Source organism: Arthrobacter sp. NQ4, from assembly GCF_029077345.1.
In the GTDB taxonomy this organism is placed as follows: Bacteria; Actinomycetota; Actinomycetes; order Actinomycetales; family Micrococcaceae; genus Arthrobacter.
The window spans coordinates 1-57671 of sequence record NZ_JARETC010000005.1; the positions used below are offsets into that span (position 1 = coordinate 1).

At 67.3% G+C, this 57671-nt stretch carries 46 protein-coding genes and 3 tRNA genes (1 of these 49 running past the window's edge); 19 read left to right on the forward strand and 30 right to left on the reverse strand.

Going from position 1 to position 57671, the window contains the following annotated elements:
• Positions 1–449: 449 nt before the first annotated feature.
• Genes PUN51_RS10435 through PUN51_RS10445 form a run of 3 tightly spaced genes read right to left on the reverse strand, consistent with a single transcriptional unit; the run spans position 450 to position 7982 of the window.
• Complete coding sequence (locus PUN51_RS10435; protein WP_275180834.1) at positions 450–4148, reverse strand: 1,4-alpha-glucan branching enzyme; 3699 nt, start codon at positions 4146–4148, stop codon at positions 450–452.
• 1 nt (position 4149) lies between these two features.
• Positions 4150–5943: a maltose alpha-D-glucosyltransferase gene (gene treS / locus PUN51_RS10440; protein WP_275180835.1), complete on the reverse strand. Its 1794-nt coding sequence runs from the start codon at positions 5941–5943 to the stop codon at positions 4150–4152.
• Positions 5940–7982 (reverse strand): alpha-1,4-glucan--maltose-1-phosphate maltosyltransferase, encoded by a 2043-nt coding sequence (locus tag PUN51_RS10445; protein WP_275181024.1) that lies wholly within the window; start codon positions 7980–7982, stop codon positions 5940–5942. Before PUN51_RS10445 ends, treS begins: the two co-directional genes overlap by 4 nt.
• A gap of 191 nt (positions 7983–8173) precedes the next feature.
• Between PUN51_RS10445 and glgP the strand changes: the two genes are divergently transcribed.
• On the forward strand, positions 8174–10792 hold the full coding sequence (gene glgP / locus PUN51_RS10450) for an alpha-glucan family phosphorylase (protein ID WP_275180836.1): 2619 nt from the start codon (positions 8174–8176) through the stop codon (positions 10790–10792).
• Between the two features lie 75 nt (positions 10793–10867).
• Here glgP and PUN51_RS10455 read toward each other — a convergent pair whose 3' ends face one another.
• From PUN51_RS10455 to PUN51_RS10490, 8 genes are all read right to left on the reverse strand, one after another.
• Positions 10868–11224 carry a barstar family protein gene (locus tag PUN51_RS10455; RefSeq protein ID WP_275180837.1) on the reverse strand — a complete coding sequence of 119 codons (357 nt, stop codon included), beginning with the start codon at positions 11222–11224 and terminating at the stop codon, positions 10868–10870.
• A 7-nt stretch (positions 11225–11231) separates the two neighbouring features.
• Positions 11232–11720, reverse strand: coding sequence for a ribonuclease domain-containing protein (locus PUN51_RS10460; protein WP_275180838.1), 489 nt, complete (start codon positions 11718–11720; stop codon positions 11232–11234).
• A 48-nt stretch (positions 11721–11768) separates the two neighbouring features.
• Positions 11769–13868 (reverse strand): glycogen debranching protein GlgX, encoded by a 2100-nt coding sequence (glgX, locus tag PUN51_RS10465; protein WP_275180839.1) that lies wholly within the window; start codon positions 13866–13868, stop codon positions 11769–11771.
• An 89-nt stretch (positions 13869–13957) separates the two neighbouring features.
• On the reverse strand, positions 13958–14947 hold the full coding sequence (gene rlmB, locus PUN51_RS10470) for a 23S rRNA (guanosine(2251)-2'-O)-methyltransferase RlmB (protein WP_159632908.1): 990 nt from the start codon (positions 14945–14947) through the stop codon (positions 13958–13960).
• A 79-nt stretch (positions 14948–15026) separates the two neighbouring features.
• Positions 15027–16493 carry a cysteine--tRNA ligase gene (gene cysS, locus PUN51_RS10475; RefSeq protein WP_159632909.1) on the reverse strand — a complete coding sequence of 489 codons (1467 nt, stop codon included), beginning with the start codon at positions 16491–16493 and terminating at the stop codon, positions 15027–15029.
• 31 nt (positions 16494–16524) lie between these two features.
• Positions 16525–17031 (reverse strand): 2-C-methyl-D-erythritol 2,4-cyclodiphosphate synthase, encoded by a 507-nt coding sequence (gene ispF / locus PUN51_RS10480; protein ID WP_275180840.1) that lies wholly within the window; start codon positions 17029–17031, stop codon positions 16525–16527.
• Positions 17028–17810: a 2-C-methyl-D-erythritol 4-phosphate cytidylyltransferase gene (gene ispD, locus PUN51_RS10485; RefSeq protein WP_159632911.1), complete on the reverse strand. Its 783-nt coding sequence runs from the start codon at positions 17808–17810 to the stop codon at positions 17028–17030. Before ispD ends, ispF begins: the two co-directional genes overlap by 4 nt.
• A 109-nt stretch (positions 17811–17919) precedes the next feature.
• Positions 17920–18402: a CarD family transcriptional regulator gene (locus PUN51_RS10490; RefSeq protein ID WP_011690592.1), complete on the reverse strand. Its 483-nt coding sequence runs from the start codon at positions 18400–18402 to the stop codon at positions 17920–17922.
• 271 nt (positions 18403–18673) lie between these two features.
• Here PUN51_RS10490 and PUN51_RS10495 point away from each other — a divergent pair, with 271 nt between their 5' ends.
• Entirely contained in the window at positions 18674–19261 is a 588-nt protein-coding gene (locus PUN51_RS10495) for a hypothetical protein (RefSeq protein WP_159635768.1), read from the forward strand.
• 80 nt (positions 19262–19341) lie between these two features.
• Here PUN51_RS10495 and PUN51_RS10500 read toward each other — a convergent pair whose 3' ends face one another.
• A complete protein-coding gene (locus PUN51_RS10500) occupies positions 19342–20022 on the reverse strand; it encodes a response regulator transcription factor (RefSeq protein ID WP_142119926.1) in 681 nt (226 codons plus the stop codon).
• Positions 20019–21278 (reverse strand): sensor histidine kinase, encoded by a 1260-nt coding sequence (locus PUN51_RS10505; protein ID WP_275181025.1) that lies wholly within the window; start codon positions 21276–21278, stop codon positions 20019–20021. Before PUN51_RS10505 ends, PUN51_RS10500 begins: the two co-directional genes overlap by 4 nt.
• A gap of 206 nt (positions 21279–21484) precedes the next feature.
• On the opposite strand from PUN51_RS10505, the gene phoU reads away from it, so the two are divergent.
• A complete protein-coding gene (gene phoU / locus PUN51_RS10510) occupies positions 21485–22147 on the forward strand; it encodes a phosphate signaling complex protein PhoU (protein WP_159632912.1) in 663 nt (220 codons plus the stop codon).
• Positions 22148–22292: 145 nt separating this feature from the next.
• Here phoU and PUN51_RS10515 read toward each other — a convergent pair whose 3' ends face one another.
• The gene (locus tag PUN51_RS10515; protein WP_159632913.1) at positions 22293–23039 is read right to left on the reverse strand and encodes a phosphoglyceromutase; all 747 of its coding nucleotides are present in this window, start codon (positions 23037–23039) and stop codon (positions 22293–22295) included.
• 115 nt (positions 23040–23154) lie between these two features.
• Here PUN51_RS10515 and PUN51_RS10520 point away from each other — a divergent pair, with 115 nt between their 5' ends.
• Complete coding sequence (locus PUN51_RS10520; protein WP_374114933.1) at positions 23155–24033, forward strand: class I SAM-dependent methyltransferase; 879 nt, start codon at positions 23155–23157, stop codon at positions 24031–24033.
• Here PUN51_RS10520 and PUN51_RS10525 read toward each other — a convergent pair.
• The gene (locus tag PUN51_RS10525) at positions 24018–24371 is read right to left on the reverse strand and encodes a DUF2516 family protein (protein ID WP_275180861.1); all 354 of its coding nucleotides are present in this window, start codon (positions 24369–24371) and stop codon (positions 24018–24020) included. The two genes, PUN51_RS10520 and PUN51_RS10525, sit on opposite strands and share 16 nt — an antisense overlap.
• 9 nt (positions 24372–24380) lie before the next feature.
• Positions 24381–25571, reverse strand: coding sequence for a trans-sulfuration enzyme family protein (locus tag PUN51_RS10530; protein ID WP_275180864.1), 1191 nt, complete (start codon positions 25569–25571; stop codon positions 24381–24383).
• A gap of 133 nt (positions 25572–25704) precedes the next feature.
• Between PUN51_RS10530 and tmk the strand changes: the two genes are divergently transcribed.
• From tmk to PUN51_RS10550, 4 genes are all read left to right on the forward strand, one after another.
• Positions 25705–26430 (forward strand): dTMP kinase, encoded by a 726-nt coding sequence (gene tmk, locus PUN51_RS10535; protein ID WP_275180865.1) that lies wholly within the window; start codon positions 25705–25707, stop codon positions 26428–26430.
• Entirely contained in the window at positions 26427–27590 is a 1164-nt protein-coding gene (locus PUN51_RS10540) for a DNA polymerase III subunit delta' (RefSeq protein WP_224024971.1), read from the forward strand. The genes tmk and PUN51_RS10540 overlap by 4 nt, the downstream gene beginning before the upstream one ends.
• On the forward strand, positions 27587–29155 hold the full coding sequence (locus PUN51_RS10545; RefSeq protein WP_159632919.1) for an alpha/beta hydrolase: 1569 nt from the start codon (positions 27587–27589) through the stop codon (positions 29153–29155). Before PUN51_RS10540 ends, PUN51_RS10545 begins: the two co-directional genes overlap by 4 nt.
• A 105-nt stretch (positions 29156–29260) precedes the next feature.
• Positions 29261–29333 (forward strand) — tRNA-Thr (locus tag PUN51_RS10550).
• Positions 29334–29436: 103 nt separating this feature from the next.
• Here PUN51_RS10550 and PUN51_RS10555 read toward each other — a convergent pair.
• The 3 genes from PUN51_RS10555 to PUN51_RS10565 form a co-directional block, all read right to left on the reverse strand.
• Positions 29437–29844 carry a hypothetical protein gene (locus tag PUN51_RS10555; RefSeq protein WP_275180870.1) on the reverse strand — a complete coding sequence of 136 codons (408 nt, stop codon included), beginning with the start codon at positions 29842–29844 and terminating at the stop codon, positions 29437–29439.
• Positions 29845–29872: 28 nt separating this feature from the next.
• On the reverse strand, positions 29873–30364 hold the full coding sequence (locus PUN51_RS10560; RefSeq protein ID WP_275180872.1) for an HAD domain-containing protein: 492 nt from the start codon (positions 30362–30364) through the stop codon (positions 29873–29875).
• 177 nt (positions 30365–30541) lie between these two features.
• The gene (locus PUN51_RS10565) at positions 30542–30757 is read right to left on the reverse strand and encodes a hypothetical protein (protein ID WP_224024964.1); all 216 of its coding nucleotides are present in this window, start codon (positions 30755–30757) and stop codon (positions 30542–30544) included.
• Between the two features lie 380 nt (positions 30758–31137).
• On the opposite strand from PUN51_RS10565, the gene PUN51_RS10570 reads away from it, so the two are divergent.
• On the forward strand, positions 31138–32049 hold the full coding sequence (locus PUN51_RS10570; protein WP_275180875.1) for a polysaccharide deacetylase family protein: 912 nt from the start codon (positions 31138–31140) through the stop codon (positions 32047–32049).
• 142 nt (positions 32050–32191) lie between these two features.
• The gene (locus PUN51_RS10575; RefSeq protein ID WP_224024960.1) at positions 32192–32833 is read left to right on the forward strand and encodes a hypothetical protein; all 642 of its coding nucleotides are present in this window, start codon (positions 32192–32194) and stop codon (positions 32831–32833) included.
• A gap of 84 nt (positions 32834–32917) precedes the next feature.
• Here the strand turns inward: PUN51_RS10575 and PUN51_RS10580 are convergent, their stop codons facing one another.
• Positions 32918–34159 (reverse strand): NAD(P)/FAD-dependent oxidoreductase, encoded by a 1242-nt coding sequence (locus tag PUN51_RS10580; protein ID WP_159632924.1) that lies wholly within the window; start codon positions 34157–34159, stop codon positions 32918–32920.
• Between the two features lie 131 nt (positions 34160–34290).
• Here PUN51_RS10580 and PUN51_RS10585 point away from each other — a divergent pair, with 131 nt between their 5' ends.
• The 3 genes from PUN51_RS10585 (at position 34291) to PUN51_RS10595 (ending at position 36776) form a co-directional block, all read left to right on the forward strand.
• On the forward strand, positions 34291–35325 hold the full coding sequence (locus tag PUN51_RS10585) for a hypothetical protein (RefSeq protein ID WP_275180879.1): 1035 nt from the start codon (positions 34291–34293) through the stop codon (positions 35323–35325).
• Between the two features lie 72 nt (positions 35326–35397).
• Positions 35398–36489 (forward strand): hypothetical protein, encoded by a 1092-nt coding sequence (locus PUN51_RS10590; RefSeq protein ID WP_275180880.1) that lies wholly within the window; start codon positions 35398–35400, stop codon positions 36487–36489.
• Positions 36490–36590: 101 nt separating this feature from the next.
• A complete protein-coding gene (locus tag PUN51_RS10595) occupies positions 36591–36776 on the forward strand; it encodes a hypothetical protein (protein WP_159632927.1) in 186 nt (61 codons plus the stop codon).
• A gap of 138 nt (positions 36777–36914) precedes the next feature.
• On the opposite strand, the gene PUN51_RS10600 is transcribed toward PUN51_RS10595, so the two are convergent.
• The 9 genes from PUN51_RS10600 to PUN51_RS10640 all read right to left on the reverse strand — a co-directional run bounded on the left by PUN51_RS10600 (position 36915) and on the right by PUN51_RS10640 (position 46980).
• A complete protein-coding gene (locus PUN51_RS10600; protein ID WP_275180882.1) occupies positions 36915–37760 on the reverse strand; it encodes an aldo/keto reductase in 846 nt (281 codons plus the stop codon).
• A gap of 116 nt (positions 37761–37876) precedes the next feature.
• A complete protein-coding gene (locus PUN51_RS10605; RefSeq protein ID WP_159632929.1) occupies positions 37877–38320 on the reverse strand; it encodes a hypothetical protein in 444 nt (147 codons plus the stop codon).
• 7 nt (positions 38321–38327) lie between these two features.
• Positions 38328–38954: a bacterial proteasome activator family protein gene (locus tag PUN51_RS10610; protein WP_159632930.1), complete on the reverse strand. Its 627-nt coding sequence runs from the start codon at positions 38952–38954 to the stop codon at positions 38328–38330.
• Positions 38955–39032: 78 nt separating this feature from the next.
• A complete protein-coding gene (locus PUN51_RS10615; RefSeq protein WP_159632931.1) occupies positions 39033–39236 on the reverse strand; it encodes a YbdD/YjiX family protein in 204 nt (67 codons plus the stop codon).
• Positions 39236–41533 carry a carbon starvation CstA family protein gene (locus PUN51_RS10620; protein ID WP_275180884.1) on the reverse strand — a complete coding sequence of 766 codons (2298 nt, stop codon included), beginning with the start codon at positions 41531–41533 and terminating at the stop codon, positions 39236–39238. The genes PUN51_RS10615 and PUN51_RS10620 overlap by 1 nt, the downstream gene beginning before the upstream one ends.
• Before the next feature lie 147 nt (positions 41534–41680).
• Entirely contained in the window at positions 41681–44536 is a 2856-nt protein-coding gene (locus PUN51_RS10625) for a hypothetical protein (RefSeq protein ID WP_275180885.1), read from the reverse strand.
• Entirely contained in the window at positions 44536–45273 is a 738-nt protein-coding gene (locus PUN51_RS10630; RefSeq protein WP_275180887.1) for an ABC transporter ATP-binding protein, read from the reverse strand. Before PUN51_RS10630 ends, PUN51_RS10625 begins: the two co-directional genes overlap by 1 nt.
• On the reverse strand, positions 45270–45875 hold the full coding sequence (locus PUN51_RS10635) for a PadR family transcriptional regulator (RefSeq protein ID WP_224024946.1): 606 nt from the start codon (positions 45873–45875) through the stop codon (positions 45270–45272). Before PUN51_RS10635 ends, PUN51_RS10630 begins: the two co-directional genes overlap by 4 nt.
• A gap of 121 nt (positions 45876–45996) precedes the next feature.
• Complete coding sequence (locus PUN51_RS10640) at positions 45997–46980, reverse strand: NAD(P)H-quinone oxidoreductase (RefSeq protein WP_224024944.1); 984 nt, start codon at positions 46978–46980, stop codon at positions 45997–45999.
• 108 nt (positions 46981–47088) lie between these two features.
• Between PUN51_RS10640 and PUN51_RS10645 the strand changes: the two genes are divergently transcribed.
• Both PUN51_RS10645 and PUN51_RS10650 read left to right on the forward strand, forming a co-directional pair.
• Positions 47089–47176, forward strand: a tRNA-Ser gene (locus PUN51_RS10645).
• Positions 47177–47599: 423 nt separating this feature from the next.
• Positions 47600–52129, forward strand: coding sequence for an ExeM/NucH family extracellular endonuclease (locus PUN51_RS10650; protein WP_275180891.1), 4530 nt, complete (start codon positions 47600–47602; stop codon positions 52127–52129).
• An 88-nt stretch (positions 52130–52217) separates the two neighbouring features.
• Here PUN51_RS10650 and PUN51_RS10655 read toward each other — a convergent pair whose 3' ends face one another.
• Entirely contained in the window at positions 52218–54152 is a 1935-nt protein-coding gene (locus PUN51_RS10655; RefSeq protein ID WP_275180893.1) for an FAD/NAD(P)-binding protein, read from the reverse strand.
• 84 nt (positions 54153–54236) lie between these two features.
• Between PUN51_RS10655 and PUN51_RS10660 the strand changes: the two genes are divergently transcribed.
• The 4 genes from PUN51_RS10660 to PUN51_RS10675 all read left to right on the forward strand — a co-directional run.
• A complete protein-coding gene (locus PUN51_RS10660) occupies positions 54237–56480 on the forward strand; it encodes a prolyl oligopeptidase family serine peptidase (protein ID WP_275180895.1) in 2244 nt (747 codons plus the stop codon).
• 343 nt (positions 56481–56823) lie between these two features.
• Positions 56824–57009 (forward strand): GNAT family N-acetyltransferase, encoded by a 186-nt coding sequence (locus PUN51_RS10665; protein WP_275180897.1) that lies wholly within the window; start codon positions 56824–56826, stop codon positions 57007–57009.
• 107 nt (positions 57010–57116) lie between these two features.
• Positions 57117–57205 (forward strand) — tRNA-Ser (locus PUN51_RS10670).
• A 237-nt stretch (positions 57206–57442) separates the two neighbouring features.
• Positions 57443–57671 carry the start of an MFS transporter gene (locus tag PUN51_RS10675; RefSeq protein ID WP_224024935.1) on the forward strand. The gene runs 1253 nt beyond the window's last position, so only the first 229 of its 1482 coding nucleotides appear in the window; the start codon lies at positions 57443–57445; its stop codon lies off the right edge, out of view.

Here is a 57671-nt window from a genome sequence, read left to right on the forward strand (position 1 = left end):
GACACAACCAAAACCACCGGAAATAACGGTCATAATGGCTGCACAAAATTTGAAACCAGCTAAAAACACCAAACCACACCACAGGGGCGGCACGATTCGGCAAATTCAACCAATTACATACATAATCGGTATCAACAAACTTGGCACACTATTGAGTTCTCAAACAACAGACACACCCGGCACCACCCAAACCAACGTTCAGGATCGCTCCGGAGCAACTTTTCAAACTTACCGGCTGGCTTCCTGCGTGTCAAACCGGCGTCCGCGACCATCCTCAGCATATGCTTTGGGGATCGGTTTTCCGTCTGACTCCGTGGAGCAGCGCGGAAACAAACTCTACCACCACTCCTCCCGGATCGCCAGTCGGCCCTCGCGTGGTGTCCCGCAGGCAGCCGAAAGGCCCGGAATCACGCGGATTCCGGGCCTTTCGTGGATGACCGCCGTGGGGGTCAGCCAGCCGTTGATGCTCCCGGCTTGAAGTAGGACGCCCCGAGCGGAGGCAGCGTGACAGTCAGCGTCGCCGGCTGGCCATCCTGTCCTTCGTCCACTGCCTTCAGCTCGCCGTCGTTCAGTACACCGGATCCGCCGTAGGTGGTGTGGTCGGTGTTCAGGACCTCGGTCCAGGCCCCGGCAGTGGGGACACCCAGGGTGTAGCCGACATGCGGGGCGCCGGAGAAGTTGATGGCACAGACAACCGGGTTGCCGTCGGCGTCCCACCTGATGAAGGACAGGACGTTGCGGTCCGCGTCGCCACCGTTGATCCACTGGAAACCAGCCGGAACATTGTCCTGCGTGTACAGCGCCGGGGTGGACGCGTACAGCTCGTTGAGGTCCTTGGTGAGCAACTGCAGTCCCCTGTGTGCGGGGATGTCGGCGAGCCACCAGTCCAGGCCGTGCTGTTCAGACCACTCGGCTTCCTGGCCGAACTCGGTGCCCATGAAGATGAGCTGCTTGCCGGGGTGGGCCCACTGGTAGGCGAAGAAGGCCCGGAGGTTCGCCAGCTGCTGCCAACGGTCACCGGGCATCTTGCGGAGCATGGAGCCCTTGCCGTGGACAACCTCGTCGTGGCTGATGGGCAGCAGGAAGTTCTCCGTGAAGGCGTAGACCAGGGAGAACGTCACCGTCCCGTGGTGCCACCTGCGGTTGTAGGGGTCCTCGGAGATGTACTTGAGGGAATCGTGCATCCAGCCCATGTTCCACTTCAGGCCGAAGCCCAGGCCGCCGTGGCTGGTGGGCGCAGTAACGCCCGGGAACGCCGTGGATTCTTCCGCGATCATGACGGCGCCGGGGTGGGTCTTGTAGACGGTGGCGTTGACTTCCTGCAGGAAGGAGATGGCCTCGAGGTTCTCCCTGCCGCCGAAGCGGTTGGGCCGCCATTGTCCTTCCTGGCGTGAGTAGTCGAGGTAGAGCATGGAGGCCACCGCGTCCACGCGCAGGCCGTCGATGTGGAATTCCTCCAGCCAGTAGAGGGCGTTGGCCACCAGGAAGTTCCGGACCTCGGTGCGCCCGAAGTCGAAGATCAGGGTGCCCCAGTCGGGGTGTTCGCCAAGTGCCGGGTCCGAGTGTTCGTACAGGGGCTCGCCGTCAAACCGGGCCAGGGCCCAGGCGTCCTTCGGGAAGTGTGCGGGCACCCAGTCCAGCAGGACGCCGATTCCTGCCTGGTGGAGGGCGTCCACCAGGTAGCGGAACTCGTCCGGGTGTCCGAACCGGGATGTGGGCGCGAAGTAGGAGGTGACCTGGTAACCCCAGGAACCCCCGAACGGGTGCTCTGCGACGGGCATGAATTCCACGTGCGTGAATCCCAGCCACTTGACGTACTCCACCAGTTCCTTGGCGAGCTCGCGGTAGCCGAGGCCCAGGCGCCAGGATCCGAGGTGCACCTCGTACACGCTCATGGCGGAGTTGTGGGGATCGCGTTTGGCCCGCGCTTCCATCCATTCCTCGTCCTTGAACGCGTAGGAGGGTTCCACCACCCTGGACGCGGTCAAGGGGGGAACTTCGGTGCCGAACGCCAGCGGGTCGGCCTTTTCAACCCAGTAGCCGCCCCGGGTCAGGATTTCGTACTTGTAGCAGGCCCCCGCGGCGACGCCGGGGATGAAGACCTCCCACACGCCGGAGGAACCCAGGGAGCGCATGGAGTGTTCCCGTCCGTCCCAGGCGTTGAAGTCACCCTTGACGCGGACGGCCTGCGCGTTGGGGGCCCAGACGGCAAAGGACACACCGTTGACGTCTCCCAGCGCCGACTTGTAATGCCGGACATGGGCGCCGAGCACCTGCCACAGTTTCTCGTGCCGGCCTTCACCGATGAGGTGGAGGTCAACTTCACCCACGGTGGGCAGGTAGCGGTAGGGCTCGTCAACGGTCACCGGGTCCTTGCCCGGGTAGGCGACCGTGAGGCGGTAGTCGGGAACGTGCCCTTGCTCCAGCGGTTCCAGGACGGCAACCCACACGCCGTGGGCCTCGTGTTCCATGGGAACTTCACCGGCACGGGTGACCACGGTGACTGCTTCGGCGAGGTGCTTCACGGTCCGGATGGTGACGTGCCCATAGTCGTCCAGGTGCGCGCCCAGGACGGAGTGGGGGGCGTGGTGTTCACCGTTCGCGATCCTGCCCAGGGTGCCTTCATCCACGTGCAGGGGCACCCCCGGGCGGTCAGTTCGTGCTGAGCCAGTCATTTCGTTACCTTCCGATGCTGCACCGGCGGAGTCGCCGGCACCGTTACTGCCCAGGAGCCGCCTGGCGGCGTTTACTGGAATCGCCACCCAGTCGGGCCTGTTACGCATTTCATAAACAACTTCGTACAGCGCCTTGTCCAGCCACAATGCCACAAACAGCGGCGAGGTTTGGTCCACCGTTCCAGGAATGACCCCGGCGTACCCTGCCAGGAAGGCGTCGGCGCAGTCATCCACCCAGCTGTCCGGCACCTGGGCACCCTCCTGCTCGCGCTGGGCTGCGCCGGCGGCGTAGTCGAAGGAGCGCAGCATGCCGACGACGTCGCGCAGGGGCACGTCCGGCACGTTCCGTTCGGCGATGGGCCGCAGGGGCTCGCCCTCGAAGTCGAGGATGGCCCAGCGGGACCCGTCGCCCGACTGGCCGGTGACCTGGAGGATCTGGCCCAGGTGCAGGTCGCCGTGGATGCGCTGGAGGGGCCCCTCGGGTGCCTTGTCCAGGTTTGCCAGCAGGGCGTCCAGGGCATCGTCGTAAGGTCCGACGGCGGCACGCGCCTCCGCCCAGGCGGCCCGGACGCGCTGGGCAACGGCGGGTCCTGCACCCTTGCCGGGTTCAGGCCCGCTCGACTGCCCCAGGGCCTCCGCAAGGCGCTTGTGCACCGTGGCGGTGGCGGCGCCAAGGGCCCTTGCTTCCGCCGTGAAGTCCGTGCCCGAGCGGGCTGCGTCCACCGCCAGCCGCCAGGCATCGCGTCCACCGGCGAGGAATTCGTGGGCCACCGCAAGCTCACCCTGGACGTACCGGGTAGCTTGGCCGGTGCCGGTTGGGGTGTGGTTGCCGTGCCCCAGCCACTCGCCCCGGACCCAGCCGAGGGTGGCGGGGACTTCCGACGTCCCTGCCTTGGTCAGGGCCGCTCCCACCTCGATCTCCGGGTTGGTTCCGTCCGACAGGACCCGGAAGAATTTCACCATGGCGGCCGATTCGCCGTCGTCCACAATGACGGAACTGTTGGACTGCTCACCGGAGAGCACCTTCACGACGCCCTTCGCCGTGGGCAGGCGGTACGGTCCTTCCACGCGGAATCCCGTCGCGGTGCCGCTGTCCGCCTTTCCTTCCTGCCGAATGAGCTCCAGCCACGCGCCCACGAAGTCGGGGTCGTGGACGGCGTCGTACACCCAGGGGCGGGTGGGATCCATTCCTGCCGCTTCACCCACCAGCGCACGCTCCATGCCCCCTGCCGGCGCCGGCCGGAAGCTCAAGGGAACCTGGACGACGGCGGTGCGCTGACCGCCGTCGGGCCCCTGGGTGGTGACGTTGAGGAGGAATACGGCCAGCGCCGCGTGTCCGCTGGGGTCCGCCAGTCCCAGGCTGCCGGCCTGGGAGATGGCGAAATCGGGGGTTTTGACCGGGAACCAACGCTGCTGCGGCAGCCATTCCTTGAGCAGCGCGGTGAGGGCGGGAGTGAGGATTGGCTGGTTCATCTCAGTTCTCTATCGACAGGATGGGCATGGCCTGGGTGTACGGCGAGGACGGGTTCGACCCCGCCGAGCGCATCCGAAGCCAGAAGAAATCGTGGCTTCCGATGGTCAGGGTAAGGGTGCCGTCGTCGCCGATGCCGGGGAAGATCTGTCCGCCGAACACATCGCGGAGCCCCCGGCCTGCATATTCGGGGATCCGCAGCGTGGCAGCGACCGGATGCTGGGAGAGGTTGAAGGCACACAGGATGGTCTCGCCGTCTGCCCCGGCAGGGTTGGTGTCCGACAGTTCGCGCAGGTACGCCAGGACGGCGTCGTGGTCTGCTTCCACATGCTTGAAGCCGCCCAGTCCGAACGCCGGGTGGTTCTTGCGGACGCTGAGGATCTGCCGGGTCCAGCGCAGCAGGGACCCGGAGTGGGCAGCCTCAGCTTCGACGTTGGCCATGGCGTAGTTGTACACCAGGGACTGGATGGGCGGCAGGTACAGCTTGCCGGGATCGGCATGGGAAAAGCCGGCGTTCCGGTCCGGGTTCCACTGCATGGGGGTGCGGACGGCATCGCGGTCCTCCAGCCAGATGTTGTCCCCCATGCCGATCTCGTCGCCGTAGTACAGGAACGGGCTGCCCGGAAGCGAGAGCAGGAGGGCGTTGATCAGTTCGATCTCGGCCCGCGAGTTGTCGAGCAGGGGTGCCAGCCGGCGGCGGATGCCGATGTTGGCCCGCATGCGCGGGTCCGGGGCGTACCAGCCCAGCATTGCCGCACGCTCATCGGCGGTGACCATTTCCAGGGTCAGCTCGTCGTGGTTGCGGAGGAACGTGCCCCATTGCGCGCCCTCGGGGATGTCCGGGGTGTCGCGCATCGTTTCGATGATGGGCGCCGCCTTTTGGTCCCGCAGCGCGTAGTAGAGGCGGGGCATGATGGGGAAGTGGAACGCCATGTGGCACTCGGGTTCATCGACGGTGCCGAAGTATTCCACCACCTCGTTGGGCGGCTGGTTTGCTTCGGCGATGATCACGCGGCCGGGATAGCGTTCATCCACCATTTCCCGCAGCCGGCGGAGGAACTCGTGGGTGGCCGGAAGGTTTTCGCAGTTGGTGCCCTCCTCCTCGAAGAGGTAGGGAATGGCGTCCGCGCGGAAACCGTCAATCCCCTGGTCCAGCCAGAACCGGACAACGTCGAAGACGGCCTCGATCACCTTGGGATTTTCGAAGTTCAGGTCCGGCTGGTGGCTGAAGAACCGGTGCCAGAAGAACTGCCGGCGGATGGGATCGAACGTCCAGTTCGATTCCTCCGTGTCAACGAAGATGATGCGTGCGTCCTGGTATTTCTCGTCCGTGTCGCTCCAGACGTAGAAGTCGCCGAAGGGACCGTCCGGGTCCTTCCGGGATTCCTGGAACCAGGGGTGCTGGTCGGAGGTGTGGTTCAGCGGGAGGTCGATGATTACCCGGACGCCGCGGGCATGCGCTTCTGCCACGAGCCGCTTGAAGTCGCTGATGGTGCCGAATTCATCCAGGACCGAGTTGTAGTCGGAGATGTCGTAGCCGCCGTCCCGCAGCGGTGACTGGAAGAACGGGGGCAGCCAGAGGCAATCCACGCCCAGCCACTGGAGGTAGTCCAGCCGGTCGATGAGTCCGGAGAAATCCCCGGACCCATCGCCGTTGGCATCCGCAAAGGCCCGGACCAGTACTTCATAGAACACTGCCTTGCGGTACCACAGAGGGTCATGCTGAAGGCCAGGCGCATTTAGCTCGAACGTGCTCTTGGGAGTGAAGTGGCCGGAACTCTGCGGGTTGAAACTCACTGATGCATTCTCCTCACGCTCAGGATGTGGGCGGGCTCCACGTGCGGATCAAGCCGCACGTAGTTGAACTCGCCCCACTCCCAGCTTTGGCCGGAGATGAGGTCATCCACATAGAAGCCGCCGCCCGGGGTGATGTCCTGCGGGTCCAGTTCGAGGGCCGCCAGGTCCAGGGAGACGCTGCACTCCTTGGTGACGTGCGGGTCCACGTTGACCACCACGATGATGGTGTCCTTGGAGCCGTCGGGAAGGGTCTTGTGCTTCGAGTAGACAACAGTGGAGTCGTCGGTGCTCTGGTGGACCGTGAGGTTCTGCAGGTCCAGCAGCGCGGGGTGGTCCCGCCGGATGTGGTTCAGCCGGGTGATGTACGGGGCCAGCGTGCGTCCGGACTCGGCGGCGGCGTCCCAGTCGCGGGCCTTGTACTCGAACTTCTCGTTGTCGATGTACTCTTCCGCACCGGGCCGGGCAACGTGTTCGTACAGTTCATAGCCGGCGTAGACGCCCCAGAGCGGGCTTCCGGTGGCGGCCAGGACAGCCCTGATCCGGAACGCTGCCGGTCCGCCGTACTGCAGGTATTCCGTGAGGATATCCGGGGTGTTGACGAAGAAGTTGGGCCGGAAGAACGCCGGTGATTCGTGGCTGACTTCCTCGAAGTAGGTCTCGATTTCCTTCTTGGTGTTGCGCCACGTGAAGTACGTGTAGGACTGCTGGAAGCCGGCCCTGCCCAGGGCGTGCATCATGGCCGGGCGGGTAAAGGCTTCGGCCAGGAACACAACACCTGGTTCGGCTTTTTCCACTTCCGCAATGAGCCATTCCCAGAACCACACGGGTTTGGTGTGCGGATTATCCACGCGGAAAATCTTTACGCCGTGGCTGACCCACAGCAGCACGATCCGCAGAATTTCCCGGGAAAGTCCTTCCGGATCATTATCGAAATTGAGCGGAAAGATGTCCTGGTACTTCTTTGGCGGGTTTTCGGCGTAGGCAATGCTGCCGTCCACCCTGGTGGTGAACCATTCCGGATGGGACTGCACCCACGGGTGGTCCGGGGCGGCCTGGAGTGCGAGGTCCAGGGCTACCTCCAGGCCCAGTTCGTTGGCACGCGCCACGAAGGCGTCGAAGTCCTCGAAGGATCCGAGGTCGGGGTGGATGGCGTCGTGGCCACCTTCCTTGGCTCCGATGGCCCAGGGTGAGCCGGGATCATTGGGGCCGGCCACCAGGGTGTTGTTGGGTCCCTTGCGGAACTGCACGCCGATGGGGTGGATGGGCGGCATGTAGAGGACGTCGAAGCCCATGGCTGCCACGGCGTCCAGCCGTTTGGCGGCGGTACGGAAGTTACCTGACGTCCAGGCGCCGGTGTTGTGGTCCTTTACGGCGCCTTCGGACCGGGGGAAGAACTCGTACCAGGCGCCCCGCCCGGCCCGGTCCCGCTCCACCAGGAGGGGGTATTTTTCAGAAAGGGTGACGAGTCCCCGGATGGGCTGGCGGGACACGATGTCCGCGACTTCCTGGCTGAACCCGGCCCCAAGCCGTTCCTCCGTGCTGCGGGACTGGTCGCCCAGGACCTCCGAGGCATGCCGCAGGGCTGCCCGGTCCACCTCGTCCCGGAAGTCCTCTGCGGACGCTTCGCCCAGCAGTTTGGCACCTTCGGCGAGCATGAGTTCGACGTCGACTCCGGCGTCGATCTTCACTTCGGCGTTGTGGTGCCAGGTGCCGTAGCGGTCGTGCCAGGCTTCGATGACAAAAGACCAGTTCCCCGTTTCCGACGGCGTGAGCACGCCTTCCCAGCGGTCCGTGCCCATGCCACGTTCCCCGCGCGGTGGCGCAAGCCGGACGCGCTGGCGCTCGGCGCCGGAGGGGTCAAGGAGCACGGCGCTGACGCCGAGCTGGTCATGCCCCTCGCGGAAGGCGGTGGCGCCCACGACAATGGCTTCGCCGGGCAGGGCCTTGGCCGGGAATTTGCCGCCCTCGACGACGGGCTGCACGGCAGTGATGGGAAAACGCCCAAACCGCAAGTCCTCGGTGATACTGCGCTGGGGCATTTTGGTGGATGCGGCACTGGTTCCTGAGTTAGTCGTCACAGGCTCGACGTTAGCGAGAAATGACCCGGATTGCTAAGCCTGCTCCCTAAAATCGCCGTGCCGCGGCCTAATTTCTTCATGCCCCTGTCATTTACCCAAAAGAAACCGAAAGCTGGTTCCGGCCGCGCATGTTGTCGGTTAGTGTGACGCAGGTGAAGGCAATCCGCAGGTTTACGGTCCGTACAGTCCTCCCCGAACCCATTCGGCCTTTGGCCAGGCTGGCCAGCAATTTGCGGTGGTCCTGGCACCGCCCCACCCGGGAGCTTTTCGCCGGGCTGAACCCGCGGCTGTGGGAGGAAAGCGGGCAGGACCCCATCGGTTTCCTGGGCATGGTCAGCCGGGAGGAATTCCAGCAGCTCGCCGCGGACCAGTCGGTGGTGGACCGGGTGCGCGCCGCAGAACAGGACCTTGACCGGTACCTCCAGGAACCGCGCTGGTACCAGGGCCTGGGCCCGGATGCACCCGCCTCCATCGCCTACTTCTCCCCCGAGTTCGGCATCACCGAGGTCCTCCCCCAGTACTCGGGCGGCCTGGGAATCCTCGCCGGCGACCACTTGAAGGCTGCCTCGGACCTCGGCGTCCCCCTGATCGGGGTGGGCCTGCTGTACCAGGCGGGCTACTTCAAGCAGTCACTGTCCCGCGACGCGTGGCAGCAGGAGACCTACCCCGTCCTGGATCCGGACGGCCTGCCGCTGACCCTGCTCCGGGAACCCTCCCCCGACGGCAACGGCAAGGCCCTGGAGGTCTCCCTTCCCCTGCCCAACGGGCGCCGGCTGCTGGCACACATCTGGCGGGCCGACGTCGGACGCGTTCCCCTGCTTCTCCTGGACTCCAACGTGCCGGGCAATGACGACGCCGCCCGCAGCATCACCGACCGTTTGTACGGCGGAGGCGGCGACCACCGGCTGCAGCAGGAGCTGCTGCTGGGGATGGGCGGGGTCAAGGCCCTGCGCGCCTTCCAGAAGCTGACGGGCAGCGCCGCGCCGGAGGTGTTCCACACCAACGAAGGCCACGCGGGGTTCCTTGGCATCGAGCGCATCCAGGAACTGATGTCCGGCGAACAGGCCCTGACATTCGACGAAGCACTCGCCGCCGGGCGGGCCTCCACCGTGTTCACCACGCACACGCCGGTGCCGGCCGGCATCGACAGGTTCGAGATTAACCAGATCAGCCATTTCTTCCAGGCCGGACTGGCTCCGGACGTGCCCGTGGACCGTGTCCTGGAATTGGGACGGGAGAACTACGCGGACGGTAACCCGGCCGTGTTCAACATGGCGGTCATGGGCCTGCGCCTGGCCCAGCGCGCCAACGGCGTGGCCAAGCTCCACGGCGAGGTGTCGCGCGGCATGTTCTCCGCCCTCTGGCCGGGCTTCGACCACTCCGAGGTGCCCATCACCTCGGTCACCAACGGCGTGCACGTGCCCACCTGGGTGGACAGCCGCATCTCCAAGCTCGCCCGCGACCAGTTTGGCAGCGAGGCCGAAGCGCTGGGCAAATGGGACCTGGCCTACAACGTCAGCGACGCCGACGTTTGGGCGCTGCGCCGCGAGATGCGCGCTGCCCTGGTGGAGGACGTCCGCCGCAGGCTGCGGGCGGCCTGGAAGAAGCGCGGCGCGGCGGACGCAGAGCTGGGTTGGACAGACAACGTCCTGGACCCGGACATCCTCACCATTGGCTTTGCCCGCCGCGTGCCCACCTACAAGCGGCTGACCCTGATGCTGCGGGAACCGGCGCGGTTGAAGGCGCTGCTCCTGCACAAGGACCACCCCATCCAGCTGGTTATCGCCGGCAAGTCGCATCCTGCCGATGACGCCGGGAAGAAAATGATCCAGGACCTGGTGCGGTTCACGGATGATCCGGAGGTCCGGCACCGCATCGCGTTCCTGCCCAACTATGACATCGCCATGGCCAGGACCCTGTTCCCGGGCTGCGACGTCTGGCTGAACAATCCGCTGCGTCCGCTGGAGGCCTGCGGCACGTCGGGCATGAAGGCAGCCCTGAACGGCTCGCTGAACCTTTCCGTCCTGGACGGCTGGTGGGATGAGATGTACGACGGCGAGAACGGCTGGGCGATTCCCACGGCCAACAACGACGCTTCCCCCGAGGAGCGGGACGACATCGAGGCGGCGGCGCTGTACGAGCTGCTGGAAACACAGGTGGCGCCGCGCTTCTACGGCGGAACGGTGTCCGAAGGCGCTGGTGCTGCGGGGCCCTCGACCACGCGGAGCGAGAAGGTGCCCACGCACTGGGTGTCCATGATCAAGCACACCCTCTCGCACCTCGGCCCGGCCGTGTCCGCTGAGCGCATGCTCCGCGACTACGTGAACATCCTGTACCGCCCCGCCGCGGAAGCGGGACGCAGCGCCACTGCCAACTCCTACGCCCAGGCCCGTGCGCTGGCATCCTGGTCCGCCAAGGTACGCGGCGCCTGGCCACAGGTCCACGTTGAGCACGTTGATTCGGTGGGGGTATCCGAGGATCCGCAGATCGGTGACACGCTCCAGGTCAACGCCTACGTGGCGCTGAACGTCCTCACCCCGGAGGACGTCTGCGTCGAGGTGGCCTACGGCCGGGCCGAGGAGAACGACGCCCTTGCCGACATCACCATGATGGAGCTCCAGGTGAAGGAAGACCTGGGCAGCGGGCGGCACCTGTTCAGCGGCTCCCTGGTCATCGACCGCTCCGGGCCGTTCGGTTACACGGTCCGCGTCCTGCCCCGGCATGATGCCCTGGCCTCCAAGGCGGAGCTCGGGTTGATCGTCAACGCTTAGCCCATTGCGGATAAGGACCGGCAGGCCTGCTTCCTGGCAGGCCTGCCGTTCCGTTTAAGGAAGCACCGCGGTCACTTAAAGAAGCACTGCGGTGACGGCCAGGTCCTTGCCCGCATACCGTTCCGCGTCCTGCAGGATCTCGCACAGGATGCCGAACGATCTGTCGGCGCGGAACGGCGCCGCCACCTGCCACAGGACCGTGACAGGCGGGGTACCGTTTTCGCTGATGCTGTCCGCAAAGTCGTGGAGCGAGTCGTTCAACGCATCCAGGTTCACGCCGTAGTGCTCGGGAAAATCCAAAACCTCGCCGAAGGTTTCCAGGACGGCGCGCTTGCTGTCCGCCGGGGGAACCACCACGCTGCGGCGCCCGGCGTCGGCCACCTGTTCCTGCAGTTCTTCAAGGGTCCAGGTGTCGCCGGAGAAGATTTTCATGGTTGTGCTAGCTGCCTTCCGCTATGTACTTGAACGTTGCGTAGTGATCGCCGGTGTAATACTTCTCCCCGCCATTGCCCGCCACGATGCGCCGTGCACCCCGGTCCGGTTCACCGGGGGTGGGGACGGTGTACTCGCGGTAGTAGCCGCGGTCCCTGGCTGGGAGGACCCGCTCGAAGTTTCCGAACACCTGGTCATCCTGCCCGTACTGGAACGGGCCGCCCGCCCGGATCAGCGCCAGCACCCGGCGGCCCTCCACCGGCAGCGCGGATTCCCTGATCTCCGGGAGGCTGGACGGGTTGGCTCCCCGGTGGGGCGCTGACTGCTTCGCTGCCGGGGACGTGGCCGTTCCAGCCGGAGTGGACGTGCGGCTGGAACCAGCGTCCGGCGTCGTGCCGTCCGTCTGCCCGCCCAGCAGCCCGGCACCGCCGAAGGCCACCATGGCCAGGACCACCAGGGTGGTGAGGAGCAGCGGGAGGATGGAGCGGTTGCGCATTCGGGATTACCTGCCGGATGGGTGGACTGGCGTCTGGTGATGCTGTAGCTACGTGCGGTAAATGCTGATGGAGTTGGCCTCGGCCAGGTCGACGTCCCCGGCAGCCACCTGGATGCCCTGCCGCTGCTTGTGGCGGGGTGAGGTGGTCAGCCGGAGCTCGAACAGGCTCGGAGCCGGCCGTCCGGCGTCGGGCAGGGTGACCTGGACGTCATGGGCGCCTCCGTTGACCACCACCAGCCCGGCAAGGTCGCCGCCGTCGTCGCGGAGCAGGAGCTGCAGGACGCGGTGGTGCGGATCGTTCCAGCGCTCGGCGGACATGGGCTGGCCGTGCTGGTCGAACCAGTAGAGGTAGGACTGTTCATCCCGGACCGGGAAATCATGCGGCTGGGCGGCCAGGAACTCCTTGCGCAGCCGGATGTACCGCTTGGTACTGCGCAGCATCTCGTGCGCCTCCGGTGTCAGCGTCCAGTCCAGCCAGGTGATGGCATTGTCCTGGCAGTAGGCGTTGTTGTTCCCGTGCTGGGTCCTGGCCAGCTCGTCCCCGGCAGTGATCATGGGAACGCCGAGCGAAACCATCAGCGAGGCCATCAGGTTGCGCCGCGACTGCGCACGCTGTGCCAGGATGGCGCTGTTCTCGGTGGGACCCTCCACGCCGTGGTTGTAGCTGCGGTTGTCTCCGTGCCCGTCCCGGTTCTCTTCGCCGTTGGCCTCGTTGTGCTTGCGGTCGAAGGACACGAGATCGTTCATGGTGAAGCCGTCATGGGCGGTGACGAAGTTGACCGAGGCCAGGCGCGAGCGGCCGGACACCTGGAAGAGGCCTGCGGAACCGGACAGGGCGTCGGCGAGTTTCGCCATCGTCCCGCCGTGCCCGCCGGAATCGATGGCCGCGCGGTCTGCCAGCCAGAAGGTCCGGACAGCATCGCGGAAGTGGTCGTTCCAGTCGACCCACCCCCGGGGGAACCGGCCCGTCTGCCAGCCTCCGTAGCCAATGTCCCAGGGTTCGGCAATCAGCTTGACCCCGGACAGGACGGGATCGGCGGCGACGGCGGTGAGGAAGGGGTGATGGGGGTCGAACTCGTTCGCGGCGTTGCGGCACAGCGTGACTGCCAGGTCGAACCGGAAACCGTCGATGTGGAACTCGTCCACCCAGTACCGGAGGGAGTCGGTCACCAGCTGGACCACATGCTGGTCCCCGAAGTTGAGGGAGTTGCCGCAGCCGGTGGTGTCGAGGTACTTGCCGTGGCCGTCCACCCGGTAGTAAGTGCCTTCGCCGAGGCCGCGGAAGCTCAGGACAGGGCCGTCCGCCGTGCCCTCGGCCGTGTGGTTGTACACGACATCGAGAATGACTTCCAGCCCGGCGGCGTGCAGTGCCTTCACCATGGCCTTGAACTCGTCCTGGACCGCCTGCGGGCCCGCTTCCTGGGCTGCGCGGGTGGCGTAGCCGGGGTGCGGGGCGAAGAAGGCGGCGGTGTTGTACCCCCAGTAGTTGCTGAGGCCCAGGTCCTGCAGGTGTGGCTCGTCGATGTGGAAGTGGACGGGCAGGAGCTGGACTGACGTAATGCCCAGGCCGGTGAGGTGCTCGACGACGGCGGGGTGGGCCAGGCCGGCATAGGTGCCCCTGAGCTCCTCCGGCACGTCGGGATGGAGCATGCTCTGGCCGCGGACATGCGCTTCATAGACGATCGTGTTGCGCCACGGCAGGCGCAGCCGTTCGTCTGTTTCCCAGTCGAAATCGACGGCGGTGCGGACGCTGGTAAGGAAGCCATCCTGCTGGTCCACTCCCCTGCCGTATGGGTCCAGCAATAGGGGCTGGCGGGCGGAGCCGTTGCCTGCCGGAAGCTCCGGCGGCAACGGCTGGCTGTCCGACGTCGGGCGGAAGCCGTAGCGCGATCCGTAGGGCAGGTCCTCCACGATGCCGTGGTGGACCCCCTTGGTGATGTTGGGCAGGGTCTGGGTCCGCCATTGGCCGCCGGGAGGGCAGTAGGCGATGTCCAGGCTGGCGACGCCGGGGGCGAAGCAGGCAACGTTGGCGCGTCCGCCGGCGTGGTGGCGGGTACCGCCGGAATCAGCGCGCGGGACGCTGACACCGAGGGGAACGGCCGTGGAGGCGTCCATGGTGGAAGCGGTGTCGAAAAGCGGCATGACCATCACCTAAATAGTAGCGGTCAGCGGCACTTGACCTGCCCATACGCGCCTGCGGCGCCGGGAACCCACCCGCGGATTACGGACCCGTGAAACTATCCGGCCGCGCGCTGGCGGGAAACCTCGTACAGCGAGATTCCCACAGCCATCGAAGCGTTCAGGGATTCCATGGCGGAATCGATGGGGATGGAGACGATCTGGTCGCAGTTTTCCCGCACCAGGCGGCTCAGGCCCTTCCCTTCCGAGCCCACCACGATGCACACCGGTTCGGTGGCCAGGGTGAGATCGGGCAGTGAAACGTCGCCGTCGCCGTCGAGCCCCAGGACATAGATGCCCATGGTCTTGAACTGCTTGAGGGCGTTGTTCAGGTTGGAGGCGCGGGCCACGGGCACGCGGACGGCCGCGCCGGCGCTGGTTTTCCAGGCCGAGGCGGTAACGCCCACGGAACGGCGCTCGGGCACGATGACGCCGTGGCCGCTGAAGGCGGAGACGGAGCGGATGATCGCACCCAGGTTCCGGGGGTCGGTGATGCCGTCCAGGGCCACGAAGAGCGGCGCGTTGGCGATGTGCCCCTTCTTCCACTTGTCCACGGTTTCCTCGGCCAGCTCGTAGGCGTCCAGGTACTCGTAGGGCGGGATCTGCAGCACCAGGCCCTGGTGGACGGCGTCATCCGTCATCCGGTCCAGTTCAGGCTTGCCCGTCTCCAGCAGCGGAATGCCGCGTTCGGCGGCGAGCTTCAGGGATTCCTTGACCCGGTCGTCCATTTCGATGCGGATGGCAACGTGGAGGGCCTTCGCGGGGATGCCGGCGCGGAGCGCCTCGACCACGGAGTTGCGCCCGGTGACTACTTCCTCGGTGGCGCGGCCCTTGGGGCCGGACTTGGCGGCGCCGGCGCTGCGGGCACCGGTCCCGCGCTTCGCAGCGGACCGCTCGGAAAGCTGCCGTGCCTTGTGCGCCTTGTGGTACACGCGGTCCTCGGCTTTGGGCGTGGGGCCCTTGCCCTCGAGGGCCTTGCGGCCATGGCCACCGGTTCCGACGGTTGGGCCCTTCTTCGCTTTAACCGATCGGCGACCATTGTTGGCCATGATGTTCCACCCTTGATTGTGCTGACTGAATCTGCATACCAGTCTACTGACCCGAAAAAAATCGGGGGCAGCGGCCTGTTCAGTCCCGCTTGAGGCTCCAGGTGGCGCCGTCCGGACCGTCCTCCACGACGACCCCGGCTTGGTTGAGGGTGTCCCGGATGGCATCGGACCTTGCCCAGTCCTTGTCGGCGCGGGCAGCCGCCCGGGCGGACAGCTGCGCCTCCACCAGAACGCCCAGCGCCTCGGCTTCACGCGTGCTCACCGCCGCGGAGCCTGCCACGGCGTTCAGGCCCAGGACCCCGGTCATGAGGATGACGGCGTGCATCGCGTTCCGGGCAGCGTCGTCGTCACCCTCGGCGAGGGCTGTGTTGCCCGCCCTGACGGTTTCGTGCAGGGCGGCCAGGGCGCGCGGGACGTTGAGGTCGTCGTCCATTGCTTCGCAGAAGGCATCCACGGCTGCGGACGATGAACCGTGGGGGCCGTCCGCGAGGCCCGTGTCGCCGTCGAAGCGCGCCGCAGCCTTGGCCAGGAATCCGTCAATGCGTTCGACGGCGGCGGCGGCCTCCTGCAGGGACGTCGGGCGGTAGTCCAGGATGGACCGGTAGTGCGCCTGCCCCAGGTAGTAGCGGACCACGCGGGGCGGGGCGAGTTCCAGCATTTCCGCCGGGCTGATGGTGTTGCCAATGGACTTGGACATCTTTTCGCCCTGGTAGGTCACCATGCCGTTGTGCATCCAGAAGTTGGCGAACGGGTGTCCGGCCGCCTGCGACTGCGCCATCTCGTTTTCGTGGTGCGGGAACCGCAGGTCCAGTCCGCCCCCATGGATGTCGAAGGCGGTGCCGAGGTACTTGGTGACCATGGCGGAGCACTCAAGGTGCCAGCCGGGCCGTCCGTTACCCCAGGGCGAGGACCAGCTGGCGGTGGCCGGCTCTCCTTCTTTGGAACCCTTCCACAGCGCAAAGTCGCGGGGGTCCTTCTTGCCTCGGGGATCGGCGTCGGGCGCTGCCTGCATGTCGTCGATGTTCTGCCGGGTCAACGCGCCGTACTTGTTCCAGGAGCGGACGTCGAAGTACACGTCGCCCGAGTCATCCAGGGCCGGGTAGGCGTGGCCGCGGTCGATCAGCTGCTGGATCAGGGCGTGCATCTCCGGAATGTGGCCGGTGGCCCTGGGTTCGTAGGTGGGGCGCGAAACACCGAGGGTGTCGTAGGCCTTCAGGAACTCCTGCTCGTAGCGGTACGCCAGGGCCCACCATTCTTCGCCGGCTACTTCTCCGGGTTCCGGGCTGAAACCGGGGGCGAAGGAGGCCTCGGACTTGGCCAGGATCTTGTCGTCAATGTCCGTCACGTTGCGGACAACCGTGACGCGCAGGCCCCGGTACTGCAGCCAGCGGGTGAGCTGGTCGAACGCGATGGCTGAGCGGATGTGGCCGACGTGCGGCATCCCCTGGACCGTGGCTCCGCAGTAGTAGAGGCTGACCTTGCCCTCGACGAGGGGGACGAAGTTCCGGACTTCGGCGGAGGCAGTGTCATAGAAGCGCAGGGTCACCGCTCCAGACTAACTGATGGGCCCGGCCACCTCACGGGCGTGGGGGCTGCGGATACACCAGGGCGGTGGCTACGGCGGAGATGCCCTCCCCGCGCCCGGTGAATCCCAGGCCGTCACTGGTGGTTGCGGTGACGCCGACGTGGGCGCCTGCCGCCTCGCTCAGGACCTTTTGCGACTCTTCCCGGCGGGGCCCGAACTTGGGCCGGTTGGCCACGAACTGCACGGCCACGTTGCCGATCTCGAACCCGGCCGCCCTGACGATCCGTGCGGCCTCGGCGAGGAGGGTGGCACCGGACGCTCCGGCGAATTCCGGACGGTCCGTACCGAAGTGGGTGCCGAGGTCGCCGATGCCGGCGGCCGAAAACAAGGCGTCAGCGGCGGCATGGGCCACGGCGTCGCCGTCGGAGTGTCCGGCGAGGCCGCGTTCGCCGGGCCAGAGGAGGCCGCCGAGCCACAGCGGACGGGGGGAATCCTCCGGGGCGTACGCATGGACATCGATTCCCACGCCCGTGCGCGGAAGGACCACGTCCGGGCTCATCCTTCCACCCAGCGGGCACCAAGCGGACCCTCAAGGAGCCCTTCGGCGAAGATGAGGTCCAGGGGGGTGGTGATCTTCAGGGATTGTGTGGACCCGCGGACTGCATGGACCGGGGTACCCAGCATCTCCACGAGCATCGCGTCATCGGTGACCGCTGCGGCCTGCTGGCCGTCCAGGCCCTGCGCCGCCTCGTGCGCCTTCAGCAGGGTGCCGATCGTGAAGCCCTGCGGAGTCTGCACTGCCCGCAGTTCCTCGCGCCGGGCGGTCCCCGTGACGACCTCGGGGGCAAGCGCCGTGTCATCGCCGGCCGTGGCCGCCACGGTTTTGACCGTGTCCACCACCGGGAGCACGGGAATGACCGCGGCGGCGCCGGCAACGAGGGAGTCGCTGACGCGGTGGAAGACGGATTCGGGGGTGAGGGCCCGTGCGGCATCATGGACCAGGACGGCCTCGATGCCCTCCATGAGTGCGGCAATCCCGGCGCGCACGGACCCGGCCCTGGTGGATCCGCCGTCGACAACAGTCAGGAGGGGGCCGCCGTCGGCAAGTTCCTCCCGGAAGTCGTCGCACAGCCGGCGCAGGTCCTGGTCGCCGGCGGGCAGCGCGACGCACACCTGAGTGGCCACACCGGACGCGACAATGCCGCGCAGGGCATGCATCAGGATTGGTTCTCCGCCCAGCGGAACGGCTGCCTTGGGCATGCCGTAGCCGAGGCGCTGCCCGGAACCTGCGGCAACCACGATGACCGCTGTGACCAGGCGCGTGGGTGATTCACTCATGCGGACTAGCCTACGACGCCGCCACTTCCGATGGGCGATTTAGGCACCGCCGCGGTGGGCCCAAAAAAAGAAGCCCCGGCGGCACTTGCGTGCAGCCGGGGCTAAATTCTTAGGAAGCCAGGACCTCGTCGAGAACGCTTGCAGCCTTCTCCTCGTCGGTCTTTTCAGCCAGCGCCAGTTCTGAAATCAGAATCTGGCGGGCCTTGGCCAGCATTCGCTTCTCGCCTGCGGAAAGGCCCCGGTCGTGATCCCGGCGCCACAGGTCGCGAACAACCTCTGCCACCTTGATGACGTCACCGGAAGCAAGCTTCTCCAGATTTGCCTTGTACCTGCGTGACCAGTTGGTGGGCTCCTCGGTGAACTCGGCGCGGAGCACATCGAACACGTGCTCCAGGCCTTCCTTGCCCACTACGTCCCGGACCCCAACAAGGTCAACGTTCTCTGCTGGAACTTCAATGGTCAGATCACCCTGAGCCACCTTGAGCTTGAGATACATCTTCTCTTCGCCCTTGATGGTGCGCATCTTGATTTCTTCAATCTTCGCAGCACCGTGGTGAGGGTAAACTACTGTCTCGCCGACCTCAAATACCATGTGGACATTTCCCCTTTCCCGCAGACCAGTTTATCACGATTCAGGCATATGACCGGCCGGAGAAAGGGCTCCCAACCGCGAAAATACGCGGGAAAACGGCCCAATCAACCCCCTCCACCCCCTTGACGGATGCGCTGATTAGTGCATCAGGTGAGCGCTCCCACGGGGGATGTGACACCGCCGAATCCTCGTTTGCCCCTCTTTGCCGATAGGCTATGGCTGAAAAAGACTTCAAATTTCTCGAGGAGTACGTGACGTGCGTTCCACTGCGATGAACCGGGCCCAGCGCGGCAAACTGGCACTGACGGCTGCTGCCCTTGGCGCCAGCCTGCTGACCGCGGGCTGCGGTTACATCACGCCCCAGCAGACCAGCCATCAGTACTCCGCCTCGGACGGCATCCGCGCAGACCTCGGTCCGCTGCAGCTGCGGAACATCCTCATCGTCTCCACCGGCGAGAACGAGCCCGGCCGCCTGATCGGTGCCGTCTACAACTCCTCCTCCAAGGACGTGAAGCTGACCGTCAACGGTGCGAAGGGCTCACAGACCGAGGTCTCGGTGAAGGCCAACTCCTCCACCATGCTGACCGAGAAGACCGACGCGGCCATCCTGAGCACCACCGGCGGCAAGCCGGGCTCCCTGGTGGACGTCAAGATCAGCGAGAACGGCACCAACGTCAGCAGCACGGTCAAGGTTCCCGTCCTGGACGCCACCCTGCAGGAGTACAAGGACTACGTCCCCACCCCGAGCCCCTCGGCGACGCCCACGCCGTCGTCCTCTTCTTCCGCAGGTGCGGGCGCAACGTCCTCCGCCGGCGCAACCTCCGGCGCCACGGCAACGGCAACCGCCACCACCCGCTAAAGCGGGCGCTGCAAGCAGCGGACACCAAAAGGGAGGAGCCATGCGGCTCCTCCCTTTTTGCGGTATTTGGCGATGCTGCCTTACGGCTCGAACTTGTAGCCGAGGCCGCGGACAGTCACCAGGTAACGGGGGGCCGAGGGGTCCGGCTCGATCTTGCCGCGGAGGCGCTTCACATGGACGTCCAGGGTCTTGGTGTCGCCAACGTAGTCCGAGCCCCACACACGGTCGATCAGCTGCCCGCGCGTGAGCACCCGGCCCGAGTTGCGCAGGAGCATCTCCAGAAGCTCGAACTCCTTCAGGGGAAGGAGGACCTGCTCGCCGTCCACGCTCACCACGTGCCGTTCAATGTCCATGCGGACGGGCCCGGCCTGGACCGTGGCGGAGATCAGTTCCTCAGGTTCTCCCTGGCGCCGCAGGACAGCCCGGACGCGGGCCACCAGTTCACGGGATGAGTAGGGCTTGGTGACGTAGTCGTCGGCGCCGAGTTCCAGGCCCACCACTTTGTCGATTTCCGAGTCCTTGGCGGTCAGCATGATCACGGGGACGCTGGAGCGCTGCCGGAGCTGGCGGCACACCTCCGTGCCGGAAAGCCCGGGGAGCTGCAGGTCCAGCAGCACCAGGTCGGCGCCGTTGCGGTCGAATTCGGTAATGGCGTCCAGCCCGTTGTCCACCACCTCAACCTCGAACCCTTCTTTGCCCAGCAAATAGGACAAGGGATCGCTGAACGACTCCTCGTCCTCAACAATCAAAATCCTGCTCAAGCGCTAGCTCCTCGTTCTGTTGCGCCGGCGGCGCGGGGTACTTGGGTCAGAGTGGCCTGTTCGGGCGCCCCGTGCGCCGGCCCCGGAGCCGGTGCAGGTGCCGTTGCGGCGGAAAGGGACAGCCCGGCGTCGCCGTCCTGCCCTTCCATCTCGGGCAGCCGGAGGGTGAAGGTGGATCCCTGCCCGGGCTGGGACCACAGCGTCACCTCGCCGCCATGGTTCGATGCCACGTGCTTGACGATGCTCAGGCCAAGGCCCGTGCCGCCCGTCTGGCGGGAGCGGGCGGCATCCACCCGGTAGAAGCGCTCGAAGACGCGTTCCTGGTCCTCCGGCGAGAGCCCGTCCCCCTGGTCGGTCACGGAGATGGAGACCAGGCCGTCCCGGGACCGGACGCCGATGCCAACGCGGGTGTTCGGGGGCGAGTAGCGAATGGCATTGTCGATGAGGTTCCGCAGTGCGGTGACCAGGAGGTCCTGGTCCCCGAACACCTTGCCTTCGGTGCGGCCGCCCACCACGATGCTGATGTTCTTGCTTTCGGCGGGCAGCTGGGACCGGTCCACGGCTTCGGCGATGACGGCGTTGATGTCCACGGGGCCGCCCTGCTGCGTCACGCTGGCGCCCTGCAGGCGGGAAAGTTCAATGATGTCCTGGACCAGGGCGGCCAGTCGTGCGGATTCCTTGTGCATGCGCTTGGCGAAGCGGCGCACAGCTTCTTCGTCGTCGGCGGAGGACTCCAGGGCCTCCGCCAGCAGGGAGATGGCACCCACCGGGGTCTTCAGTTCGTGCGACACGTTGGCCACGAAGTCGTTGCGGATCTCTTCTGTCCGGGTGATCTCGGTCCGGTCATCGGCCAGGAGGAGGATGTATTCCTCACCCAGCATGGCGGCCCGGACCTGGACGATGATGGTCCCTTGTCCCAGCGGTCCACGCGGAAGCTCGAGCTGTTTTTCCAGGATGACGCCGTCCCGCCGGACCCCCGCGGTCATGTCCAGGAGTTCCTTGTGCACGACGGTGTGCCCGCGGACCAGGCCGTACGCGTAGGCCGCGGGGCTGGCGCGGACCACGCCGTCGACGTCGTCCAGCACCACGAAGGCCCGTCCGACGACGGCGAGCACCTCCGCGGCTCCCGCCGGCAGGGCAATCTCTTCGGCATCGACGTCCAGCAGTTCGCGCTGCTTCTCGCTGACCCGGTAGGCAAGCACGCCGAACGTGCCAAGCGCCAGGCCGATAAGGCCGGCAACCAGACCAATGAGCATAGGATCCACAGCTCCACTTTATGCTCTTGCCCGGCGCCTCCAGCCGACTCAAGGCACTAACCGCGAACGGTTCAACTAACGTTCACCTGTGTGGGCATAATCGTTTACCGGGCGATGACAAAGTTAGAGGTCAGAGCGCCCAACGGCGACACGATTCCTGCTGCCCTGGAGCGGCCGGCGGGAGTTCCAAGGAAAGGACGCCCTAAGTGCGTAAGGTTTTTCAGGAAGAACTCACCCAGGTTGGTGACCAGCTGGTGGAGATCTCCCGGCTGGTCAGCGAAGCGATGGACAAAGCCACCACCTCATTCCAGGTGGCGGACGTGGACCTCGCCCAGGATGTCATCGCTGCGGATGCGCGCATTGACTTCCTGCAGAACAGCCTCGATGAGCGGGCTATCGACATCCTTGCGCTGCAGGGTCCTGTCGCCAGCGACCTGCGCATGATCGTGGGTTCCCTCCGGATGAGCGCATCCCTGGAGCGGATGGGTGACCTGGCGCGCCACATCGCACAGCTGGCCCGCCTCCGGTACCCCTCCACGGTGATTCCGGCGTCCATGACGGAGACCTTCAACCGGATGGCGGAGCTGGACCAGGAGATCGCCGACAAGCTGACGGTCCTGCTGGAAAGCCGCGACCTCGAGGTGGCCCGGGACATCCTCAAGGCGAACACGGCCATCAACGATCTGCACTTGAGCGTCTTCAAGGCCATCGCTGCCCCCGAGTGGTCGGAGTCCCCCGCCACCACGGTGGATGTTGCCCTGGCCAGCCGCTACTTCGAGCGCTTCGCAGACCACGGTGTTTCCGTCGCGCAGAAGGTGACCTACCTGGTGACCGGCGCGTGGCAGCCGAACGCCACCGAACACAGCTAAACAAAAACCGCGGAGTACGACGGCGGGCTGGTCACCTGAGGTGACCAGCCCGCCGTCGTCGTTTCACTTTTGACGCAGCGCGTTCTTCGGCCGGAGTGCGTCTAAGGGAGGAACGACCGAGCACCCGGCGAAGAACCGCGAAGTCTTATTTCTTGCCCTGGTTGGCGACTGCCAGGATGGCCTGCTCGGCGGCCTCGGGATCGAGGTAGGTGCCGCCGGGCTTGATCGGCTGGAAGTTTTCGTCGAGGTCGTACACCAGCGGGATGCCCGTCGGGATGTTCAGGCCGGCGATAGCCTCATCGCTGATGCCGTCCAGGTGCTTGACCAGCGCGCGGAGCGAGTTGCCGTGCGCGGTGACCAGGACGGTCTTGCCGGCCTTGAGGTCTTCCTTGATGTCCGATTCCCAGTAGGGCAGGAGCCGCACCAGGACGTCCTTCAGGCACTCGGTGCGCGGAAGGGCGTCGCCCAGGTCCGCGTAGCGGGGGTCGTGGGCCTGGCTGAATTCGCTGTTGTCGTCCAGGGGCGGCGGCGGGGTGTCGTAGGAACGGCGCCACTCCATGAACTGCTCTTCACCGTATTCGGCCAGGGTCTGGGCCTTGTCCTTGCCCTGCAGCGCACCGTAGTGGCGTTCGTTCAGGCGCCAGTCGCGCTTGACCGGAATCCAGCCGCGGTCGGCCTTGTCCAGGGCAATGTTTGCGGTATTGATGGCCCGCTTCAGCAGGGACGTGTAGAGCACATCCGGGAGGATATTGTTTTCCACCAGCAGCTCGCCGCCACGCGCTGCTTCCGCGCGGCCCTGGTCGTTCAGGTCAACGTCCACCCAGCCGGTGAACAGGTTCTTGGCGTTCCATTCGCTGTGGCCGTGGCGCAGCAGAATCAGCTTGTAAGTCATGATTTTCATCCTAGCCGAGCAGTGTTGCCGCCCGCCCAGCGTTACATGGCTCCTGCCGGAAGCCCCGGGGGTACCCGCAGGACACCGGCCCGGAGGCAAGGGATAGGGTTGGGCAGTGGTTCAAAAGGCTGAACGGGTGAACGCCCAGCAACTTTCCGGGAGGACGTCCCCCGCCAGGCAGGGCCGGCCGGTTGGCAACGTGACCCGCGGCACCACCAACCCCAACAGGATGCGCCGGGTGGACCGCTGGCTGACGGGACCGCAGGCCTGGCGGCTCCGGTCCGCGGCGGACCCCCTGGTGGTTGACCTGGGCTATGGCGCGACGCCGGCCACCGCCGTCGAACTTTATGAAAGGCTCGCCGCCATCCGGCCGGACGTGCGGGTCTGCGGGATTGAAATTGACCCCGCGCGAGTGCGGGCGGCCCTTCCGCTGCAGCGTCCCGGACTGACCTTCCAGGTGGGTGGCTTTGAACTGCCCGTTCCCGGGCGCCCCGTCCTGGTCCGTGCGTTCAATGTCCTGCGGCAATATGAGGAAGCCGACGTACAGGGTATCTGGCGGCTGGTGCAGGACCGGCTGTCCCCCGGCGGTTTGTTCGTGGACGGCACCTGCGACGAAATCGGACGGCGCGTCACCTGGGTGGCGCTGGACCGGGACCGGCCGCTGTCCCTGAGTATTTCGGTCCGTTTCCGCAGCTTCGAACTGCCGTCGGAAGTGGCCGAACGGCTTCCCAAGGCCCTCATCCACCGGAACATCCCCGGAGAACCGGTTCATGCCTTCATGCAGGCGATGGACCGGGCATGGCTTGAGAGCGCACCGCTGGCCTCATTCGGCAACAGGCAGCGCTGGGTTGGCATGTGCCGCAGCCTGCGCGCGGCCGGGTGGCCGGTCCAGGACGGCCCCGCCCGGTGGCGCCTTGGGGAGCTGACGGTGGACTGGGAGGCAGTGGCCCCCCCAGGTTTAGGCCCTGCCGGGGCGGATCACCAGGGACCGTAAGGGCCCATGTTGCGGCTGCCGCCGCGGCCTGCGTCCTTCACGGCGGGACGGACATCGGCCAGGTAGACGGAGGCTGCGACAACCGCGGCCAGTCCGAACAGGCCAAGAGTGCTGAAGAGGCCTCCGCCGGCGCCGAACAGCGAAATTACGCCAATCAGGGCCGACCCGCCGGTAAGGGCGAGCCAGAACGTCTTGGTCCGCTTGCCGGTGGCTTCGAAGGCGTTGGGCCGGTGCCGGGCACAGTCCACGAACGCCCAGAGCTCAAGCCCCAGGGCCACCAGGCCGAGGATGAAGAACACTGCCTGCTCTGTGTAACTGATTATTATTCGACCGTCCACAAGCCCAGCCTAGCCGTCCAGCGTGTCCAGCGCCTGCTTCAGGTCAGCCCAAAGGTCTTCGACACTCTCCACCCCGACGCTCAGCCGCACCAGGTTCTCGGGGACGCTGGCGGGTTCGGCTGTGTGGCGGCGCCGGCGTTCGATGAGGGACTCGACACCGCCCAGGGACGTGGCGGGCAGCCAAAGATCCAGTGCCTCCACCAGCTTGTCCGCAGCGTCGGCACCGCTGAGCCCTGCTGCGGGCGCCACCTGCACGCAGATGATGGAACCGAATCCCTTCATCTGCGCTTTGGCGCGGGCATGGCCCGGATCGGTATCGAGGCCCGGGAACCGGATGGACTCAATGGCGGGGTGCGCGGCAAGGCGTTCCGCCAGGATCATGGCCGATTCCTGGGACCGCTCCACGCGCAGCGCGAGGGTCCGCAGCCCGCGCAGGGCCAGCCACGCCTCAAACGGCCCGGCGATGGCGCCGTGGATGATGCGGTGGTGCAGCAGTGCGGAGCGGATTTCCGGGTCGGAGGTGACCAGCGCACCGAGGACGACGTCGGAGTGCCCGGCCAGGTACTTCGTCACCGAATGCAGGACGACGTCGGATCCCAGCAGCAGGGGCTGCTGGACCAGGGGCGTGGAGAACGTGTTGTCCGTGACGACGATTGCGCCGGCCTCATGCGCGGCCTCCGCGACGGCGGTCATGTCAGCGATGCCCAGCATGGGGTTGGTGGGGCTCTCCAGCCACAACATTGCGGCGGCGTTCCCCTCCGGGCCTTTTGAAGCGAGGGCGTCCTTGACCGCATCGGAATCGGCAATGTCCACGGTCCGCAGTTCGATGAAGCCTTTCTGCGCGAGTTCCGAGGCCATCACCAGCGAGCCGGAGTAGCTGTGGTTGGGCATGACCAGCACGCCGCCGGCGGGAATCAGGGACAGTGCCGAGCTGACCGCCGCCAGGCCCGATGCGTAGAGCAGGCCCGGAAGCGCGGCCGCCTCAAGCTGGCCAAGAGCTTCCTCAAAGGGGTCCCAGGTGGGGTTGGAGTAGCGGCCGTAGCCCCGGTCCCCGTCACCGAGCGGGCCGGTGCCGAAATAGGTGGAGGAAAGGGTGATGGGAGGATTGACCGGCTGGTCCCTTTCCCGTGGCGGACGTCCCGCTGCCACCACCACCGTCTCGGGTGAAAGGGACGCGGCCTGGTGCTCGGAAAGACTCATGGTCAAAAGCGTACTGTTCGGTCCAATCGGGCGGAAAAGCAATGTCGCTTTGTGGACGCCGGTCCATCCACCCGTCCTGCACAGGGGATATTCGGAGGCCCGGAATGTCGCCGCGCCTCGGTAGGCTTGAGAAGTGAACAAACAGAGGGCCGGCGTATTCATCGCATTCGAAGGTGGCGATGGTGCCGGCAAGTCCACCCAGGCGGCCCGGCTTGCTGCGGCACTGGAATCCCGCGGCTACACCGTGCTGCGGACCCGTGAACCCGGCGGCACCCCCGTCGGCGAAAAACTTCGCTCCCTGGTCCTGGATCACGGCAACGGCGAGATCGACGCCCACACGGAGGCCCTGATCTTTGCGGCTTCCCGCGCTGCCCACGCCGCCCAGGTCATCCGCCCCGCGCTTGGCCGTGGCGAGATTGTGCTGACTGACCGGTACATCGACTCTTCCGTGGCCTACCAGGGGGCCGGCCGCGACCTGGGCCAGGACGCTGTGCGTTCCCTCAATGAGTGGGCCACATCGGGCCTCCAGCCGCACCTGACTGTCCTCCTGGACGTTGACCCGCAGCTGGGGCGTACCCGCAGGACCGCGGGCCACGCAGCCGAGGACCGCCTGGAATCCGAAGCTGACGAGTTCCACACCCGGATCCGTGACGCCTTCCTTGAGCTCGCGGCGCGCCGCCCCGCCTCCTATTTGGTCCTGCCGGCCCACTTGCCGGTCGATGACCTGGCCGCACGGATCCTCGCTAAGGTCGACACCCTGCTTGATGCTCCCTTCGCAGCCGTGCAGGATGCAGGCGTGCAGGATGCTGTTCCGCAGCCGGCCGTCCCGGGTGCCGCGAGCGACGGCGGTGGCTCGTGACCGTCTGGGATGACCTGCAGGGCCAGCCCGCCGTCGTCGAACAACTGCGCCAGGCTGCCAGCGGTGAAGGCCTGACGCATGCGTGGCTTTTTACCGGGCCGCCAGGGTCCGGCCGCTCCAATGCGGCCAAGGCGTTCGCCGCCGCGTTGAACTGCGACCAGGAGGACGTGGGCCTGCGCGGCTGCGGACAATGCCAGGCGTGCCACACGATTCTGGGCGAAACCCATTCTGACGTGACGTTCGTGCGCACCGAAAAGGTCACCATCACCATTGACGAGGCCCGCGAACTCGTAGCGACGGCGGGCAACCGGCCGTCGTCGGGGCGCTGGCGGATCATCGTGGTGGAGGACGCTGACCGCATGGCGGAGCGGACCACCAACGTGCTGCTCAAGGCCATCGAGGAACCTACGCCGCGCACCGTGTGGATGCTGTGTGCGCCATCGCCTGCCGACGTCCTGGTCACTATCCGCTCGCGCTGCCGCAGCGTTGCCTTGAGGTTGCCGCCGGCCTCGGATGTCGCCGCCCTGCTCGTCAGGCGCGACGGCGTGGACCCGGCCCTGGCGGAACAGGCAGCCCGCACAGCGCAGAGCCATGTGGGCATTGCCCGCCGGCTGGCCAGGGATCCAGCGGCAAGGGAACGGCGCCTGGAGACGGTCCGTTTTCCGCTGGGACTGCGGGGCGTAACGGCCGCCGTCATGATGGCGGACAAGCTGGTCAAAATCGCCACCGCAGAGGCTAACAGCTCCAACGAGGAGCGGGACGCCGCGGAGAAAGCCGCCCTCCTTGCCACTTTGGGGGCGCCGGAATCCGGAACCCTGCCCCCGGCCATGCGCAGCCAGCTGAAACAGCTCGAAGACGACCAGAAACGCCGCGCCAAGCGATCCATCACGGACTCTCTGGACCGGACGCTCACCGATTTGCTGTCGTTCTACCGGGATGTACTGGTCATCCAGCTGGGGAACGCCGTGGAACTGGTCAACGTTGAGTTGAGGAGTGAGCTGGAGGAGTTCGCCTCCCGCAGCACTCCGGAATCCACGCTGGCCCGGATGGACGCCATCAACAAAGCCCGTGACCGCATCACCACCACCAATGTTGCCCCGCTGCTGACCATCGAGTCCATGGCGGCCAGCCTGATCCAGCCCTCCAAGGAGACCCGATGACTGCCCGCCCCCTGCCCGCACGCCACAGGTCCCTGACGGTCGCCGTCCGCGCCGCGGGTGCCTTGGTCCTGGCCATGGTCCTGGCCTCGTGCAGCCTCCTCAACGGCGGCGGCAAGAACCCGCCGGAGACGGCCACCGCCAAAGCCGATCCTTCGATCGTTGCGTCCGCTCCTGCCGGGCTGGAAAAGTTCTACTCGCAGGAAGTGGTGTGGCAGCCCTGCGAGGGGGAGTTCCAGTGCGCCAAAGTGACTGTCCCCATGGACTACGCCAATCCGGGCGGCGACACCATCCAGCTTGCTGCGCTGCGGGCGCCGAGCACGGGCAAGAAGACGGGCAGCCTCCTGGTCAACCCCGGCGGCCCGGGTGCCTCCGGCTATGACTTCGTCAAGGATGCCGCCGGAACCCATTTTTCAGCTGCTGTCCGCAACGCTTATGACCTTGTCGGTTTCGATCCGCGGGGCGTCAAGCGCTCCGCCCCCGTTGCCTGCATGACGGACGCGGAACGTGACGCATCCCGGGCCAAGATCTACGCCCTCGACACCGATGCCGGGCTGCAGGAGGCGCTGGCGGACAACAAGGCCATCGCCGGCCAGTGCGCGGCCCAAACCGGCCCGGTCCTGGCCCACATCGACACCGTCAGCGCCGCCAGGGACCTGGACGTGCTCCGGGCCGTGGTGAACGACACCAAGCTGAACTACCTCGGATACTCCTACGGCACGTTCCTTGGGTCCACCTACGCCTCGCTGTTCCCGGACAACGTGGGCCGCATGGTCCTTGATGGCGCCCTGGACCCCTCCATCACCAATGAAGAGCTGACCAGCGGCCAGGCCCGGGCCTTCGAAAAAGCGCTCCACACCTACGTGGCCAGCTGCCAGAAACAGGGCAAGTGCCCGCTCAGCGGCGACGCCGACTCCGGCGTGCAGCAGATCCGTGACCTGATCAACTCCATCCGGGAGACGCCCCGCACCGCCAAGGACGGCCGGCTGGTCAACGCAACCACGTTTGTCAGCGGCCTGATCACCCCGCTCTACAACGACCAAAGCTGGCCCGCCCTCACCCAGGCACTTGAGGCCGCCATGTCCGGAGATGTGAGCCTCATGCTCCGGCTCGCCGACCTCGGAGCCGACCGAGCGTCCGACGGTTCGTACACCTCCAATTCGACCTTCGCGTTCAACGCCATCAACTGCCTTGACTACCCCATGGTTTCGGACGCCGCGGGCATGCGGGCCGAAGAGAAGCGGCTGGAACAGGACTCCCCCACCCTTGGCTACTTCTTTGCCTACGGCGGGACCACCTGCGCGGACTGGCCGTACAAGAACGTCCGCACACCGGCGCCGGTGGAATACAGCGGGGACTCCCCCATCGTTGTCATCGGCACCACCGGCGATCCCGCAACCCCCGTCGACTGGGCTGCATCACTGCGCAAGCAGCTGGGGAACGCAGCGCTGCTGACCTGGAAAGGCGAGGGGCACACCGCGTACGGCCGGGCCAACAGCTGCCTCGAGGACTCCGTGGACAAATACCTGGTGAGTGGAAAGGTTCCGGCCGACAACACTGTCTGCTGACCGCCCCGGCAGCCCGGGCCCACCCCATTTTGACCGGGGCGCGGGGACTCTATTACAGTTGACTCTTGCATGAAGCGCCCGGTTCCGCCGGGGATTTCGTGCGGTGCTTCCTTAGCTCAGTCGGTAGAGCGTTTCACTCGTAATGAAAAGGTCATCAGTTCGATTCTGATAGGAAGCTCGGGATAAACCCCGGACAGCCCCTTCTTTTAGGGGTTTCCGGGGTTTTTCGCTGGTTAACCGGCTTTTCCGGCTTCCATGGAACGCCCGGGACATGGCCTCCGTTACCGGCCCAGCCCCCGCTGCCGGTAGCCGCGGGCCCAGATGACCTCAGCCACGGCGCTGAGGGCCATGGGAAATGCGACGACGGCGGCCAGGTGACGCAGCAGGCTGTAGGGGTCCGCCAGCGCCGCCCAGCCCACGAGGACGCCTGGCAGCCCGACACAGACGGTCACCCACACCGGGTTGCCCCGGGCATGTGACCATACGGAAGCTGCAACGGACACGGCACACCCGGCGTAGACAAACAGGTTGCCGGTCCACGACTGCTCCATTTCAGCCGGCGTGGGCAGCCAGAGAAACCAATCGGCACGAGCGATCCCGTAGCCGACCAGGACCAGCGAGCTGAAGACGAGCAGGATCCAGGCAGTGGTTCCGGCCCACCGCCGCGCGGCGTCCGAACCCGTCCCCAACGGGCTGTTCTCCTTGGCAACCAACTCGTCACTTGCCGGCGATGAAGGCCTCGATCCGGGCCACGTGGACTTCCGCCAGGCCGTGGTCAGGATCAGGCTGTTCGAGGTGCACCGGCTGGCCATGACCGCTGGCCCATTCCCTGGCGTCCGGGCCAAGGACGTCATCGATCCATACGACTGAGTCCCAGTCAGCGTTGTCGCCGGCGTCCATCCTGGACAGCCACCGGGCAATCGATGTCAGTTTTGGCGTCGGCACGCCCGCGTCGGACTGCCGGAACACCATGGTGACCCGCAGCGGTTTGACGTCGAGCTCCAGCTGGGCTTCCAGCCCGGCTACCGTGTCCGCCGGCCAGGTGGACGCCCACGCGATGCGTCCGCTGCGGGCCAGGCGCCGGACCAGGGCGCGCTTCTCGTTGGAGAGCCGAAGCAGCGGCCCGTCACTCCCGCCGCCCGGGCGCACGGCGGGATTCAGGACGCCATCGATGTCGAGCAGGATGATGGGCTTCACGGTTTGATGCACGACGGGAAAGTAACGGCACCGCGGGCTGTCCGACGGACCACCGGGCCGGTGAACCCGGCCGCCGCCGGTGAGGTTGCTGCTGTCATGTCCCACTCCCCCAAGTGCCAATGTTGCGCTGAGTCTACTACCTGCGGGTGCGCCGAATTTTCGCGGGCCACGCCGTGGTCGGGCGAGGCCTCAGGCCTTTGGAAACTCGTTCAGCTTCGATCGGATGAAGTCCTGGTCTTCGCGGGAAACGGCCGCCTCGCCGTGCTGTCCCGTGGGAAGGCTCTCCCCGCTCTCTTTGGAGATCACCGCCGTGATTGTTCGTGGCAGTATCTGGCATCCCGGGTTGTCGATCAGCCACTTCTGGGTTGCCGGGTCAAGGCGGCCCCACCGGTCTTTGAGGTTCATTGCTGGATGTAGCCTCCGTGCTCAGGTGACAAAACTGACTCTGAAGCGGGCTGCTGCGCCCACCCCAAACCACAAGTAAACGCCGGCCCGGGCGGAGGGCACAGGGACCAAAGTCCCTGCGGCGGGCGCTTTATTACGGCCGCCGCCCCGGCGCCGGCCAAGGTTCAGGAAACGGCAAGGCAGCCAAGGTATCCTCCCGGTATGACCCCCCGCTTCCAGGCTGCTGTTGCGCGCGCTGCTGCCTTCGACGCTGCATTTCCCGCAGGCTGCAGCCTGCCCGCGCCTTCCCCGTCTGCCGGCCCGGACAGGGCAAGCCGGGCACGGGCCGCAGAACAGTTTCGGAAGGGGAACTAGCGGTGGAACCACAGGTCCCCCGGCATATGAGCCAGGACGGGAAGGGCCCCGGCCGCAGGGCGGTTTTGCTGGCAGCAGTGCTGACGATGTCCTCCGCCGTGCCCGACCTGCAGCCGCACCCCAAGCACCAAGTGAGGGGATCGGATACGCCGGCGCCCGACGATGCAGCGGGTACCAGCTCGACCGTCCTGCACTCCGGCCCCGACGGCGACGCGCCCGCCCCCAACACGCCAGCAGCGCCCGTACCGTCACGCGCCCGGATTGTTGACACCTACGGGAAGCACCCGGCCCGGTACTGGGGCCTGGAGGCACCCGGAGTCCTGACGCGACTGCCGCCCCCATCACAGGGAATCGCCCTTACTTTTGACTTTTGCGGCGGCCCCGGCGGCAGCGGCTATGACCAGGCGCTGCTCGACACGCTGCGCCAACGCCACATCCCGGCCACGCTCTTCCTGAACTCCCGCTGGATCAATGCCAACCCCGCTGCCACGCGGCAGCTTGCGGCGGACCCCCTCTTCGAGGTGGCCAACCACGGGACTTCCCACAAGCCGCTGTCCACCACCGGCAATACGGCGTATGGCATCCCGGGCACCCGGAACGCCGGGGAAGTCTATGACGAGGTCATGCCGAACGATGACGCCCTGGCAGGCATTACGGGTAAGCGTCCCCGGTACTTCCGCCCAGGCACCGCCTACATGGACGACGTCGCCACGGACATCCTGGGTGCTTTGGGCGTCAAGCCGGTGGGCTTCAGCATCAATGGCGACGGCGGCGCAACTTATCCCGCCGCCGTCGTTGCCAGGGAGGTGGGCAAGGCCCGGGCGGGGGACGTGGTCATCTGCCACGGGAACCACCCCAACGGCGGAACAGCGGAAGGCCTGAAACAGGCAGTGGACAAACTGCTCGCGGCAGGCATGTCCTTCGCCCACCTGCCCTGACCCACTGCACCGAAGCGTCAGCCCTGGCTCCGCCGTGCCGGTCCGCTGGCGGCCCACGTGCCGATCCGATACGTTGACAGGGAACCTGCCAAGCCGCATCGGAAGGACCTGTCCTGACGCTGCCGAACGTGAGGAACTGCCCATGCCGGAACAACACGGCCTTCCCGCAATCGGCTGGGTTCCCGCCTGGGCGGACCTCCAGGAACGCGGCGCAGACCCCATCGGCGCGGGCTTCGTCGTCGAGGCCGGCATGGGGCAGGACCCCGCAGGCAAGGAATACGTGGCAGGCTGGCCGGGACCTGACGCTGAGAAACTTGCAGGGCAGGCCGCTGGCGAGCCCGGGGTGCGCCTTACCCTGCTTTGCGCTGACGCCGGCGCCGCAGAGGGCCTGGCACCGGGCGGCCTCGCTCCCGTGGCTGAGCAGGTCCTGCTCATGGCCCCGACAGCCGGGCTCGACGCGGCTGTGGAGCTCCCTGAAAACTCCCAGGTGGCCCTGGCACCGATGGAGACCTATGACGCCGTCGAAATCACCGTTTTCGACCACCCTGTCGCCAAGGGACGCATCCAGGTGCGGGATGCCTTCGCGGCGGTGGCCATCACGGAACTCCCGCAGGGGCCCGGGAAAGAGGCCTTCGAACGGGGCCTGTTCGCTGCGATGGCGGAGGAGGCATTCCTCCATGGCGCCGAGTACCTGCATATGGTGGTCAATCCGGACGCTGCCGCCTCCTACGAGGCATCCGGGTGGGCCGTTGCGGGCCGTCTGGTGAGTTTCGAAAGGAACTGACGACGGCGGCCCAGCCCACCGGGTTGGCGCCAGCCCACCGGGGCTGGCGCCCGGCAGCCAGCCCCATCCGCCGGGTGAAGGGCCCTAATCCGGCCTGCCCACCACCACCTGGGAGGGGCTGTGGGTGACGTAGCCGTTGGCCCAGGAAAACAGCGCCCTGACTTTCTGCTGGAATCCGGGGAGCAGGGCCAGGTGGACCGCCAACCATGACACGAATGCCAAGGGCCCCTGCAGCTGCAGGCGCCGGCGGCCCAGTTCCGCGACCGCCGCGCCGCGTCCCACCATGGCCATGTACCCCTTGTCCCAGTAGCGGAAGGGCTCGCGCACACCGCCGGTAAGGTCCGCGTAGATGTTGCGGGCCGCCCACTTACCCGATTGCTGGGCCACCGACCCGAGCTGCGGCAGCTTGTTCCCGGCTGCGTCGGTGATGTTGGCAGAGTCGCCCAGCACATAGACGCCCTCGACGTCAGGGACGCTCAGATCGGGCTGGACGTCCACGCGGCCGCCCCTGCCCTGCTTCAGGCCGGACTCGGTAATGATCCGCCCGGCCTGCAGCCCGCCGGCCCACACCACCACCCGGGCAGGAATCACCGTCCCGTCTTTGAGGGTCACCCCGTCCGGGCGGACGTCAGCCACGGGCTGGCCCATATGCAGCTGCACGCCGAGTTTGGTGAGGCGGTCCCGGGCGTACGCCTGCGATTTCTCCGAAAAGGCCGCAAGGACGTTTGGAACCATATCCACCAGATGGACATGGCAGCGATCCGCCAGCTCCGGCGAGAAGTACTTCGGCACGAGGTATTTGACGTTTTCGGCCAGTGCGCCGGCAGTCTCCACGCCGGTGGGACCACCGCCGACCACAATGACGTCGGCGCCTGCCCCGGGCTCGCGGTCGGCCTCGTCCAGGATGGCGGTAATGGCCGCGCTGAGCCGCGTTGCATCCGCCACCGAGTACAGCGGGTAGGCATGCTCATCCGCGCCAGGGGTGTTGAAAAAGTTCGGAACTGCCCCCGTGGCAATGACCAGGGCCTGGGCCCGGTAGGTGGAACCGTCCGCGGTGGTCACGGTCCGGTTCGCCGCGTCGATGGCGGTCACCTCCGCCGTCAGGACCCGGACGCTGTTGATTCCGCGGAACTCCGCGCGCAGCGGCCGCGTCACCGTGGACACGCCGATCTGGGACGCAGCCACCTGGTAGAGGAGTGGCTGGAACTGTTGATAACTGTTGGCGTCAAGCAGCAGAACGCGGACACCTTTGCGGCCCAACTCTTCAGCCGCAGCTTTCCCGGCAAATCCGCCGCCGACCACGATGACCTGATATGAATCGTCCATTCGTGCAACTTACCCCTCCCGGCGTTTGAGTAACAGGGTGCCTTTTCCCGTACCCGCCGTGGGGGCGTGTGCCGGTCTCCCACGCCGGTGAATCTGCGGAAGGCAGCGTTCCCGGCCCCTAAGATGGCGGCATGGAAGACGAAGCCCTGGCGGACATTGCCAACCGGCTGTATGCAGGGGCGCTGGAGGACTTCATTGCGGCCCGCGCCGCCGCCGCCAAGGAGGCAGCGGGCCGGGACAAGGACCTTGCGGCAGCGGTGCGGGGACTGCCGAAACCGTCCGTCGCCGCGTGGGCGCTCAACATGCTTGCCAGGCAGCGGCCGGACGTGCCGGCCCGGCTGGGCGACCTTGGGGCACGGATGCGGGCCGCCCAGGACTCGCTGGACGCCGCTGCCCTGCGCGAACTCGGCCGGGAGCGGCGCACCATGCTCGCAGACGCCGTCGACACCGCCCGGTCTGTGGCCCGGGAGCAGGGCCGGCCCATCAGCGACGCGATGGCATCCGACGTCGAGGAAACCCTCCGGGCCCTGACGGCGGACACGGGTGCAGCCGACGCCGTTGCCAGCGGGCGGTTGCTGAAAGTCCTCTCCGCAGACGGCGTCAACGACGTGGACCTGGACGGTGCGGTGGCCCTCCCCGGCCTGCTCCCGGCCGCACCGCCGAACCGGGCGGCCGGTACTCCTCCGCCTGCACGGCGGTTGGCCAGTAAGAAGACGGCAGAAGCGAAGCCGCCGGGCGGGGAAACGCCGGCGGCGAACGTGGCGGCATCGAAGACGCGGACGACGCCGCCGCACGGCACCGGGCCAACTCCGGCCAAGCCCCGGCTTGAGGCAGTCCGGCAGACTCCCCGCCCGGCCTCGCCGCCCGCGCTGGAACGGGCCAGGGCCGCCCTCGCGGAGGCCCGGGAGGCCGAAGAAGCAGCATCCCAACTGGCCGGCGGCCTGCGGGAGCAGGAAGAGCAGGCGCGTGCGGACATCGCGGACCTGCAGCAGGAAACGGCTGAACTCAGGAGCCGGCTCAAGGCCGCCGAAGAACGCCTTGACCGCTCCCGCAAGCGGCTGGCCACCACCGCGGCCGAAGCGAAACAGGCCGCACGGGCGGCAGACAAAGCCAGCCGGACCGCCATGCTGGCGCAGGAGCGCGTACTCCGCCTGGGCAGCAACTAAGGGAAGGCGCATACGGGAACGGCCCGGGAAAATCCTCTCGCCCCGGGCGCGGGCGGGACCTACTCTGGAGCTATGGACGCCGCAGCAACTCATGCCTTTGCGATTCCGCCGGTATCAGTCCACCGCCCCACCACGGCCAGGGAAGACAGCATCACCCTGGCAGCGGGCGCCTGGCTCCTCACCGGGACCTACGTTGACGGGTGGGCCCACAACAACCTGCGCGACCTCGAGACGTTCTTCACTCCGTGGCACGCGGTCCTCTACTCGGGCTTCGCTGCCTGTGCCGTGTGGATCGCCGCGCTGACCTGGCGCCGGCATGCACCGGGCACGCGGTGGACGGACGCCGTCCCCGCCGGCTACGGGGCCGCAGCAGCCGGCGTCGTACTCTTCCTCGCATCCGGGGCAGGAGACTTCGCCTGGCATTCGGTGTTCGGGATCGAGCAGAACATCAGCGCCCTGTTCAGCCCGTCCCACCTGGGCCTGGCCACCGGCGGCTTCCTCATCCTGGGCGCACCCTTCTCCGCCGCGTGGCACACCCCGGCCCGGCCGTGGCCACGGCTGCTCCCGGTCGTCGCCAGCGCCGTGCTCGCCGGCATGGTTGCCGCGTTCATCCTGCAGGAGTTCGCGGTCTTCGCCCGCCACGGACTCATCCAGACGTACACAACCGTTGCCGGGACGCAGCCCACGGTGACGGTTCCGACGTCCTCAAGCATCATGGTGTCCCTGGCGTCGTTCCTCGTCTCGACGGTCGCGCTCTTTGTTCCCGTCCTGTTGCTGTCGCTGCGTTGGCGCCTGCACCCTGCCGTTCCGGCGGCCATGGCGCTGGTGCCTTCCGTGGCCCTGCAGGTCATGGTGGCGCTGCGCGACGCCTGGCTGGTCCCGGTTGCCCTGGTCGGTTCCATCCTCGTGGGAGTGGTGTGGGCGGTGGTCCGTCCAACCCCTGGCCGTCCCGCACGGCTCATGGCTGCGGCAGGCCTCACTCCGGTGGTGTTCTGGGCCCCGTATTTCGCCGGCGTGGCACTCCACGACGGCGCCCTGAGTTTCTCTCCCGAGGTCTGGAGCGGGACCCTTGTCTGGACCGGACTCGGAATGCTCGCACTCGCCGCACTTACGCTGAAGGTGCGGACGGCCGCGGCCACCACCCAGGATGCAGGGGCGCGCTGACCGGGCGGCCACAACCCCTCCCGCGGCCCCTGCCCGGCGCCGGTCCACAACACGCGGAGTCGGTTCCAACAAATGTCAGACCCCGGTTGCAGACTGGATTCATGGAAAACCAAGCAACACAGGAATTTCACGTGACGTACTTCGACGCCGACTGCGGCCGGGCCCGGTCCGAGGTCTTTGACACGCTTGAAGAAGCCGAGCGCTTCGCCGGCCGGCACTGCCACGGCGAGGACAGCTGGGCCGTGGTGGACGCCGTGACCGTGGAACACGTCCAGATCGCTGCCTGACCGGCCGCGTCCTCCGGGCCCGGTACAGCCCACATTAAAGGCCTCAGCCCGTGCTGCCTGGCGGTTGCCGGCAGCACGGGCTGGAGTTTGGCTTGGCGGGCTTCCACCGGCCGCTGGGACCGGTGCCGCCGTCGCGGCCTAGGCGAAGTCGGAGACCGCGGGATCGGGTCCGATGCGGCCTTCGCCGCCGCCGGTCCGGTCCAGGTTGTTGATGGCTTGGACGTCTTCCGGATCGAGGGATACCTCGAGGGCTGCGAAGTTCTCCTTGATCCGTGACTCCGTCACAGACTTGGGGATCACCACGTTGCCGATCGCCAGGTGCCAGGCGATGACCACCTGGGCCGGGGTGGCCTGGTGCTTGGCAGCGATGGAGACGACCGCCGGGTCCTGCAGCAGTTCCCCGCCCTGGCCCAGCGGGGACCATGCCTGGGTCAGGATGCCCTTGGCGGCACCGAACTCGCGCAGTTCGCGCTGGCTGAAGTAGGGGTGCAGCTCGATCTGGTGGATGGCCGGAACCACGCCCGTTTCGTCGATAAGCCGCTGCAGGCCCTCTGCAGTGAAGTTCGAGACACCGATGGACTTCACCCGTCCGCGCTTCTGGAGTTCAATCAGCGCCTTCCAGGTGTCAACGTACTTGTCCTGCTTGGGCTGCATCCAGTGGATCAGGTACAGGTCGAGGGTTTCCAGGCCGAGCCGGTCCATGGACTCCTCGAAAGCGGCGAGGGTGGACTCGTAGCCCTGGTCCGCGTTCCACAGCTTGGTGGTGATGAAGATTTCTTCCGGAGACAGGCCGGAGCTTGCAATGGCACGGCCCACGCCTGCCTCATTGCCGTAGATCTTTGCGGTGTCGATGTGCCGGAAGCCGGCCTCGAACGCCTGGCGCACGACCTTTTCAGCCACGTCGTCCTCAACCTGCCACACACCGTAGCCGAGCTGAGGGATCGTGTTTCCGTCGTTGAAAGTCAAGGTAGGTGAAAGAGTCATGCTTTCATCCTGCCAAAGCTGCCCGCCCCGGCGCCCCTGATTCGGGCCCTGTCAGCCACACGCTTAACTGAAAAGTAGGCTTCCAAATCGGGAATATTCCGGCGGCACCCGTGCAGCTATTCCGCGTGAAGCTGCCTCTCGGCGTCCTCCACCTGCTGGAAGACAGACTCGGCGCGGCGGTGGACGGATGCTGCACCCACCGGTACCGGCCCCACGGCGAGCCGCAGCATAGCCGCCGCTTCTGCCGTCGTTGCCAGCGAGTTCCCTGCCTTGGACAAGGATCTATGGACGTCCGCCAGGGCCGCCGGTATGTCCAGCCCGTCGCTTGGGGCACGCCGCTGCGCCTCCATGCAGACAGTCCGGACGCGCGGAAGCAGGGCAGCGAGCTGGTTGGCGATGTCCACCAGCTCGCCGTACAGCTGGTCATCCTCCACGCCCTCGAGGACCTGGTGGAAGCGGTCCAGTCCCCGATGGAAGCGGTCGTGCGCGCGGCGCCACAACCCCTTGCCCAGTTCCGCGTCATCCTTGCGCCCCTGCCTGGCGGCGCTGAAAAAGCCCAAGCGGGGCCTACAGGTACTGGCCCGGGCCGTGGTCCGGGTCCTCACGCTGGCCGGGCCGTGCAGCCTGCCCCGGCCGGGCGCCGGCCGGGGCCCGCTGTGGCTCGCCGTTTTCCCCAATCACGACGCCGGGGGCAATCATGGTGCCGGGCGGCAGCTGGCGCAGCTGCAGCTGGGCTGCGGCGTGTTCCCGGGCGGCGTGCTGGGCAGCGATGGCGGTCTGGATACCGTGGAACAAGCCTTCGAGCCATCCCACCAGCTGGGCCTGGGCGATCCGGAGCTCGGCATCGGAGGGCGTGGCGTCGTCGGAGAAGGGCAGGTTGATCCGGTCCAGTTCCGCTACCAGCTCGGGTGCGAGGCCGTCCTCAAGCTCCTTGATGGAGCGCTTGTGGATGGCGGCGAGCCGGCCCCTCGCGGCGTCATCCAGCGGTGCGGACTTCACCTCTTCGAGGAGCTGCCGGATCATGGTGCCGATCCGCATCACTTTGGCGGGCTCATCCACCAGGTCCTGCAGGCTGCTGCCCCGCGGCCTGCCGTCCCCGTCAGACGGGGCCTGGACAGGTGCCTCGTTGTCATCAACGGGGGTGCCTTCTACAGGGAGGTCCTCAGCTGCCTGAGTGTCATTGGGATCGCTCATGCGTTCATACTCTCACGGCCCATCGGCACAGGGCCCACCGGTGAAGCCCTGTGGCAGGCTTGTCCGCTGCGGGCTCAATCAGCAGCACCGGCCCTGGGGATTGCTGTCCTGGCGGTCGGTGCGGTCCCGCCAGAACTCCCGCTCGGTCAGGGGTGCTTCTGCATGCCCGGCCGCCCGGTGATGTTCCAAATACTTGGCGTACGCGTCCGCGCCCATGACGCCGCCCAGGTAGCGGGCAAACCCGCGAAACCCGTTGGCCACCAGGGCCATGCCCGTGCTCATCAGTGCCTGGCCCGTTCAAGGCGGGCCTCTGCGGGCACCTTCGCCCACTCCGCAGCAAGCTCACGTTCGGCGGTTGTGGGCACCAGCCCGGCGGGGGCAAAGACGCGCGACGGAACAGCCGGGTCCTCGTTGTCGGTGGTGGCCACCCCTGCCGACCGGTCCCGGAACGCCTTGGCCGTGGCGAGCACCGCCGTCGCAATCACGATGATGCTCAGCACCACGAAGATCACGGACAGCCAGCCCTGGATGGCCGTGTTGCGGACCACGGCTTCCATCGCAGCGACCGATTTCGCGGTGCCGAACTCCTTCTTGCCGTCGGCCAGCGCCTTGCTGAAGGCGGCGTTGTTGGCGAAGTACCCCACAGCCGGGGTGGAGGAGAAGATCTTCTGGTAGCTCGCCGTGATGGTGACCACCGCGGCGAACGCCAGCGGCAGGGCGACGATCCAGAGGTACTTGAAGGTGCCGCGCTTGGCGACGATGGCCAGGACCACGGCCAGCGCGATGGCGGCGAGCAGCTGGTTGGCGATGCCGAACAGCGGGAACAGGGTGTTGATGCCGCCCAGCGGATCGGTGACGCCCATCAGCAGCACCGCGCCCCAGGCTGCCACCATGATGGCGGTGCAGAGCCAGGCACCGGGCCGCCAGGAGGCTTCCTTGAATTTGGGGACGAAGTTGCCGATGGAGTCCTGCAGCATGAAGCGGGCAACGCGCGTGCCGGCGTCCACAGCGGTGAGGATGAAGAGCGCCTCGAACATGATGGCGAAGTGGTACCAGAAGCCCATGAGGGCGGTGCCGCCGACGAACTGGTGCATGATGTGCGCCAGGCCCACGGCCAGCGTGGGGGCGCCGCCGGTCCGGGACACGATGCTTTGCTCGCCCACGTTCCGGGCCGTCTCGGACAGCAGGTCCGGGCTGATGTTCACCCCGGCCAGGCCCAGGCTGTTGACCCAGGTGGCTGCCGTTTCCACGGTTCCGCCGGTGAGGGCTGCGGGGGCGTTCATGGCGAAGTAGAGTCCGCGGTCGATAGAGATGGCTGCCACCAGGGCCATGATGGCCACGAAGGATTCCATCAGCATGCCGCCGTAGCCGATGTAGCGGGTCTGCCGTTCCTTCTCCACCAGTTTGGGGGTGGTGCCGGACGAGATGAGGGCGTGGAAGCCGGACAGGGCGCCGCAGGCGATGGTGACGAACAGGAAGGGGAACAGGGCCCCGGAGAACACGGGTCCGTTTTCCCGGCTGGCGAATTCGCTGAATGCGGGAACGGTGACCTCGGGACGGACCACGATGATGGCCAGCGCGAGCATCACGATCACGCCGATCTTCATGAAGGTGGAGAGGTAGTCGCGCGGGGCCAGGAGCAGCCACACCGGCAGGATGGCGGCGATGAAGCCGTAGATGATGAGGCCCCAGGCGATGGTCACCTTGTCCAAGTGGAACACGGTTGCGCCCCACTCGGTCTGGGCCACCAGGCCGCCGCCGATGATGGCCGCCATCAGCAGGACGAAGCCGATGATGGAGACTTCCATGACCTTGCCGGGCCGCAGGTAGCGGAGGTAGACGCCCATGAAGAGCGCGATGGGGATGGTCATGCCCACGGAGAACACGCCCCACGGGCTTTCACCCAGGGCGTTGACGACGACGAGGGCCAGGATGGCCACGATGATCACCATGATGAGCAAGGTGGCAACGAGGGCTGCCGTGCCGCCGATGACGCCGAGTTCCTCGCGGGCCATCTGGCCCAGGGAGCGGCCGCCGCGGCGCATGGAGAAGAACATCACCAGGTAGTCCTGGACGGCGCCGGCGAGGACCACGCCGACGATGATCCAGATGGTGCCGGGAAGGTAGCCCATCTGGGCGGCGATGACCGGGCCCACCAGCGGGCCGGCCCCTGCGATGGCGGCGAAGTGGTGGCCGAAGAGCACGTTGCGGTCCGTGCGGACATAGTCCTTGCCGTCGGCCTTGTACTCGGCCGGGGTGGCGCGCCGGTCGTCAGGCTTGGTGATGTAGCGTTCGATCACCTTGGAGTAGAAGCGGTACCCGATCAGGTAGGTGCACACGGAGGCAAAGACGAACCAGATGGCGTTGACGGTCTCGCCGCGGACGATGGCCAGCATGAACCAGGCGACGCCGCCCAGCAGGGCGATCGCGGCCCAGAGTGCGATCTTTGCCGGAGTCCATTTCCGGTCCTCGGCGTCGAGCCGGGCGCCGTCCACGGCAGGCGGGGGAAGATCCGGGTCAGTAGCCAGCCCGCCCTCCGCCCGGGATCCGTTCTTCCGTTGGTCAGGCACTCCGGCCATGTCTCCTCCTTGAGAGATTTCCCACTTTTCCTACTGGGCACCCTACCAACGCCGGTCCGCGCTTTAGCGGCCGACGGCGGCGCGGCGCCGGGCCGTGCGGTGAGCGGCAGCGACGCGGCGACGAATGAGGGGACGGAGGCTCTGCCCTTACGCCAGGCTGCGCCGGGACAAGGGCAGGCCGGACGGGGTAAAGGTCCAGGCAAGCACCGCGCCCGTCACCGGTACCGCCATGACGAGGGCCAGCAAGTGCAGCCAGGGAATGTCCACTGCCGTCCGCATGTCCGTCGACAGGACAAGCAGGAGCGCAGGTACCACCCCTGCCAGCACTCCCAGCAGGGCGCCCACGCCACTGGTGAAAAGGGCCTGCGATCCTGCCAGGGCCTTACGCAGCCGCGGTGAGGCTCCCACCCCGGCAAGGGTGGCATGGTCCGTACGGGCATCGGCCAGGGATAGGCCGGTGGTGATGCCCGCTGCGCTGAACGTGATGAGGGCCGCCGCGGCCACAATGGACCAGGTCATCCACTGGCTGCCCTGGGAAATGCCCGGTTCGGCCCGGAAGGCCATGCCGGGTTGCCGGTAGACGGCCGCGACGGCAGCGGAGGCTGCATCCGCCTCGGCCTCCGACGGATACGCCGCCAGTTGAACCAGCAGCCCGGCAGGCTCTGCGTGGAGCTCCAGGCGTGCTGCGGTTTCCGGCGAGACAACGCCGAAGTATGGGACCGGGACCACCGGCTCAAGAACCGCTGCGGCCAGGGAAGTGCTCCTCACCACTGAGGGCACCGTGCCCGGCCCTGACGGCGCCGGCCCTTGGGTCCGCACATCCTGCGCCTGCAGCAGGACAGATCCGTCACGGACGAAGACGGGGTTGGTCACCACCATCCCGCCGGCCTCCAGCACCGCCAGGGACTCCGCAGAGGGGTCGCGGCCCAGCACTGCCCGGATGTCGTCCGCGCCGCCCACCAGGATGGCCCTGCCGGAGGGCTGTTCATTGACCATGGACCCGCGGCACCGCCAGTCCCCCGGGTCCACTACCCGTCCCACGGGTGTCGTCGGGCACGTATTGGCCTGCGGCCTGGCAAGCGAAAACAACAGGCAATTCGAGGTGTCCGTCAGCGCCGGCAGGCCAGGATCGGCGGGGCCCTCCGGGCAGTTCCGCAGGCTTGCGGGGGCGGTGATGAGCCGGGTCGATTGAACCGTCCCCAGGGCACCATCCACCGCTGCGGAGAGCACGCCGGCGTCAATGTGCACGGGCGGCCGCATGCTGCCATCGGCAGCGAGTGGCTGGTCCACCGTAAGCGGCAGGTACGCCTGGTTTTCCAGGGCGCCCCAGTAATGCGAGTCCCGCAGCCCGGCCTGCTGGCTGGCTGACAGCACCAGGGCAGCGCTGGCCAGGGTGGCGGCGGCGAGTACGGCGGCCACGGCGGGGACGCTCCGGCCGCGGTTCCTTGCCGAATCCCGCGCCGCCATCCGGAGGGAGAGGGACAGCCAGCGCGTCCGGGACGTCAGCCGGGCGATCAGCCATCCGGTCAGCATTACCAGGCCCGCAACTGCGGCCACCGCTCCGGCGATCAGCATGGTGGCCACCACGGGCAGTTGCTCCGCCCGCTGGTCGGGATCGTTCGTGGAATTGCTGAGAAGCCAGCCGCCCATCAGCAGCCCTGAGGCAAGTGCCAGCGCGACGATGCCGGCCACCGTGGTGCGGCGCCCCGTGGGCGCTGGCGCCCGCCCGGATTTGAGCGCACCCAGGACGGCCTGCCTTGACACCTGGCGCGCCGGGACCAATGCGGCCAGCAGGCAGGCGCCCAATCCCATGGCCATGGCCACGGCTGTCAGGAGGAGGTCCGGGTGCAGGCCGGCCAGCCGGGCGGAGCCGGTGGAACGGACCACGTGGACGACGACGGCCGCAGCCCCCAGCCCCACTGCGGCGCCGGCGGCCACGGCCAGGCTGCCAAGCCACAGTCCACCGGCAGTGACGACGGCTCCGACGGTGGCAGTGTCCGCTCCGGAGGAGGCCAGCAGTGCCAGCTCACGTACCTGGCGCTTGGCACCGACGGCGAAAGCGGCACCGGCCAGCAGGCCTACCTCGAGCAGTGCGAGCGCACCGACCAGGCCGAAAGTGGCATAGACGGTCACCAGGACAGGGGTGTTGTCGTGCAGCTGGGAACCGGGAACCGTGCGCTGGCCGGCGGGCGGCGGGTCCAGCACCACACTGCGGGAGAGCACGCCCACGCCTTCGCTGTTGGCCTCCCTGATCTGTTGCCAGGTGACCGGCTCGGGGCCCACCAGGTAATAGGACACGGACTGGCGGGTCGAAGGGCCCGGTGCCAGGTCCGCGGGCGCCTGGCCGGCCTTAAGGTACAGGATGCTGTTGCTGTCCGCGGCGGACGCGTCACGGATGGTACCCACCGGGACGAAGGTTCCTGCCGACGTCGTAAATTCCTGGCCGAAGGCGAGGTGGAACCGCGTCATCAGCCCGGGCGAGGCGAGCACTTCCGTCCCGTCGCGCGGTGCGCGGCCGGCCAGCAGGCTGTACTTGCCGTCAAAGGCCGGATTGAGCGCGTCCACCTCGCGGCCCGGCAAGGAAACCAGGGCCGCGCCCACGCCGGTGGTCAGCGTGAGCGTCCGCTGCGGAAGGACCTCGTAGCCCGCAGGAATGGCGTCGGCAGGGTTTGTCCGCTGGAAGTCCGGGTCGTAGCGGCCGGAGCTGGAAGCGACGACACCGTCGTTGAGTGGGTCCTGCAGGGAGTCAGCGCTGGGTACCGGCAGGACGCTGAACCTCGCCTGAGTGTTGCCCAGTTCGTACCGGACAATCTCCCCGGGCGTGCGCTGGGAGCTCTGGTAGAGGGTGGCGGCGCCGGTCATGCCCGCCACCGGCAGCATGATCAGAAGGACGATCAGGAGCGAGCGCCCCTTATGGCGGGCGATGTCGCGGCGGGCCAGCCGCAAGGCAACGCGGCGGCCGCTCCGGCGGCCCTGCGGCGCGGGAGCGAGGTCAAGCGGCATCAGAGTCCGGCCTGCGTCAGGAGCATCGTGGGGTCGTGCATGGCCGCCGCCTGGTCAATGATGCGTCCGTCGCGCAGGAAGACCACCCGGTCCGCCCAGGCGGCGTGCCTGGCCTCGTGGGTGACGAGCATGACGGCGGCTCCGGCATCGGCCCGGGCCCGCAGCACCTCCATGACCCCGTGGCCGGTGGTCGAATCCAGTGCACCGGTGGGTTCGTCCGCCAGGATCAGGCGCCGCTGGCCCACGATGGCCCTGGCCATCGCCACGCGCTGCTGCTGGCCGCCGGACATCTGGTCCATGAACCGGTCCGCCAGCTCCGGGATGCCCACCTGCCGCAGCGCATCCGCGGCCTGCCGGTGCGCCTTCCTCGCGGATGTTCCATCCAGCTCCAGCGGCAGCGCCACGTTTTCGCTGGCAGTCAATGTGGGGACCAGGTTGAAGTCCTGGAACACGTAGCCAACGGCCCGGCGGCGCAGGCGGGCCAGTTCGTTCAGGCCCAGCCCGGCCAGGGGCGTGGATTCGACAAAGACAGCGCCCGACGTCGGCCGGTCCAGTCCGCCGGCAACGGCGAGGAGTGAGGACTTGCCCGAGCCCGACGGACCCATCACTGCGACAAACTCCCCCGCGCAGATGGTGAGGTCGACGCCGCGGAGTGCGGCGACCGCCGTCGCGCCTTCCCCAAAGGTCCGGCCAACCTGGGCAAGTTCCAGGACCTGCTGCGGCCCCTGCACGCTCACCGGCGGCTGTCCGCGTTGAGCGGGGCGTCTTCCGTGACCCCGTTGGACGTTTTCCGGGCGGACCCCGCGGCTGCGGCCTGCGCCTGCTGGACCATCCTGGCCTCACAGAGGTCCAGCCAGCGGACTTCCGCTTCGGTCTGGAAGATCAGCGAGTCCAGTACCAGGAGCCAGGCGGTATCCGTGGCCCGCTGGTTCGCGGCCGTGTCACGCCGGGCTTTGGTGTAGTCCTGCAGGGCCCTGATGGACGCCACGCGCTGGGCCTGGATGATGGCCTGCACATCAACCCCGGGCAGGGTGACGGCGAGCGCCAGCTTGATGGCGAGCTCATTGCGGGGCGGATTGTTCCGTTCCACGGGGGCAGCGAACCAACTCTGCACCTCCGCTTTGCCGGCGGCGGTGATGCTGTACACCACGTGACCCTCGCCGTCGTCGCCTTCCTTGGCCACCAGGGAATCGCGTTCCAGCCGGTCCAGGGTGGTGTACACCTGCCCGATATTCAGGGGCCAGGTGGCTCCGGTGCGGTTCTCGAACTCGACCCGCAGCTGGTAGCCATAGCGTGGCTGGTCCTGCAGCAGGGCGAGGAGGCTGTGGCGAATCGACATGGTGCTCCCCCGGGCTTAGTCATTGCCGGCATGCACAGGCCCCCAAGACCCGTGCATACCGCGTATAGGCAGCCTAAACCGGAAGCATTCGGAACGCAATACCGGGTATGCATCCGGGGCCTTACATCACCAGGAGGACCTTGCCCACGTGGTCGCCGCTGTCGAAGTACCGGTGCGCCGCGCCCACCTGGTCCAGGGGGAAGGTCTTGGCAACCAGGGGACGGATCCTGCCGTCTGCCACCAGCGGCCACACAGCGTCGCGCACGGCGGTCATGATGGCACCTTTTTCCGCCACGGGCCTGGGGCGAAGCGCGGTGGCCACCACGGCCGCCCGCTTCTTCAACAGCAGGCCAAGGTCCAACTCGCCCTTGGTGCCACCCTGGAGGCCGATCACCACCAGGCGCCCGTAGTCGGCCAGGGCATCCACGTTCTGCGGGAGGTATTTGGCCCCCACCACATCAAGGATGACGTCCGCCCCCTTGCCTTCGTTCTGCCGCCGAAGACTGTCCGGGAAGTCTTCCTCTTTGTAGTTGATGGCGATGTCCGCCCCGAGGAAGGCTTTGGCGGTGCTGACTTTCTCATCGCTTCCGGCCGTGGTGGCCACCTTGGCACCGAAGGCCTTGGCGAGCTGGATGGCCATGGTGCCGATCCCGCCGGTGGCACCGTGGATGAGGACCGTCTCGCCCGGCTGCAGCTGCGCCGTCATGATGAGGTTTGAGTACACCGTCGCAGCCACCTCGGGCAGCGACGCGGCGGTGACCAGGTCAACCCCTTCGGGGACGCGCAGCACCTGCTCGGCCGGGACCGCCACCTGCTGGGCGTAGCCGCCGCCTGCCAGCAGGGCCACTACCTTGTCCCCCAGCGAGAACGGCTTGCTGACACCGGGTCCGAAGCCGGCGATCCGTCCTGACACTTCCAGCCCGGGGACCTCGGAGGCACCCGGCGGCGGCGGGTAGAAGCCCCTGCGCTGCTGGACATCGGCCCGGTTCAGGCCGGCTGCCACCACGTCAATCAGCACTTCGCCCTGGCCGGGCACAGGGGCGTCCACGTCCCGCACTTCCAGCACTTCCGGGCCGCCCGGTTCCGATATGTAGACGGCTTTCATGGACCTCTCCCGTTCCTGACTAAAATCCTGGCTGCATCCAGTGTGCACCGGGCGCTTCCCCGGGCCTGTTTTGTTGCAGGCAAGCGCCTATGAAACACTACTAGCTGAGGAAGGTTGTCCGAGCGGCCGAAGGAGCTGGTCTTGAAAACCAGTGTGCGGTAACCCCGTACCAAGAGTTCGAATCTCTTACCTTCCGCAAGGGAACCCCTGGCAGCCGGCACCGGCCGCCAGGGGTTTTTTGCTTTAAGCAGCCCCGGCCTGCCCTGTTGCGCGGACGTAAATTCTTTGGACTAATCCCCTGCCGAACCCGGGACCCAAAGCTACCCGCGGGTATTGTTTGTGACTGCCGGCACATTTGCGTGTCTGCCGGCAGCATCACTCCCGCCAACAGCACCTCCGGTCCGGGCTAGGGAAGCCCCGGACCGCAGGGCGGGCCGCTCCGCTGGGGAACGTCCCGCCGAATGCACGCTCTAGCCACCCTGCGTTCATTCAGCGCTGTTGTCATGTGCCGGACACCACTTGACCAGGAGCAGGGTCCGGGCCCACGTCCGATCGGTACAACCACGGACGCACTCCACCGGGCCACCCACCCGGGACACCTCAATGAAAGTAAGAGCGGATGCATCAAAAAACATGGAAGTTATCGCTGGGCACAGCGTTGTCCGCGGGGCTCATCGCCGCCCCGCTGGCAGCTGTCCCGGCAGCCGCGGAGGTCTCAGCCGCGGCCGGCACCTCCCCCGTTGTCATCAACGAGGCCTACCTCAGCGGCGGCAGCAGCGGCGCCGCCTACAAGAACAAATTCGTGGAGCTGTATAACACTTCGGACGCCCCGGTCTCCCTCGAGGGCTGGTCCGTGCAGTACCGCTCCGGGACCGGCGCTGCGGCGCCCAGCGGGGTGGCTGCCCTGTCCGGGTCCATCCCGGCCAAGGGCTACTACCTGGTGCAGGGCGGAAGCAATGGCACCAACGGCGCCGACCTGCCCAAGCCTGACCTGGTGGCGGGCGCCATGAACTTCGCCGGGGCCTCGGGAACCATCGTGCTCGCCAAGCAGCCCACCGCCGTCGCGCTTCCCACCGGTTCCGTGGTGGAAACAGCCGGCGTGGCAGACCTCCTGGGCTACGGCGCCTCCAACACCTTTGAGACCCAGGCTGCTGCGGCACCTGCCGGAAACACGGATGTGAAGAGCCTCAACAGGGCCGCCCGGGCGGACAGCAACAATAACGCCGCTGACTTCACGCTCCTTGGCACCATCACGCCAACACCTTCGGGCGGCACAGCTCCGGCTCCCGACCCCGCGCCCTCGCCCTCGCCGGATCCCGTTTCCAGGACCATCGCGGAGATCCAGGGCACCGGGACGGAAAGCCCGCTGGCCGGAGCCACCGTCACCACCAAGGGCAAAGTCACGGCAGTCTTTCCCACGGGCGGCCTCAACGGCTACTACCTGCAGACCCCCGGCACGGGCGGTGACCTGACGGCCACCAACCACGCCGCATCCGACGGCATCTTCGTCTACTCCCCCGCCACCGTGGCTTCGGTGCAGGCCGGTGACTACATCCAGGTGACGGGCACAGTGGCCGAGTACTACGGCATGACCCAGCTCAACGTCACGGCAGCGGCAGGCCTCACCAAGCTCACCGACGCTGCCCCCGAGGTCAAGCCCACCATCTTCACCCTTCCCGCCGCGGAAACCTTCCGCGAATCCCTGGAAGGCATGCTGCTGGCACCCCAGGGGCCCATGACGGTGAGCGACAACTACAGCCTGAACCAGTACGGCGAGATTGGCCTGGCGGGCGGGACCACTCCCCTGGTCCAGCCCACAGCTGTGGCACCGTTCGGCTCCGCCGGGTACACCGCCGTGGTGGCTGACAACGTTGCCCGCGGCATCAAGCTCGACGACGGGTCCAGCACCAACTTCCTGAAGGACGCCGCCACCAAGGCCCAGGTCCTGCCGTACCTGACCACCGCGGACCCCGTCCGCGTGGGTTCGCCGGTGGACTTCACCACCAACGTGGTGCTGGGTTACGCCAACAATTCCTGGAAGCTCCAGCCGCTGACCCACCTGACCGAGGCCAACAAGGCCACCGTCCAGCCGGCCAGCTTTGGTGCCACCCGCACCGCGGCCCCCGCTGCCGTGGGCGGCAATCTGAAGATCGCCTCCTTCAACGTGCTGAACTACTTCCCCACCACCGGTGACATGCTCTCCGGCTGCACGTTCTACGAGGACCGGGACGGCAACCCCATCACCGTCCGTGGCGGCTGCGACGCCCGCGGTGCAGCCAACGCGGAGAACTTCAAGCGCCAGCAGGACAAGATCGTCTCCGCCATCGCCAAGTCCGGCGCCGATGTGGTGACCCTGATGGAGGTGGAAAACTCCGCGCAGTTCGGCAAGGACCGCGATGATGCCCTGGCCAAACTCGTGGAGGCGCTCAACATCCCCACCCCGGGCATCTGGGACTACGTCCGCTCACCCGCCAATGCGCCCCCGCTGGCCGACGAGGACATGATCCGCACCGCGTTCATTTTCAAGAAGGCCGCCGCGGAACCGGTAGGCGAATCCATCATCCATAACGACACCGTTGCCTTCGCCAGCGCCCGCAAGCCCCTGGCCCAGGTGTTCAAGCCCGTGGGCGGCGGCGCCGGCACGGAATTCATCGCCATCGCCAACCACTTCAAATCGAAGGGCTCGGCAGCAACCCCGGACGATACTGACAAGGGCCAGGGCGCCTCCAACCTCGCCCGCACGGCCCAGGCCAAGTCCCTGCTGGACTTCGCCAACTCCCTGCAGGCGTCCAAGGGCACCGACAAGGTGTTCCTGATCGGTGACTTCAACTCCTACGGCAAAGAAGACCCGATCAACGTCCTCACGGGCGCGGGGTATGTCAACCAGGACGACAAAGCACGCAACGCGGACGGCTCGGCCAAGCACTCCTACCTTTTCGGCGGCCTGGTGGGCTCACTCGACCACGTCCTCGCTTCCCCCGCCGCCAACGGTGTGGTCACGGGCGCGGACATTTGGAACATCAACTCGGTGGAATCCGTGGCGCTGGAGTACAGCCGCTACAACAACAACGTCACCAACTACTACGCCCCGGACCAGTTCCGCGCCAGCGACCACGATCCCGTGGTGGTGGGCCTGAACCTCCCGGCCACGCCCGCCAGCGTTGATCTGAACCTCCTGAACATCAACGATTTCCACGGAAGGATCGACGCAAACACGGTGCAGGTGGCCGGCACCATCGAGAAGTTGCGCGCTGCCGCTGCTCCCGGTGCCACGGCGTTCCTGTCCGCGGGTGACAACATCGGCGCCTCCCTGTTCGCCTCGGCGGTCGCCAAGGACCAGCCCACCATCGACGTGCTGAACGCTTTGGAACTGAAGGCATCCGCGGTGGGCAACCACGAGTTCGACGGCGGCTGGGCGGACCTGCGCGACCGCGTCATCGCCGGCGGCACGAATGCGAAGTTCCCCTACCTGGGCGCCAACGTCTACAAGAAGGGCACCACCGAGCCGGCACTTCCGGAGTACACCGTGCTGGACCTGAACGGCGTCAAGGTGGCCATCATCGGCACCGTCACCCAGGAGGTCCCGTCCCTGGTGACGCCGGCCGGCATCGCCGACCTCGACTTCGGGGACCCGGTGGACGCCATCAACCGGGTGGCCGCGAAGATCACCGCAGACAAGATTGCCGACGTCATCATCGTGGAAGATCACGACGGCGCCGGCTCGGGTGTGGTGGAAGGCGCCACCCTGGAGCAGGAAGTGGCAGCCGGCGGCCCGTTCGCCAGGCTGGTCACCGAAACGTCCGCCGACGTTGATGCCATCTTCACCGGCCACACCCACAAGGAATACGCCTGGGACGCACCCGTTCCCGGCGTGGCGGGCAAGACCCGGCCCATCGTTCAGACCGGCAACTACGGCGAGAACGTGGGCCAGATCCAGCTGACCGTGGACACCGCCAGCAAGCAGGTGACCGCCTACAAGGCCGGGAACGTCAAGCGCACCACGGACGCCGCCGCCGGCCTGGTGGCTGCCTACCCGCGCGTGGCCGCCGTCGACGCCATCGTCAAGAAGGCCCTGGCGGACGCCGCTGTGGTGGGCAACCAGCCCGTGGGTTCGGTCACCAAGGACATCACCACGGCTTTCACAACCGACGCCACCGGCGCCGCCAAGCGCGATGACCGCGGCAGCGAATCCACCCTGGGCAACCTGGTGGCCGACTCGCTGCTCGATTCGCTGAAGCCCGCCGGCCTCGGCGGTGCGGAGATCGGCGTCGTGAATCCCGGCGGCCTGCGCAACGAGCTGTACTACGCGCCGGACGGCACCATCACCTACGCCGAGGCCAACGCGGTCCTGCCGTTCGTGAACAACCTGTGGACCACGTCGCTGACCGGTGCGCAGTTCAAGACCCTGCTGGAGCAGCAGTGGCAGACCAACCCGGACGGCACGGTCCCCAGCCGCGCCTACCTGCAGCTGGGCCTGTCCAAGAACGTGAACTACACCTACGACGCCGCCCGGGCCGCGGGTGACCGGATCACCGCGGTGCGGGTGAACGGTGAACTGCTGGACCCGGCCAGGTCCTACCGGGTGGGCACGTTCAGCTTCCTGGCCACCGGAGGCGACAACTTCCGGATCTTCACCGAGGGCACCAATACCCGGGATTCCGGGCTGGTGGACCGGGACGCCTGGATCGGCTACCTCCAGAAGAGCAGCCCTGTGGCTCCGGACTTCGCGCGGCGTTCGGTGGCGGTCACCAACACCACCGCCGACGGGGTCAAGCCCGGTGGGCCCGTCACCCTGGCGGTCTCGAAGCTTGACCTGACCTCCTTGGGCAGCCCGGTGAACACGGCCCTGGAGGCTTCGTTCACCGACGCTGCCGGCAAGGTCACCGCGCTGGGCACAGTACCGGTGGCCGCCGGTGCGGCCTCGGTGGACCTGGCTGTCCCGGCCGGGGCGGCGGAGGGCGCGGCAACCCTGGTGCTCACCGCCGTCGAGTCCGGCACCGTGGTGAAGGTGGCCGTGCTGGTGGGAGTTGACACGCCGGCGCAGCCGGTCTGTGTTCCGCCGGTCAAGCCCACCCGTCCCGCTGACGTCAGGGGGCAGGCGAACTACGGCCAGGCCATGGCTGCCTACCGCGCCTGCCTGCGGGGCTAAAACCCTGGATGCGCCATCACTTGTGGTCCCTGTTCCGCCGGTTCAGCGACCACAAGTGATGGCGCATCGCCGTTTAAGGCCCTGTGAGTTAAGCCCGGCGAAGGATGGCGGCGGCGATCTCGTCCGCATCGCGGAGCGTGCGCTGGCCACTGCGGTACGCGGGGCCGCCGGGCTGGACGGCCTCGGCGGCGATGGCGGTGCCCCACTGCGCTGACGACAACTGCAGCCCCAGCACAAACAGGCCCTCGGTCACTGACCCGTTGGCCGCAACCGGGCGGTACGGGTGGGCCTCCACGTCCAGGCCGGTGGACTCGATGGGGGCACCTTCGGCGGTCATCATGAGCTTGGGCCGCACCAGCCCATCGGCCAGCAGCTGCTCCAGTACCGGTGAATCGTTGGCCGAGACCCGGTTTCCGGGGGCCAGCGCTTCCACCATGGTCCGGGCCGTGGCGGGCGGCCCGGAAACCCACGGCGAAGCAGCGGTGAACATGGCCGCCTTCCGGTCCACCCGGAATTTCGGGTCCGGCCCAACAAAGCTGACCACCCCGGCCCTTGCCAGGGCGGCGAGCTGTTCGGAGCGCAGCGCCGGCGGTCCGCTGGCCAGGCCCTCCACGAACGATTCGAACCAGCCACGCAGGCCGGCGACCCATGACTCGTCGGTGATGCCGCCGTCGGCCACTGCCGTCTTCAGGACGGCGCGCCCGTGGTGCAGCGCGGCGATGGCCATCTTGACCGGATCGTCCTCGCCCAGGGCCGACCGGCGCGCATCGTCGAGCAGGAACTCCACCACGGCGGCGTCGTGGCCCCTGCAGGAATCGAACGAACGGCCTGCCAGTGGAGCCGCGAGCCCCGGCAGGTCCAGGCGGTGCCGGGGACCCACGTGGACGGCCAGGACGCTCTCAACGCCGTCCTCCCAGTTCGCGGCGCTGTGCGCGTGCGGCTGCAGGGCTTCCTCCAGCGCTGCGAGGAATGCGGGCGCGTCGGGCACTGCGCCGGGCTGCGAGCGCACCAGCGTCGAGTAGTAGGCCCACAGCGCGTCGCGGTGCAGCAGCGGCCACAGGTCATGGTCGAACGAAGGGCGGATCCCGGCCTTCGCTAGCCGCTCGATGGCGGCCTCGGTGAGGTAGCGGAGCGTGATGGAGGAGGCGTAGTAGCCGTCCAGTGCCGCCTTGGCACGGTACGGGGTTCCGCGCCGGGACGCTGCGATGATCAGGGGTTCCTGGCCGGACGGTTCGTACTCCAGGCCCGCGCCGTTGGACACGAACTTGCCGCCGCGGCCTTCGGTGAGCTGGCCCATGGTGTCGAAGAAGTTCAGGCCCATGCCGCGGACCAGGACCGGCTCGCCGGCGGGGATCAGGGACCAGTCCACGTCCGCCGGGACGGCGGGGGGAAAGTACTGCAGGCCCAGTTGTCCGGCGGCGGCCTGGAGCTCCCGCTGTTCAGGATTCAGCCGGGAGGGGATGTGCCCCAGGGCCAGCACCACGGAATGGGCGCGGATGCCCTCCCCGGTGGCCAGGCCGACGTCGAACATTCCGTCCCCGGCGGGGCGCACCGACACAGCGGTCGTTTCGTGGAATTCGATGGTGACGCCGTCGGGGGCCGTGCCCAGCAATTCCTCCACTGTGCAGCGCAGGTAGCGTCCGTAGAGGGCGCGGCTGGGAAAATCATTCGATCCCAGCACCGCCAGCTCCGCCCGGTCCCCCGCGGTGAGGGCCGGCAACGGGTCCCGCTGCTGCCGGGCCCGCCACTGGTCGAACGTGGTGCCGGCAACAGGAGCGGGAAGGGCAGGGTCCTCGGGAACCAGGGTGGGGTAGAAGGACTGGGTGTTCATGAGGAACAGCCGGGACTGGCCCGGTTGCCACACATGTCCAGGGCCTGCCGGGCAGGGGTCCACGACGTCGATGTGCAGGGCCGTTTTTGGGTTGCCGGCGACGGCGGTGTGGGCGAGCAGCCGCTCCAGCACGCTGGTGCCGCGGGGACCGCCACCGATGATGACGGCCCGGTTGCTCTGCGATATTTCCACGCCATCCAGCGTACGGGCTGGAAGCGGAGCGTGCGCCGGACGCTTGACTTGCCAGCCATGGGGGATGTTGTTTGGATGGGGCGCATGACCACCACAGCAGCTGATCAAGCGTCCGTACCCGGCTCCGGCCGGGACACCTCCGGCAGCAACTCCCGGGAAACCGCGCCGGAACCCGTCGACGAGAACGTGTGGCTGGAGGACATCTACGGCGAGGAACAGCTGGCCTGGGTCAAGGAGCAAAACTCCCGCACCGAGGACCTGCTGGAGGACGGCGGCTACGCGGAACTGGAAACCGGCATCCTGGAAGTACTGGACTCCACGGACCGGATCGCCATGGTGGGCAAGCGCGGCGACTGGTACTACAACTTCTGGAAGGACGGGCAGAACCCCAAGGGCCTGTGGCGGCGGACCACTTGGGAAAGCTACTGCACCGACTCCCCGGAATGGGACGTGCTGCTGGACGTGGACGAACTGTCCCGCGCCGAAGGCGAGGAGTGGGTGTTCCACGGCGCCACGTTCCTGCGCCCCGCAGCCGGGGAGCCCTACCGCCTGGCGCTGCTTGCCCTCTCCCCCGACGGCGGCGACGCCAACCGCTACCGCGAGTTCGACGTCGAGGCGCGCGGCTTCGTGGACCCCGCCCGCGGCGGGTTTGACCTCCCGACAGCGAAGGGCAACGTGTCCTGGCTGGATGCCGATACGCTGCTGGTTGCTTCCACCGCGGACGGGCTGCCCAAGACAGCGTCCTCCTACGCGCGGACGGCGGTGACGCTCAAGCGCGGAGAGTCCCTGGCAGCGGCTCCGCGCCTCTTCGAGGTAGCGGAAGACCACATGATGGCCGTGGCGGCCCATGACTCCACGCCCGGCTTTGAGCGGACTTTCGCCGTGGACTACATCGACTTCTTCAACCGCTCCAACTTTGTGCTGCGGGACGGATCCTGGGTACAGATCGACGTTCCCACCGACGTCAACGTCAGCGCCCACCGGGAATGGCTGCTCTTCCGTCCGCAGCAGGACTGGATTGTGGACGGCACCACGTATCCTTCCGGGGCCCTGCTCGCCGCCAACTTCGAGGACTACCTCGCCGGCAGCCGCAATCTCACGGTCCTGTTCACCCCCGACGCGCACACGTCCCTGCAGTCCTGGAGCTGGACCCGGAACTTCCTCCTGCTCAACCTGCTCAAGGACGTCTCCTCCGAGATCCGGGTCCTGGACCCGTCCCGGCCGTCCGGCGGCGCGGACGGCGGCTGGGCGGCCACGCTCCTGGACGCCTGCCCGCCGCTGCACGATGTGAACGCCTACGCCGTGGATGACGAGGACGAGGGGCCGGCGCACGGCGGCGCGGGCAATGACTTCTGGCTCATCGCCACGGGTTTGACCACCCCCACCACCCTGATGCGCGGCACCCTGGAACGCGGAAGCGCCGGGACGTCCGGCGTGGTGAGCCGGCATGCGGTGGTCAAGACCTCGCCGTCGTTCTTTGCCGACGCTGACTACCAGGTGGAGCAGCACTTCGCCGTGTCCGACGACGGCACCCGGGTCCCATATTTCCAGGTTGCTCCGCGGGACCTGGCTTTGGACGGGCAGAACCCCACCCAGCTGTCCGGCTACGGCGGATTCGAGGTGTCCCGGACGCCCGCCTACAGCGGCACCGTGGGCAGGGCATGGCTGGAGCGGCGGACCACGCTCTCGGACGGCAGCGACGGGAAGGCCCCCCACTCGCGCGGCGGGGTGTATGTGGTGGCGAACATCCGCGGAGGCGGCGAATACGGGCCGGCCTGGCACCGTGCCGCGCTGAAGGAAAACCGGCACCGCGCCTACGAGGACTTCGCAGCCGTGGCACGGGACCTCATCTCCCGCGGGGTCACCTCGCCGCGGCGGCTGGGCTGCGTGGGCGGATCCAACGGCGGACTCCTGGTGGGGAACATGCTCACCCGGTATCCGGAACTGTTCCGGGCCGTCTCCTGCGGCGTTCCCCTGCTGGACATGCGCCGCTACACCAAGCTCTCCGCCGGGCACTCCTGGATTGCCGAGTACGGGGACCCGGACGTTCCCGAGCAGTGGGAGTACATCAGGACCTTCTCGCCCTACCACCTGCTCAAGGACGCGGTGGAGTACCCGGAGACGTTCATCTGGACCGCGACCTCGGACGACCGGGTAGGCCCCGTGCAGGCACGGAAGATGGCCGCCCGGATGCTTGCCATGGGCATCCCGAACGTGTGGTTCCACGAGGCCCTGGAGGGTGGCCACGCCGGCGCCTCCGACAACCGGCAGGCCGCTGCCCTGCAGGCGCGCAGCCAGCACTTCCTGTGGAAAGCGCTGGCAGGCTGACCGCCATGGCACCCGGGCTGGCGGTACGGCGGGCCGTTGCCGCGGACGTGGAGCGGCTGGCCCAGGTGCACGTCCGGTGCTGGCAGGAGACGTACCGGGGCATGCTGTCCGATGCCTTCCTCGCCGCCGTGGACCCGGCCGACCGGCTGCGGCTCTGGCAGCACCTTCTGGACCGGGCCGAACCCGCCGAGGCGTGGGTGGCATGCGACGGCGGGACGGTGGTGGGGTTTGCCGGTTCCCGCCGGCTGCCTGCCCCCGGTTCCACGGAAGGGCATCCGCCGCCTGCCTCCGGAGACCTGGAACTGTGGGGGCTGTACCTGCTGGCCTCGCACCAGGTCTTGGCTTGGGCGCCCTTTTGCTGGACGCGGCCATCGGCTCCAGGGCGGCGAGCCTCTGGGTGGCAGCCGCCAACAGCCGGGCCATCGGTTTCTACCGCCGCTTCGGCTTTGCACCGGACGGCGCAGCGGACGTCCTGCCGGAGTGGGAGGACCTCCCGGAGATCCGGATGGTCCGCCCGGCGCAGGGCTGAGCGCAGAGCAGCCGAACCCCGTTTACCGGGGCCGCCGCCTGTGGCGGGCACCGTTTTGCACTGCATGGCCGGATCTGCGTATCCTTGGTGGGCTAGTAATAGCAACTGGAGACGTGCCAGAGCGGCCGAATGGACTTCACTGCTAATGAAGGGTCGGGGTTAAACTCGACCGGGGGTTCAAATCCCCCCGTCTCCGCGTTTGGCCCCGGTCCCTTGGACCGGGGCCTTTTGCGTTTCCAGGAGTAGCTGCACGACGGCCTCTGCAGCCTGGGCCCCGTCAGTCCCGGGCTGCTTCGCAGATCCGGGCGTTCAAGCTTCGGAAACGCGAACAACCTTATGACTCTCCGGGCCATGGCTCGGCAACCGTGGGAAAACGCTGTCCGGCAGTCGGACGCGGCGGGCGCCGCCGGAGCCGCGGTGGCAGGATTGGCCCATGGCGGCACGCAGCAACCCACTCCACCCGGACGTCGTCCAGACAGCATGGAATCCGCGCCTGGCCCTCCTGGTGGCGGCAGCGTTCTTTATGGAATTCCTGGACGGCACGGTCCTCACCACCGCCATTCCCAGTATTTCGGCGGATTTTGCCATCCCCGCCGCCGACGTCAACATCACCATGACCGCCTACCTGCTGACGGTGGCCATCGGCATTCCCCTCAGCGGCT

What these genes read in the sequence shown, in the direction of transcription:
- PUN51_RS10435 (WP_275180834.1), bottom strand. Translation starts at nt 4,148, where the DNA reads ATGAACCAGCCAATCCTCACTCCCGCCCTCACCGCGCTGCTCAAGGAA.
- PUN51_RS10445 (WP_275181024.1), bottom strand. Translation starts at nt 7,982, where the DNA reads ATGCCCCAGCGCAGTATCACCGAGGACTTGCGGTTTGGGCGTTTTCCC.
- PUN51_RS10455 (WP_275180837.1), bottom strand. Translation starts at nt 11,224, where the DNA reads ATGAAAATCTTCTCCGGCGACACCTGGACCCTTGAAGAACTGCAGGAA.
- PUN51_RS10460 (WP_275180838.1), bottom strand. Translation starts at nt 11,720, where the DNA reads ATGCGCAACCGCTCCATCCTCCCGCTGCTCCTCACCACCCTGGTGGTC.
- glgX (WP_275180839.1), bottom strand. Translation starts at nt 13,868, where the DNA reads ATGGTCATGCCGCTTTTCGACACCGCTTCCACCATGGACGCCTCCACG.
- rlmB (WP_159632908.1), bottom strand. Translation starts at nt 14,947, where the DNA reads ATGGCCAACAATGGTCGCCGATCGGTTAAAGCGAAGAAGGGCCCAACC.
- ispF (WP_275180840.1), bottom strand. Translation starts at nt 17,031, where the DNA reads ATGAGCCCGGACGTGGTCCTTCCGCGCACGGGCGTGGGAATCGATGTC.
- ispD (WP_159632911.1), bottom strand. Translation starts at nt 17,810, where the DNA reads ATGAGTGAATCACCCACGCGCCTGGTCACAGCGGTCATCGTGGTTGCC.
- PUN51_RS10490 (WP_011690592.1), bottom strand. Translation starts at nt 18,402, where the DNA reads ATGGTATTTGAGGTCGGCGAGACAGTAGTTTACCCTCACCACGGTGCT.
- PUN51_RS10495 (WP_159635768.1), top strand. Translation starts at nt 18,674, where the DNA reads ATGAACCGGGCCCAGCGCGGCAAACTGGCACTGACGGCTGCTGCCCTT.
- PUN51_RS10505 (WP_275181025.1), bottom strand. Translation starts at nt 21,278, where the DNA reads ATGCTCATTGGTCTGGTTGCCGGCCTTATCGGCCTGGCGCTTGGCACG.
- PUN51_RS10515 (WP_159632913.1), bottom strand. Translation starts at nt 23,039, where the DNA reads ATGACTTACAAGCTGATTCTGCTGCGCCACGGCCACAGCGAATGGAAC.
- PUN51_RS10530 (WP_275180864.1), bottom strand. Translation starts at nt 25,571, where the DNA reads ATGAGTCTTTCCGAGCACCAGGCCGCGTCCCTTTCACCCGAGACGGTG.
- PUN51_RS10545 (WP_159632919.1), top strand. Translation starts at nt 27,587, where the DNA reads ATGACTGCCCGCCCCCTGCCCGCACGCCACAGGTCCCTGACGGTCGCC.
- PUN51_RS10565 (WP_224024964.1), bottom strand. Translation starts at nt 30,757, where the DNA reads ATGAACCTCAAAGACCGGTGGGGCCGCCTTGACCCGGCAACCCAGAAG.
- PUN51_RS10570 (WP_275180875.1), top strand. Translation starts at nt 31,138, where the DNA reads ATGAGCCAGGACGGGAAGGGCCCCGGCCGCAGGGCGGTTTTGCTGGCA.
- PUN51_RS10575 (WP_224024960.1), top strand. Translation starts at nt 32,192, where the DNA reads ATGCCGGAACAACACGGCCTTCCCGCAATCGGCTGGGTTCCCGCCTGG.
- PUN51_RS10580 (WP_159632924.1), bottom strand. Translation starts at nt 34,159, where the DNA reads ATGGACGATTCATATCAGGTCATCGTGGTCGGCGGCGGATTTGCCGGG.
- PUN51_RS10585 (WP_275180879.1), top strand. Translation starts at nt 34,291, where the DNA reads ATGGAAGACGAAGCCCTGGCGGACATTGCCAACCGGCTGTATGCAGGG.
- PUN51_RS10590 (WP_275180880.1), top strand. Translation starts at nt 35,398, where the DNA reads ATGGACGCCGCAGCAACTCATGCCTTTGCGATTCCGCCGGTATCAGTC.
- PUN51_RS10595 (WP_159632927.1), top strand. Translation starts at nt 36,591, where the DNA reads ATGGAAAACCAAGCAACACAGGAATTTCACGTGACGTACTTCGACGCC.
- PUN51_RS10600 (WP_275180882.1), bottom strand. Translation starts at nt 37,760, where the DNA reads ATGACTCTTTCACCTACCTTGACTTTCAACGACGGAAACACGATCCCT.
- PUN51_RS10610 (WP_159632930.1), bottom strand. Translation starts at nt 38,954, where the DNA reads ATGAGCGATCCCAATGACACTCAGGCAGCTGAGGACCTCCCTGTAGAA.
- PUN51_RS10615 (WP_159632931.1), bottom strand. Translation starts at nt 39,236, where the DNA reads ATGAGCACGGGCATGGCCCTGGTGGCCAACGGGTTTCGCGGGTTTGCC.
- PUN51_RS10620 (WP_275180884.1), bottom strand. Translation starts at nt 41,533, where the DNA reads ATGGCCGGAGTGCCTGACCAACGGAAGAACGGATCCCGGGCGGAGGGC.
- PUN51_RS10625 (WP_275180885.1), bottom strand. Translation starts at nt 44,536, where the DNA reads ATGCCGCTTGACCTCGCTCCCGCGCCGCAGGGCCGCCGGAGCGGCCGC.
- PUN51_RS10635 (WP_224024946.1), bottom strand. Translation starts at nt 45,875, where the DNA reads ATGTCGATTCGCCACAGCCTCCTCGCCCTGCTGCAGGACCAGCCACGC.
- PUN51_RS10640 (WP_224024944.1), bottom strand. Translation starts at nt 46,980, where the DNA reads ATGAAAGCCGTCTACATATCGGAACCGGGCGGCCCGGAAGTGCTGGAA.
- PUN51_RS10650 (WP_275180891.1), top strand. Translation starts at nt 47,600, where the DNA reads ATGCATCAAAAAACATGGAAGTTATCGCTGGGCACAGCGTTGTCCGCG.
- PUN51_RS10660 (WP_275180895.1), top strand. Translation starts at nt 54,237, where the DNA reads ATGACCACCACAGCAGCTGATCAAGCGTCCGTACCCGGCTCCGGCCGG.